Consider the following 54277-nt stretch of genomic DNA (forward strand, 5'->3'; position numbering starts at 1 on the left):
TCAACGCCAAGGTGGTCGTGGCCGTGGTCGGTGTAGCCGTCGCATTTTGTATAAACGGCTTCGTTGTTTGTCAGTACCACCCCGCCTTCGGCGCAGGTAACTGTTTTAACGAAGTCGAACGAGAACGTGCCCGCATCGCCGATAGAGCCCAGCGCCTGACCGTCGTAGGTAGCGCCAATAGCCTGACAGGCATCTTCGAGCAGCAACAGATTATGTTCTTTGCAGATCGCTTTCAACGCGCCGAGGTCGGCCATACCGCCACACATGTGCACGGGCATGATCACCTTCGTTTTAGGCGTGATGGCAGCTTTTACAGCCGCCGGATCCAGCGTGAGCGTATCATCCACATCAACCAAAACCGGGATAGCGCCTACAGAAAGTACCGCTTCGAAGCTCGCCACAAATGTAAAGGTCGGCATGATCACCTCATCGCCGTAACCGATACCCAGTGCGGCCATTGCGGTAGAGAGCGCGGTGGTGCCGCTGGAGGTCAGTTGCGCATACTTCACATCGAAGCGGTCGCAAAGCGCCTGTTCCAGCTCTTTCGCTTTCCATACATTATTACGTGGGCCATCGAAGCCATAACGCATATAGATGCCTGTTTCCAGCACATCCATTACTTCTTTCTTTTCTGCGTCGTCGAAAAGTTCATATCCGGGCATAGCTTATATTTTTATACTTCGGTCTATTTTTTTATGTTGTGCAAAGGTAGCATAATCGGAACATGCTGCGCTCGAAAAACTGTTTATCTTTTGCTAAAAATTTAACATGCGTTCATTCATCATTATCATAGCAGTACTTGTTTTCGGTAGCTCCATTACCGCAAAAGCCCAGCAAAATGAGGTAGAAAAGATAAAAGCATTGATGAAGGTGCAGTCGGAGGCCTGGAACCGCCGGGACTGGAGGCTTTTATGACCACCTACTGGAAGTCCGATTCGCTGATGTTCATCGGCAAAAACGGGGTAACCTATGGTTGGCAGGCTACACTTGACAATTACAAAAAGGGGTACCCGGACAAAGCCGCAATGGGTCAGCTGGAATTTAACCTACTAGAATTCAAGCGGTTGGCGAAAGGAGTTTACCTGGTAATAGGCAAATGGCATTTGACGCGGACGATCGGCGACTTACAGGGACATTTTTCCTTAACAATGAAGAAGATTGATGGCGAATGGAAGATCATTGCCGACCATAGCAGCTAAGTACAAATTTTACATCATGAGAAAATTGCCCCTCACTGCCATGCTCCTCTGCGCCGCCCTGGCGTCTCGGGCGCAGCAATGCGACTTGCTCATCAAAAATGCCCGCATCATCGATGGTACCGGCAACAACTGGTATTATGGGGATGTGGCAGTAACGGCCGGAAAAATTGTGCGGACAGGCAACCTGGCCTCCTACACCGCCACAAAAACCATCAGCGCAAACGGCCTTACCGTAGCTCCCGGCTTCATCGACGTACATACACATATAGAAGGCGACGAGTTCAAGGTGCCTACCGCTGACAACTTCCTGCTGGATGGCGTTACAACGGTGATTACGGGCAACTGCGGATCATCCAACCCCGATCTTGCGCGTTATTTTTATAAACTTGATAGTGCGCGGCTCTCCATTAACGTAGCATCTTTCATCGGCCATAACGATGTGCGCCGCGCTATCATTGGCAACAGCAATCGCCAGCCCACGCCGCAGGAACAGCAACAGATGGAAGCGATGGTGGAAAAAGCCATGAAAGACGGCGCCGTCGGGTTAAGTACGGGACTTATTTACCTGCCGGGCATGTATGCCAAAACTGAAGAAATTACTGGTCTGGCCAAAGTGGCCGCCCGTTACGGCGGCGTTTATGCTACGCACATGCGCAACGAGGCGGACCAGGTAAACGACGCCATTGAAGAGGCGCTTACGATAGGCAGACAGGCCAATATCCCGGTAGAAATATCTCACTTTAAAGTTAGTGGAAAACAAAACTGGGGCCGTTCCCGGCAAACGCTGGCCCTGGTCCAACAGGCGCGCGAAGAAGGCATAGAAGTGACCATCGATCAATACCCTTACACCGCAAGCAGCACATCGATTAACACCCTGTTGCCTAATTGGGCGCTGTCCGGCGGCCGCGACTCCATCGTCTACAGGCTTACAGATAACAACACGCGACAGCAGATCGTTAGCAAAATGCTTTCCATCTATAAAAATCGCAAACTCAAACACCTGGACTATGCCGTGGTGGCGTCTTTCAGACCAGACACCAGCCTGAATGGCAAAAACATTATGGAGATCAACAGGCTTCGCGGACATAAAGCCACGCTGAAGAATGAGATCAACACGGTGCTGGACATTGTAAAAGAGGGTGGCGCGGGCATGGTGTTTCATAGTATGAACGAAGATGATGTGAAATACATCATGCAATATCCCTTTAACATGTTTGCTTCGGATGCGGGCATTCGACAATTTAACGTAGGCGTGCCACATCCTCGCGGTTATGGCACCAACGCCCGCGTGTTGGGCCGATATGTGCGTGAGCAAAAAGTAATTTCACTGGAAGAAGCCATTCGACGCATGACGTCGCTGCCGGCCCAGAAGTTCCGGCTCGGCGGACGCGGATTATTATTGCCGGGGTACAATGCGGACATCGTTATTTTTGATCCGGCTACTGTCACCGATAATTCCACCTTTGAGCAACCGCACCAATATGCTACAGGATTTAAATATGTACTCGTGAACGGCGTAGTAACAATAGACGAGGGAAAACATGTTGGAGCGAGAAGCGGGATGGTATTAAAAGGAAATCAATAAAAAAAAGCCGCGGCACAAACCGCGGCTTTGATATTTTAAATCACGACCAATTCGTAAAAATCCTCTTTATTATAATAACGCTGTGCCAGCATTTGCAGCTCCGCCGCACTTATCGTCTTAATCGTCTGAATGTTATTGTAGAAGTAATTTTCATCCAGCTCATTCAGAATCAGGTTCTTCCAACGCTGAATTACCCGGAATGCACCATCCAGATCGCCCAATATGGATCCGATCATATAGTTGCGCACCAGCAACAACTCATCTTCCGGCACCGGTACCTGCTGTAATTGCAGCATTTCCTTGTACACTTCCTCCACCGTAGCCTCGCAAACATCGCGGCCTGCTTCGGTTTGGATGTTCAGCGCACTGCTCTGGCGGAAGTTATAGATGTGGGAGTAGATACCGTACGTATAACCTTTGTCCTCGCGGATGTTGCTCATCAACCTGGACCCAAAGTAACCGCCAAAAATCGTATTCAGGACAAGCATCTTCGGAAAGTCAGGGTGGTAACGGTTCGGGAAGGGACGAGCGATACGCACCGCGCCCTGCACGCCATTTTCGTCGTTAAATATGCGGTGTTTCTTTTCTTCTGCAGGAAGAATTGGCAAATCCGGCCGAATCAGTTCATTGCGGCCGTTCCATTCGCTGCTGCCGAAGTATTGGTTCAGCAACGGGATGATGTTCGCCGGCAAGTTGCCAGCCATGAAAATGCGGCAATTGTTAAACGAGTACTGCTTTCTGTAAAAGGCTTTCAGGTCTTCTGTTTGCAATGCATCGTATGCCTCCATGGAACTCACGCGACCATAAGGATGAAACTCGCCGAACAGGTACTTGTCGATAAAGCGGTTGGCTACGAAGTCGCATTTCTGCAAACTTACCACCAGGCGCTGTTTCATGTTTTGTTTGTAGATGGCCAGTTCCTCTTCCGGGAAAGCCGGGTCCAGCACTACTTCCGCCAGGGTAGGCAGCAGTTTTTCCACATGTTTGGTTAAACTGTGCAGGGTATAAGTGGCGTTTTCATGATGACTGGCGCGGTTCAGATAAGCACCATAGTACTCGATCTGCTCATTAATTTCCAGTGCGGAATGTTTGCTGGTGCCGTTTTTCATTAGGAAGTTAGTCGCCGAAGCAACCAGGCTTTCGGTTTCGTACCAGCTGCCTGCCGGGAATACCAGCTCAAGTTGCAGGGTGTCCTGCTCGTTGGAGGCTACTGTGTATACCGGGATGCCGTTATCCAGCACATATTTTTCGTAAGGCTTCAATACCACGTCGAACTCAATCGCGTCTTTGATCAGGGGGCCTTGGTTCTGTTTGTCATATTAGCTTTCTGCGTAGTAATGAATAGTGTTGGAATTCTTTTCGTCGAAAATCAGCTGCGCCTGTTCCTGTAAATCGGCCGCGGTTACGCGCTGATAATTTTCGAATTCTGTGTTCATTTGTTCGGCGTTACCGAGCAGCTCATAAAAAGCCAGGTTGTTAGCGCGGTTCAGGAGCGACATATCCTCGAACGCCAACATGCTCTCCACGCGGTTTTTAACTTTTTCCAGTTCACGTTCGGATACGCGGGTGTCCTGTATCTTCTTAATTTCTTCATTTACCGCCGCTTCCGCATCGGCCATTTTTACGCCTTTTACCAGTTTGCCATCAATTGTGAGCAAACCGGCATCGAGGCTGCCGAAGTGGTAGCAATCGATATTGGAGAACAGTTTCTTTTCCTTCACCAGCACCTGGTGGAGGCGGGATGAACCGCCACCGCTCAGGATGTCAGAAACCAGGTCGGCCGCATAGTAGCGTGGGTCCTGGCGACCGTACATATGATACGCCTTGTATAATGCATCCAGCGGCACTTTTGATTTTACATCCAGGATGTGCGCGCCGGTTTGCACGGGTTCCTGCGGAAGGTTACGGACATACTTGTCGCCAGATGCGATATCACCGAACCATTTTTCGGCCAGCTCGCGCACCTTTTCGGTTTTCACATTGCCGCCAACTACGAGAATTGCGTTCACGGGACGGTAATGCTTGAAGAAGAACGACTTCACATCGTCCAGGCTGGCATTTTCGATGTGCGACAGCTCCTTGCCGATGGTCATCCAGCGATAGGGATGCGTACTGTACGCCAGTTCGCGCATTTTATGCCATACATCACCATAAGGTTTGTTGATGTAATGCTCCTTAAACTCCTCGCTCACTACTTTACGCTGCACATCAAGGCTTTTCTCAGAAAAAGCCAGCGATAACATACGATCGCTTTCCAGCCAGAAAGCCGTTTCCAGGTTTTCGGCCGGCAGGGAAATATAGTAGTTGGTAAGGTCGTTGGTGGTATAGGCGTTGTTTTCGCCGCCCGCCATCTGCAGCGGCTCGTCGTATTCAGGAATATTGATGGACCCTCCGAACATCAGGTGCTCGAACAGGTGGGCAAAGCCGGTTTTAGAAGGATCTTCGTCCCGCGCGCCAACATCGTACATCACATTCATCACTGCCATGGGCGTCGTATTATCCTCGTGTACCAACACTCTCAAGCCATTCGAAAGGGTAAACTTGTTATAGTGGATCATAGTTACTTTTTAAAAATAGCCATCCGAACCGTTCCCGGCCGGAAGCGAACAAAGTTATAACATTCAGGTTAAGTGGCCTACGGCGGGTTTACTGGCAAATTCAGTGCTAAAGGATGCTGCGGATCACCATTTTTTTGATCAGCAGCTCGTTCCCCCGCATCAGCAGCAGGGTGGGACGGGAGCCTACATTCTTTAGCAGATCGCGGTATACCTGTAGGTTCCGGGAGAAATTGTTGCTGATTGCCATCACGATGTCCCCCGTTTAACGCCTGCCTTCTCCGCCGGAGAACCTTTGATCACGTCCGTGACTTCAATGCGCCCATCGATCAGGTACAATATAAGGCCTGTGTAGGAATAATCGAAATGATCGCGGTAATGGGTGTTCGGATAAAGATAAATTTCGCGCTTGTCGTAGTTCAGAACAAGATTAAAGCGGCGCAGCAGGTCGTTACCGATCATACCCGCCAGGGAAGGGTAGGAGGTGATATTCGTAATGTCGTCGAACAGGTAAGTGGGCACATTGCGAAAGGCATACGGGCCGATGCGGAACTCCCGGATAGTGGTAATGTTCATCGCCATTTTGCCACCCAGGCCCTGCGCCTCGGTCTGTATTACTTTATTTTTCTTCTTTACCAGAATAGAGCTGTCTTGCACAAACTGGTTGCACAGCAGCAGGCACATGCCGGCGCCGGTATCGAAATAATAACGGTGGTCAAGGGTTTTCTTGCCGTTGCGCAGTGGCGCCGTTACAATCGGAATGTTGGAGATGCTCGGCTTCAGCAAATGCCCGCCCCGCGGGTATTTTACTTTACCTTTCTGGTAGATGCCGATTTCCTCATTATCGTAGTCCACGGTTACAATGTAGCGGCTCAGCAAACTGTATCCCATGATGCCATCGATCTGCAACCCGTACACCTGGCTGATCAGTTCATAATCATTCACGTGAAAATCAAGACTATCCACCGTTAAGCCGGGCAGGTTCAATTTATAATTCCGGGCGAACGATACCCGGCGTGATGCACCCAGGCCACGAACAATGCGGTCGGAAGGAGTGAGCTTTAGTCCCAGCCGTACGCAGGTAGCCGTGTCCAGCGAAATGCCGGCACTCCCGGTATCCAGTATAAACTGTAAAGTATCGGGAATTTCACCGATGGTGGCGCGTATCACTACCACTCCTCCATAATATTGCCGGAAGGGAAACTTGGTGACAAGGGGAATATCCTGCCCACTGAGGTCAACGCCGGAGCTTTGGGCCCGGACGAGTAACGTGGAAATAAGCAGGACTATACCAAACAGTGCGCGTAACAGATTTGGGCGTCTCATATGCGGTGTTACTATAAATTTAACTTAATTCATCCAGCCCGGCGCATCTTTTTGTTACGAGCGGCAAATTTTAACGCAACTTCCTGGTTGTTAATAAATAACACAGTTATCGCGGGCGATGAGTTATTTTGTACCTTTGCTTATTATGCAATTGCGGGATCTATACAAAAAGGCGCAGGAGTTCGAATTCCTGACAGCGGAAGAAGGAGTGTATATGTTTGAAAAGGCCCCGTTGACGGAGTTGATGCACATCGCCAACGAGCTTAGAAAAAAACAGGTACCCCACGGAAAGGTAACATGGCAGATAGACAGGAACGTGAACACGACCAACGTATGCACGGCCAATTGCAAATTCTGCAACTTTTACCGCATCCCCGGCCACGCTGAAGCCTACATTACAGACATCGAGGAATACAAACGCAAAATCGCCGAAACGGTGAAGTACGGCGGCGACCAGTTATTGTTACAAGGCGGCCACCACCCGGAGTTGGGACTCAGCTTTTACGTGAACCTCTTTAAACAACTGAAACAACTGTTCCCCGATGTTCGCCTGCACGCCCTCGGCCCCCCGAAGTGGCACACATTACCAAACTGGAAAAAAGTACGCATATAGAAGTCCTCCGGGCTTTACAGGAAGCCGGTATGGACAGCCTGCCAGGCGCCGGCGCCGAAATTCTGAACGACCGTGTTCGCCGCCTGATTTCCAAGGGCAAATGCGGTGCGCAGGAGTGGCTCGACGTGATGCGTGCAGCACATAAACTGAACATAGCCAGTTCCGGCACCATGATGTTCGGCCACGTAGAAACCGTGATGGAGCGCTTCGAACACCTTGTGGACATCCGCCAGGTACAAAGCGAAAAACCAGCTGGGCACTATGGTTTCACCGCCTTCATTCCCCTGGACGTTTCAGGATGTAGACACGCTGCTGGCGAGGATTCGCGGCGTACGCAACACTTCCACCGCGGAAGAATACCTGCGTATGATCGCCATGAGCCGCATCATGCTGCCGAACATCAAAAACATCCAGGCCAGCTGGCTTACCGTGGGCAAAAAGGTAGCGCAAATGTGCCTGCACGCGGGCGCGAACGACTTCGGCTCCATCATGATCGAAGAAAACGTAGTAAGCGCCGCCGGTGCGCCACACCGCTTCACGTATAAATCCATCCAGGAGTCTATCCGCGAAGCCGGCTTCGAACCACAGCTGCGCACGCAACTTTACCAGTTCCGCAACATCCCGGAAACCATCGAGGAGCAGGTAATCAACTACTAATTCAGCTATCCGCATACCGAAGCCGCACTTTTTACAGTGCGGCTTTTTTATGTCACCTCCTTTTACTTTCCAATTAAACATCCTTGCGTCGCACACTTCAACCGCATCTTGCCCCTGGGCGAAAAAATACTGAAGAGTGCGACGCAACGGCGGTTGAGGAGAGAAAAAAGCTGGCTACACCTGCTTTTTCATTTTTTTAACACCTGGCCCAAAGTATTGTTAAATGGCAATTTGCGGTTAAACGTGGAGAGTAATTTGCCATCTATACGTAGGAACACAAACTTCAACAAGATGAAAAAGTTAGGGATATGGATGATGGCGGGAGCCCTGTTGGTGTTGGCTTCCTGCTCCAGCGGTACAAAAGTCACTTCATCCTGGAAAGACCAGGAGAAGGGCGCGCTGCAGCCACAAAATAAAGTGCTGGTAATGGCGCTGGTGCCTCAAAAGGAGGGATCCCTGCGCAATAATATGGAACAGGAAATGGTGCTGGCGCTGCGCGCGAAAGGCGTGAACGCGGTATCTTCCTACGAGGAATATGGCCCGCAGGCGTTCCGCAACCTGAATGAAAAAGCAGCACTTCGGCAAATACGCCAGCGCGACATAGACCAGGTGATGACGATCGTGATGCTGGATAAATCGAAAGAAAAACAATACGTACCCGGTCGCGTGGCCTATGCTCCGTACGCGCCCTACTATGGCCGCTTTTGGGGTTACTATAACTGGCGCTGGAACAATATGTATGAGCCCGGGTACTATACTACCAACACGCGTTATTTCTTGGAAAGTAACTTGTACGACATGCGCGATAAAAAGATGATCTATTCCGCCCAGTCGGAATCCTTCGATCCACCGTCTGCCGCACGACTGGCCGTTACTTACAGCCAGAAAATCGTGAAGGACATGATGAAGCAAAATCTGCTCACCATCAACAGGAAATAAGTACAATTGCCAGTCATAACCTACAACAGGTGGCTCCTTCGGGGCCGCCTGTTGTTTTTTGCCTCAGGAGGTTGTAAGTTTACCGTTCCGCTATGTTAGAACTGAAGGTAAATGAAGCCCTCTGCCTGCGGCAGTTACAGCCGGAACACGCTCCCCTGGTGTTCCGCCAGATTCACACTTCCCGTAAAACGCTGCGGCGTTTTTTACCGTGGGTAGATTATAATACGCACGAAGAACATTCGCTCCGCTTTATTCAACTGATGCAGCGCAAAGCCGACGACCAGGACGCTATTGCCTTTGGAATGTGGCGCGGCGAAGAATTGTGCGGGGTGATCGATCTTCACAACTGGGACCACAACCTGCAAAAAGCCGAAATCGGTTACTGGATCGGCGACAGCTTCCAGGGTAAGGGTATTGTAAGCAATAGTTGTCGCGCGCTCATTAGGTTTGCGTTTAAACAGTTGCGGCTCAACAAGATCGAGATCCGGTTTGTATTGCAGAACGAGCGTAGCGCGTATATTCCGATCAGGCTGGGATTTTCGCGGGAGGGGATTTTGCGCCACAGCGCGAAGTTGCATGGGCAGTATGTGGATACGGTGGTGATGGGAATGTTGAAAGGGGATTGGAAAGGATAGGCTGCGCTGGAGGTTCATTGTAACCTCACGACTCCGTTACCTTGTATACATGGCAACTCATAGCAGCCAATGATGCAATGTATGCATGGCCGCAAATAAAAAAGGGACAGGCAACCTGCCCATCCCCGCATAGCTTGCTTAAGCGTATTCCCTTATCAGATATCACAAATGTTGATCGCCTGTTTCAATGAGGCCAGTTTGTCGGCGTTTTTCGGCACAAATTCCTGCGCTACAAATCCTTTAAAGCCCGTTTCATGAATCGCTTTCATGATAGCCGGGTAGTACAGCTCCTGCGTTTCATCGATTTCGTTACGCCCCGGAACGCCGCCGGTATGGTAATGCGCAATATACCGCTGGTAGTCACGGATCGTGTGAATTACATCACCTTCCATGATCTGCATATGATAAATATCGTACAGTAATTTAAATCGCTCCGAACCAATCGCCTTCGCCAGGTCAACACCCCATTTGGTATGATCGCACTGGTAATCCTTGTGGTTGATTTTGCTGTTCAGCAGTTCCATCACCAGGGTTACTTTTTTGTTTTCGGCGTAGCTCATTACTTTTTCAGACCTTCCGCACAGTTCAGTAGCCCCTGTTCATCATCCAGCCCCTTGCGGTCTCCGGAAAAACAGATCAGGTTTTCAAATCCTGCTTTCGAGGTTTCGTCGATCAGGTACTGGTAATACTCCACCAGTTTGTCGTGATGTTCTTTACGGTTCCAACCTTTGCTGATGCCCCAGTCTTTGTTGATAGAGGCCACCATGCCCACCGTAAGGTCATGTTTTTTCACAATATCAAAATCCTTCGGATCCACCAGGTCGATGGAAGCGATGCCGTACTGTTTGGAGGCTTTACACAGGTCATCCAGGGAGATGCCGTTGTAACACCAGGCGCAAACAGAGTGGTTAATGTTGCCTTTCACGGTGGTATCCATTTTCGATTCGTGCGCTTCCACGCGGGTGGCGAGGGAAGTTAACGCGGAACTTGCGAGGGCCATTGTCGCTACTTTTTTAATCGCATCTCTGCGGGATTCGTGGTTTGACATTGATCAGTCTTTACGGGATGAAATTAGCGCAAAAAGCCCGGGAATGCAAGAATTTTCGCCGCAAATCTTAACATGGTGTTAATGCGCTAAAATACTCAGTAAAAACCCGTTACAGCGTGAACCGGCAGTTGCTTACTTACGTTAGTAAAAGTACTATCCCCACAGTGTTTCCGGCACCGTAACATTTTGGTAAGCATTTTGATTTAATAATTAAAACGCGGTAGTTATGGAAAGAAAATATACCCCCGGACTGTTGTTTTGCTTAGTGATGGACATTATCGGATATGCCAGCTACACCATCCCAATTTTTGGAGAGGTGTCCGACGTGATCTGGGCCCCGATTTCCGCCTTCATTTTTTACCGGACCTTTGGCGGTTCGCTCGGTACTTTCGGCAGCCTGTTCAACTTTATCGAAGAATTATTTCCCGGACTCGATTTCATTCCTTCTTTCACGCTAGGCTGGGCCATGCGACAGGTAACGCAGCGGCGCGTAATGCGGGGTAAAAAACGAGTAATTGCCGCTGCCGGCAACGGGATCAAATAGATTATAAACGGAATCTGCTTAAAATAAAAAAACCACCGGGGAAACGAGTCCCCGGTGGATATTCCAAATGCTTGTTTATTACAAAAACTCTTTTGCTTAACCTCTGCGGAACCCTCCGCCACCATTACCACCCTGGAAGCCGCCACCACCGGGGAACCCACCTCCACGACGGAATTCGCCACCAGGAGGCATTCCTTCCATACCGCGGCCACGACCACGGCCACCACCAAACTTCCCGAACACGTAGGTAAAGTTCAGCATGAAGTATCGTTGCAGTACAATACTGCGCGTATCGTTGATGATACCGCTGCTTACCGAACGGGAGATCGCGTTGTTCTGACGCAACAGGTCAAACACCTGCGCTTTAATTTCTCCTTTCTTGTTCTTGAACAGCTGTTTTGACACAAACCCGTTTACCATGGTGTAATCCAGGTCCAGGTCCTTACCACGACCGCGGTTAGCAGAGTAGTCGATATCCGCGCCAATCCGGAAGCCCAGTGGCAGGTTCACGTTCACGTCAAGCGAGTAACCGAAGTCGTAGAAGTTGGTATTGCCGCTGCTCTTTTGCTTGGCAGAAACGGAGTCGCCACTTATCCGCGCCGCTGTGTAGTTAATATAGGTTGCAGCCGATACATCAAACAATTCTTTAAAGAAATAGCTGAGACTCAACCTTTCACCTGCCGTAATATTTTTGGTGAACACCTTGTTTTCGTCTGTGAAGCTAATCGCACGGCTATAACCTACAGACGTGTTGGTATTTAATGATGTTTTCTTATTGAAGAGAGGAATCGTGTTAGACACGTTTGCGCCAAGATTGTAATTACCGCTGGCCACGTTTACATAGCGGGCGTCCGTTTTACCGGTAGAGTCCTGGAACACAGAAGAATACACGATCTGGTTCTGTATATAACTCGCATTCAGGTTCGCAAACATGCCGCTCATTTTAGCAGGATCAAATGCCCGGAAGCTACCCTGGAAACTATGCGTGAACGAGGGGTTTAGGTCCGGGTTACCATGCAGGATGTACAACACGTTGGTAGAATCCGGCACCGGCGCCAGCTGGTTCATGCTCGGTTGCTGCGTTTGACCACGATAATTAAAACGAAGACGTCTGTTACGGTCGAAGTTATAGTTAAACCGTGCTTCCGGCGCAAAGTTCAATGTATTCTGTTTGGTCAGGTTCGATTTCGTCAGGTTGTTGCTTTCCTGGTCGTTAATCTGAAACCGGCCGCCCAGCGTATAATCATATTTCAGTTTCTGGGTACGGATAGCGATACTCGCCTGCTGGTTCGAAAACACGTTGCGGAATAGGTTCGTCTGCGCCTCATCCATCAGGTCGTATTTATCGGTAATCGGGTTATACTGGTAGGTAGTACGATCATTATCGGAAATATTATTGCGGTAAGAGTAGTTCAGTTCCAGGTAACGGTCTTTAAAGATCGGCTCCGTGTAATCTACCCTAACACTATAGTTTTTAGAAGTATTGTCTGTGATCGCCAGCTGGTCGGTGTAACGGGTACTGTCCAGCAGGTAATACCGCGCAATACCATCAGTGAACTGGTCCTGGTCGTTGCCGGTAAAACCGAGCCCGAACGTAGCACTGATGGAGCGGCCTTTTTTCCGGAACTTTTTACGCAGCTGTATATCGCCACTCAGATCCGGGCGAACGCCCTCGTTGTTATTCTGGCGGGTACTGGTTGTCATCAGTTTATCGTCCGACTGTATCAGCCGGTTATTGCCCATTGACCAATTATCCTGCGTATTATAAGTGAAAGAAGGGTTGATGATCACGGAGTGAAAGGAGTCGATATCCCATTCGATACGTGCTGTTACCCGGTGGTTCAGGTTTTTGGTGTTACCGGTCGAGGTGTCGTACGTGATCTGGTTTACCGGGTTACGGATTACCTCTCTGCGGGACCATGAGCCGGTTTCTCTTTTCACGCTGTTTACGAAGTAGTTACCCGTTACGCGGAACTGTTTGCGTTTACCCCATTCGTCGGTAAAATTCACACCCACGTTCCAGTTGGAAGAAATGCCGTTGCCTCCATTTCCACGACCGCCGCCACCGCCACGACCGCCGCCACCGCCGAAGTTAAACTGGTCGGTAAAGCTGAATCCCATATTGTTTACGTTATTAGCCCCGGCGAGAACAGATATTTTACGGATGTTTTTGAAGTTGTTGAAACTGCCGTTAAAACCGTAACGTTCGTCGGTGCCGTAACCGGCCGTACCCCGTCCGAAAATACCTTTCCTTTTATCCTGCTTAATGGTAATGTTGATAATTTTTTCTATTTCTCCGTCATTAACACCGGTAAATTCGGCCTGATCCGATTTTTTATCGATCAGCTGTACCTTGTCAATGATGTCTGCCGGCAGGTTGCGGGTAGCCAGTTTCGGGTCATTCCCGAAGAATGGCTTACCGTCAACGTACACTTTAGTCACGGTTTCGCCGTTCGCTTTGATGCCGCCGTCTTTATCCACTACCACACCCGGCAGTTTTTTCAACAGGTCTTCGGTGAGCGCGTTTTCCCTTGTTTTAAAAGAACCCGCGTTAAACTCCAGCGTATCCTGTTTTATTAATGGGCGGCACCTGTCCGGCGATCTCCACGCCGCCGAGCGATACCCCTTTCTGTTCCAGTGCAACACCGCCGATGTCCACTATTTTCGCTGAATCACCAATGTTGATGGCTTTATAAAAACCCTGGTAACCAATGTAAGTGATAAACAACTGGTACTTACCGGGATCAATTCCCTGTATATCAAACGCGCCGTTTTTGTCGGCAAATGCAGAGGCTTCGATGGAAGAATCTTTTGCTAACAACAGCGCCACAGTGGCGCCAGGCAACAGTTCTTTGGTTGTTTTGTCGGAAATCACGCCCTTTACGCGTCCTTTCGACTGCGCCATGGCCGTTACGGTGAATAATGCGAATAAGAGTGTAAAAATTGATCTTTTCATACAAGGGATTGAGCTGTAATTCTAATAAGTTGATCTTTTAGCCTTACGTTCGAGATAAGTGTTGCTTATAATGGTTCGTTGGTTACTGTTGCTGTTTCAGCTGGTCGTTCTGGAATTTTTCGAAAAGCGCGCGTCGTTTTTCATTCAGGTCTTTCGATTCTACCTTTTCGGCCGTGGCGGGGGCATTACCTCTGCCGGCTGAACGGGTTTCATCTCTACTTTTTTGCTTCGAAGGAGCGGTTGCTGCTTTCGGCCTGCAGTACAAAACCGCCGCCCGGGGGTACCAGGCCATTAATGGGAGAGAAGGTTAACGGTATCTCGGTGGTGTACCAGATCGTAAACAATTCATCCTTTAGCTTGGCGGTAGCTTTTTTGCAGCTGTATCCTGCTATCTTCTTCGTTTTTTCTGTTGGTTTGAAATCCGTTGCTGTTTTAAATGGCTCCGCTGTAAACCATGCTTCCTTTTTTCCACCAGTTGTTTCCAGCACCTGCAGAAATTGTTGTTTCGAAAGGTCAATATACGTTGCGTTAGTGAATGGCAACTGCGGTAATCCCTGTCCGGCGCCATTAGCTGATGGACGGGCAGAACCGGCTCTTTGCGCGACGATTACCTGCGGACCGCCGCTTGGGAGCGGCATTCCGGCTGGCATACCTGCAAATCCGCCCCGCTCGCTGGCCAGTTTCCCGAAAATACCATTGAACGTAAATGTCTGGTTAAACGTGATTACATCCAGCGTTTCTACAGATTCGTTGCCGTTGATATTGGTACGGATCATCACCTGGTTGCCGTTGCCGCCTGCTCCCAAACGGCTGTTGTTTTCATAGGTAATGACACCGGCTACGTCCCGGGCCTGCACAGAAGCCGCGCCCAGTAAGAGCATAAATGCAGTTTTCACTGTCCTGTTCATCATATTAGGTTTTGAATGACGCTACAAATCTCCGGTATAGTTTTTCCCGGCGCGGTTAACAAATCTTATTTACTGTTAATTAATGTTAACAGCTTGATGGCCGGACTTTTAGCAGGATGTAAGGCAGTTGGCGGGGCTTCGTTAATCTGTCTTATTTACTGTTAATTACTGTTAAGCATTGGCGTAGCGATACCGCAAATGGATAGTTTTGCAGGAATACGTTCGCCCATGGAGGTAAACGTACTTATCTTGTACTTATGCGATACCGTATCCGGAATATTATCATTTTGATGAGCGTGTGTATACTTGGCATCTACTGTTTCCAGGGCTACTGGCTATACCGCACTTACCGCATCCGCCAGGAGGAATTTGGCAAGGAGATCAACGACGCGTTGCGCACCGCTGTGTTCAATAAGCAGTTTAATGACGTCCGCCGGCTGCTAGGCTTTCGCGACCGCGGCAACGATTACCGCTTTAAAGGGTTTCCGCCGCCGAGCGCCGAAGATTCGGCCCGCGGCATGGTGGCATTCTACGCCATAAAGGATTCTACAGGCCGCAACTATATGTGGGCCCGACGCAATTCAAAAAGTAAAGTAGCTTATCCTAAAAAGACCATGCCTGCCACACGTCACGATTTCACCGATGATGGCCACGGTTTTGGTCCGCCCCCGGACGACACATTTGGCATACACATGAAAGAAGTACACCTGCGCCTGGAAACAACGGATAGCACAGGCGTAAGCTACACGGATACCACTAATGTCGTTACTATCCGCCGCCATGGCGACGAGCCCGACTTCCGGGTACCGCAGGGCGATCCACGGACGCTGCGGGTATATGCCGACTCCATGGCCCAGCAGATCTCCGACATGCTCATCCTCAATACGGTATATAAAGAACGCTTCTCGCTCCGTCGCCTCGATTCTATTTATCGCCAGGAATTAAAAAACCGGAACATTTACACCGATTTTAAGCTCGATACTTTCCAGATGAACTTTGCGCACATGAACCGCGATGGTTTCCGCGATTCACTGCGGATGCGCGGTCCTTACCAAACCAGCAAGGTGGCATTTAATCCCTTCGGCAACCAGTTTGTGCAGGCATCATTTATTGCCGCGGTACCGCACATTCTCCGGCAAATGTTGTGGATACTCGTAGGTTCGCTGGCCCTGTTACTGCTCACCACCACCTGCTTCCTGTACATGATGCGCACCATCCTGAAGCAAAAAAGTTATCAGAAGTAAAGAACGATTTTATCAATAATATGACGCATGAGCTGAAAACGCCCATTGCTACTGTATATGCAGCGGTGGAAGCCATGCAGAATTTTAACGCGCTGAACGATCAGCGCAAGACCAGTACCTATCTCGATATTTCAAAACAGGAACTGCAACGGTTATCCGATCTTGTGGAAAAGGTATTGCACATCGCCGCAGAGGAAAAAGAGGACTTTGACCTGTTCCTCGAAGAGACGGACCTCAACGAAGTCATCGAAAATACGATCACCAATCATCAGCTGAAAGCAGGTAAACCTGTTACTTTTCATTTTAAACCGATGGAGCAGCCGGTGATCGTGGCCGACCGTACACACCTGGCCAACGCTATCAGCAACCTGGTAGATAATGCCATCAAATATTCAAAGGAAAAAGCCGATATTACTATCACCGCCGAACGCCACCGTAACCGCCTGACGCTCCGTGTAAAAGACCGGGCATAGGCATTCCGAAACTGTACCGCGATAATATTTTTGAGAAATTTTTCCGCGTGCCTACCGGTAACCTGCATAATGTAAAAGGCTTTGGTCTTGGGTTAAGTTATGTAAAGAAAATTGTGGATAAGCACCAGGGAACGATTACTGTTTTCAGCGAACCCGATAAGGGGAGCGAGTTTGTAATTGACATTCCAGCATAAACCAACAAAGATGAGCGCAAAAGTTTTATTGGTAGAAGATGAATGGCAACTGGGCCAGATTGTACGCGACAGCCTCGAAACCCGCGGTTACGACATGCTCTTTGCCACCAACGGCAAAGAAGCACGGCAGTTATACCAGCAGCATAAACCGGACATCATCGTGCTGGACATCATGATGCCCGAAATGGACGGCTTCACGCTCACCACCGACATCCGCAAACAGGACAAATTCACGCCGATCATTTTCCTCACCGCCAAATCACAAACCGCCGATGTGGTAAAAGGTTTTGAACTCGGCGGCAACGACTACCTGAAAAAGCCATTTAGCATGGACGAACTCATTGTCCGCATGAAATCCCTGCTGTCGCGGTTTGGCAACGCCGAAGCCAGCAGCACACCTGCCGATGATACGATTACGGTAGGGCAGTATGTGTTTAATTACGCCCGTCAAACGCTCACGCGCAACGGACAAACAGAATTCCTCTCACACCGCGAGGCCGAAATCCTGCGCCGGCTCTGCCAGCATCGCAACCAGGTGATGGAACGTAAAACTACTTTGCTCGATTTGTGGGGAGACGATAACTTTTTAACGCCCGCAGCATGGACGTGTTCATCACCAAACTGCGGCGCTACCTCAAGGAGGATTCGCGTATCCAGATCGTGAACATCCGCGGGGTCGGCTATAAATTGATTTATTAAACGCGTTTGTTTTGTACTCAGCCAGGGGCCTTCCGGAAACTCCGGGGGCCTTTATTTTTGCGGCACTTTCTCCATTAATTCTTTCATTTTGAAGACGTAAGGCCCGAACCCGCGGGTGGCTGTATCCCTCGGACTGCGCGTTATTTTCAGCTTGTACAGGTTTCCTTTTTCGAAAGAAAAGCCGGTAATTGTGTCCGATAAATTTTCCCAGGGCGCCTGCGGGGCAACCGGCCGGTCGCCATATTGCACCTCGTAACAGATGGATTTGCCGAAGCCGGGCCCAACCTCACATTCACTTTGATTTTTATCCAAACGACAAGGTCCTTCGGCACCGGCGCCGGCTTTTCTCTGGCAACGAGCAACATTTGTTCACTACCGTAGGCATTACCGGTATAAACCAGCGTGTCCCGCTGCCAAAGGAGCGTCATCGTATCCTTTACCGGGTCGCCGCTGCCTACTTTCACAAGACTAACCATCAGCCGGTTGCTGTCCAGCGATTGCAGGCTGCCTATCTGGATAAGTTCCGGTGTAAAATTCTGGTAGTCTGTAACGAGGCGTGCTTCGCCGGATTTGGTGAGGGTAAGCCGGACGATGGCGCCCGACGCCGGGCTATCTTCATAAAACCCATGCGGCAGCGTATCTGTCTGCAGGACAATACTATCGGCAGCAGTTTCGCCCGGACGTGGCGGATTTTCGCAGGCGGCCAGCAATACGGCGGGCAATAACGGGACAGGATGCGGTTGCGCATAAAATTGGCGGTTTAATCCACAACAAGTTAAGAAAGTATCCGTTTAAAAAACCGCCGTGTTAACTTGTGGAATTGTGCGATGCGAGCATCCTTTACCTATACATCCCTGCTATGTCTTTCCAACCCGTGTTTGGTTTTCTTTTTTGTTTGATGTTTTCGCTGGCAGCCTGCAAGCCGGACAGCCGCGACAAGCCAGGTGCCCTTCCAAAAACGGAAGCGGCCGAACGGAAGCCACTGCGTAAAATCAACCGCGTTCGTTTGAACGAAAAAGCTGCCGCGCTTAAGGCCTACGCAAAAAATAATGATTATAATACCCACTACGCCCTGCTGATCGACTTCAGCCTGTTTTCCGGCGCCAAACGCCTGGTATTATACGATCTGCAAAAAGAAAAGATCGTCAGCACCGGACTGGTGGCACACGGCCAGGGCAGTAATTACCTTACGGAAGATGTACCGTTTTCCAATGTGGAGGGGAGCCTGTGTTCGTCCAAAGGCCGTTACAAGATTGGCGCGAAGTATTACGGTCGTTTTGGCTGGGCGTATAAACTGCACGGACTAAACCCCACAAACAACAATGCTTATAACCGTTTCGTGGTGTTGCATTCGCATGCCTGCGTACCTAATTATGAAAATGAAACAGGCATTTGCCGCAGTGATGGCTGTCCGACTTTAAATCCGGCGTACTTTGAGGAAATACAAAGGGTATTGGATAAAGAAAAACGGCCAGTGTTACTGGAAATCTATAAATAATAAAGACTATTTGGCTTCATAAATGGTCTTCAGTAATGTAGACGCGTAAATGCTGGATGGGGCAATCATCTTTTCCGTGAGTGGAATATTATTACCATAGCGCTGCTCCATCGTTCGTTTTACAATCTCACTACTAAGATCGTAGCTGCGGAGAGGCTTAGGCTCGCCCAGCTCCAGGCCAGTGCCTTCCTTATATATCTTCCACACCAGTTCAGAGCAGTAAATGCGGTCGTCGGACCATTCGAAGTAACTATCGTAGTGTTTGCCTTTGTATTTGCGCCCGGCCATGGCCATTTTATTGATCATTGCGGATGTAAGCACAGTCGTGTCTTTAAGGCGCTTTACCACAAAGTGTTGGGGCGAGCGGGCGGCCCAATCTTCCAACGGAGTATAAGTTACCGGCTCAATGGCTTCGTACACATAAAGCTTCCCGTCCTGTTTAAACACCATGCCGCAATGCGTCCATACCGAATGTGTAGCCTGGCGGATCGCCTCACACTGTGGTGAAATGTTGCTTTGGAACACCACATCGCCCTCGCGGATGTCTTTGAATGGAATTTTAGACTGGCAACTGGCGGTTACCGCACAAAACAGGATCAAAGCGTGGGAAAACAAGCATTTCATCATGGGAGGGTGCCGCCAATTGTTAATGGCGCTATTTCAAATATCGTTATTAACAATTAAAAAAGAAATAGTAAGCCGTATTGACTACCCTTAGGGCATAGATTGCATTATCGTAATGGTTAAAATACTATTCGAGTTATAACAAATTATAATTTGTCGTTATAATTTTCAAATTTTGATTAATCATCACATTATACCATATCATCATTAACAAAAACCTTTAACAATTTCGAAAATGCTTTACTACAAAGGCTTATCAGCCATTAACAAAATTCAGCTAAATAGCCTATCGCTCATGTCGATAGCGCTTGAATATGAAGCCATTAACATCCCACTTAACGCTAATTTTACATTGTTAATGGCAATTTAACGAAATGCAGCTCTACCTTTGTGACGTCAATGAAACATAGGATGGGACTGTAAATCTTAGTCTACGATCCTCTACCTGAGACTTCACATATTTTTTCCATCTCCAGTGAAACCTGCCTTTTAAACGCTACGGCTTAAATCATTTACAAATGAAATTATTTTTCAATGGCTTATTGCCAATAGGGATTGCTATGTCTTTGCTTTTTGCTTCCTGCGCAAAAGAAGCAACAACAGAAATTATCCCCGCTGACGAAGTGGCGGCAAAAGACACCGTTTTCACCATGAAAAATAATATCAATAAAGTGGTGCTGGTCGAACTGGTGAACGAGGTCCGCGCAAACGGCTGCAACTGTGGTGGAGTGGAAATGACACCGGTTGGCCCCGTTACCTGGAATCTGAAGCTGGAACAGGCAGCCTACCTACATGCGCAGGAGATGAGCGACAGCGCTTACTTCAGCCACACTGGCCGCAACGGTTCCAATGCCGGGCAGCGCATCACGAACGTCGGGTATAGGTGGGCTGCTTACGGTGAAAACCTGGCCCTGGGCGTAATGAACGAACAACAAGTAATGGCCGGCTGGTTAAACAGCCCCACCCACTGCCGGGTTTAATGAACGCCCGTTATAAAGAAATGGGAGCTGCGCTTACAGGCAACTTTTGGGCACAGGAATTCGCCGAACCGAAATAAGCATAAACAAAGGGCTATTCACAACGCCAACGCAGAGATATCTCCAATTCGTTTAATACATACCCTCGATTAACCAAGGCGGGGCTCCCCACGACAGTGGCGCTGTAGCGGCCTCCTTCCGGACCGGATGATCAGTATTAACAAGTGCTTGCCAAAGCGTTATAACGATTTTTCCATATCCCGGTAGTGCAGACTGATCAGTGAATAAGGAGGCTGCTCCAGCGCCATGAAGGAGCCTCGCTAATTTTTATAATCCCTTGAACGTGCTTGGATTACGGGCGCGCAATTCTTCGTTAACATCTCTTTAGCAATCCTACGGCTTGACTTTTCAATTCCCGCAATTACCTTTACATCATCAAACAGTAACCTTGGTTCGATTTTAACCCTTTTTCCTCTGAAATCCTCTCTTATAGTTTTACTGATCCTGCTAGGAAAAACCCAGTACCTAAATCGCATACACATTAACTGGGAATATGAAAAAGAATTTTATCTGGAATATCGTTGCCCTGATCGCAGTAGTAACTGTATTTACAAGCTGTGCAAAGGAATTTGAATTAACACCAATCTCTCAACCGGGAACGGGCGGAGCCGGACAGGAACCCACCGTGACCATCATCGAAAATAAAATCAATAAAGATAGCCTGCTGTTGCTGGTAAACGAGGTTCGTAGCAAAGGCTGCAACTGTGGTGGTACGCAAATGCCCGCTGTAGGCCGTGTAACCTGGAACGATCTGCTTGAATTTGCCGCAGTATCGCACGCCAAAGACATGAGCGACAACAACTACTTCGATCATAAAGGCAAAAACGGCTCTACCCCGGGTGCACGCCGGATGCCGCCGGCTACCGCTGGAATGCATACGTGGAAAATATCGCGAAAGGCCCTAAGAATGCGGCAGAGGCAATTGCCGGCTGGACTAAAAGCCCCGAGCATTGCAAAAACATGATGAATGCGCAGATGAAAGAGATGGGAGTAGGAAGATATAACGAGTACTGGGCGCAGGAGTTAGGCGCCATTAGCCCCAAATGATCAGGGCGGCGGCATTTTTTTTCGCCACATCCTCCAGGAAACGTAAATAAATGCCGCCAAGCTGATGACAAACCAGGTATAAAATAACCCCATCCGCAACGGCGTAGATTCCTCGGGCACCCCAAAACCGAGGTACAATCCAAAGAATACGTTAATCATCATCAACAATAAGAAGAGAAAGATCGTACGCATAATATTGATGAAGAAGAAGAGTAATCGCACTTCCGGCGGCATCTCTTCTTCTTCATTTTTTAGCGGTTCGTCCTGCTGCTGCGTCATATTATATTAAGGTAAGCACATTTTGATTAATGCCGCACTGTCGCCCCTGAAAACATTGAAGTCTACGTGGCTGCGGATACCATTTACCCGACCGATGTCGCTGTGCTGCCAGAATACCCAGCGGCGGTTAATACGCGGGCGTTCCTTCTGGTAATAATGCGCCACCCATAAGGGGTAATCGTCAAACTCTTTGCCCGGTATTTTTCGTAGAAGTTTACGTTGGTATATATAATAGGCTTCACGCCGTAAACTTTTTCCATTTCCTCCAACCAGATCTTTGCCGTGCTCCGGATCACAGCGGGCGGCTGGTTATTATGCACTTCGATGTCCAGCACCGGCGGCAGGTCGCCGCTCTCCAGCTGCACCACATTCCGGAAGTTGATCGCCTGCTTCAGCGGATCGCGGGTGGCGTAGAAAAAGTGGTACGCCCCGCGGATGATGCCCGCCTGGCGGGCATTATCCCAGTTCCGTTTAAACGATGCATCTTTACGGGTAATTCCTTCGGTGGCTTTTATAAAAGCAAAAGTGATGCGGATGTTATCTACTTCCATCTGCTTTACGGCCATCCAGTTAATCTCCTTTTGGAACTTAGAGATGTCGATCCCGTGAATTTCGTAGTTTACCGGCATATCGATGCCGAACTCCTCGTACCGCACAAACGCTGTTTCCTGCTGACGCGTCAGCCACCACCAGATGCCTGCCGCCAGCAACGCCATCAGCATCAGCAAAAAGAAAAAGTTAGATGCGGTCCGTTTTTTCTACTCACAATTGTATGGGTATAAGTGTAAATCGAAGGCAAGTATAAAGCAATATTTTCTGAAGATGTGCACAATACCGGTCAGGTTGTCTTATTTTTACCAGACAAAGGATTGAGCCATGCCCGATTTTAACCTGAATGATGCCCTTAACTTCATGTCGAAGTTTACCGTGCGCCGCGCCTGGAACGCAGGTAAGGTGCTCGGCAGTTTTTATGTGAGTAAGATGCTCAAAAAGCCTGTTCAATGGGGACTACCCATCTCTATTTCCTTTGAACCGACCACTTCGTGCAACCTTCGTTGCCCGGAATGCCCCAGTGGCTTGCGCGCGTTTACCCGTCCTACCGGCATGCTGGAAAAAGATTTTTTCAGGAAAACGATCGACGAACTGTATAAGGAACTCATGTATCTCATCTTCTATTTCCAGGGGGAACCGTATTTAAATACCTCGTTCCTGGAAATGGTGCAATATGCTTCTTCAAAAGGAATTTACACCGCGACCTCTACCAACGCCCACTACCTGACGGACGCTGCAGCTAAGAAAACGGTGGAAAGTGGCTTGGACCGCCTCATTATTTCGATCGACGGCACCACCCAGGACGTTTACACCCAGTACCGCGTAGGTGGCAACCTGGAAAAAGTGATCCAGGGTGCTAAAAACATCGTCAAGTGGAAAAAGGAACTGAACTCGAAAAAGCCATTCGTATTTTTCCAGTTTCTGGTGGTAAAGCCAAACGAACATCAGATCGAAGACATTAAGAAACTTGCCAAGGAAATAGGAGTGGACGAAGTTCGCTTCAAAACCGCACAGGTATATGATTACGAAGAAGGTAACCGCCTGATCCCAACCATCGACAAATACTCCCGCTATCATAAAAAAGAAGACGGTACCTACCAGATCAAAAACAAACTGGGTAACGAATGCTGGCGCCTGTGGCACTCGCCCGTAATTACCTGGGACGGGCTCGTGGTTCCCTGCTGCTTCGACAAGGACGCGCAACACCGCCTGGGCGATCTCAAGAAGGATTCTTTCAGAACTTTGTGGCAGGATGACAAATATGTGAACTTCCGTACACAGATCATGAAGGGGAGGAAGAATATTGACATCTGCGCGAATTGCAGTGAAGGAACGAAGGTCTGGGGATAAAAATTACACGAAACGTGGCCGCAAACAACGGCCGTTTTTTTGCGCCTGAAAAACAAAAATCCCGCTGCCTTAAACAGCGGGATCAATAAGTTATACGACAATACTGGCCGCAACCCGCAGCCGTTTCAATTCCCGGGTAATCCGCTAGGCCTCGCCGGCTTCACGGTCTGCCCGTTTCTTCTTCCTGCGATGCGTATATTTGTTAAACAGCTTGATGCCAAATCGCACTGCCACAAACTCCAGCGCCGTCATCGCTACATTCTTCAGTACATTTTTGGAGCCGGTGCTTGACCAGGCCAGCTTCGCGATGTTACCCACCGCGCCAAAAACGCCGGACTTCTGCAGCCCGGGTACCAGCGAATTCATCGCCATGGATTTATAATTGTCCTTGAAATAGTCTACCCGATATTCCAGCTCGCCTTCCAGCATGCGCTTGCGGTTCTCCAGGCGGGCTATTTCCAGTTCCAGGGATGCAAAGTCAGTTACTTTTCTTTTGGGCATGTGTAAATGTTTGTCAGGACCGGCTGTTTTTAAATGTGTTCGTGATAGTCGTCGTCATCGCCTTCACGTTCTTCTTTCCGTCTTGCTTTTTCTTCTTTCTTTGTCTCTATCTCTTCTACCAGTTCTTTTACCAACAGGTTGGACAACGGACGTTGAATCAAACTTTGCGGAAAGCAAGGATCAGGATGAGCAAAAGAATAAACATGCCCGCTGCGCAGCCAAAGCCGGTAGCGAAGCTATTGGTCATCTCGCCGATCCAAAAGCCCATGACCATGCCTAAAAACACGATCGCCAGAAAGAACAGCAGGAAAGCCATCACCAGGGAAAAAAACAATCCCAATGCTCTACTTAACTTTCCTGCTGCCTGTAGCTTAATAAGATCAAGGCGGGTTTCCACATATTCCCGGGCAACCTTTCCTGTTTCCGAAAAGTAATTGCTGAAATTATCTTCCATGCAAATTAATTTTAGGTGCAATTGATAAATAAACTAAGCCGGATTAAGCGAGTTCGTTTTCAATTGCATCTTCGTATTGTTCCTTTTTCTTACGGAATTTCTCTTTCAGCCTGTCAGCCTGTGATTTCAGTTTATCTACCAGTTCGTCTTTCTTATCAGAATTCAGAAAATAACCAACGGCCACACCTACTGCTGCGCCAACGATGAAAGTAACAACGGCTTTTGAACTTTCTGCCATGATTAGATGGTTTTAAAGTGAATGAATAAGTTTGGGTTTCATACGGGCATATGGGAGTGCCCGGTCGTATTGAAAGGGATACAAACATTATTCCAGAATTGTTTACCAAAATAACGGTTTTTATGCCTTTCCATCCAAAGCCGTGTTTGGCATATTTTTTAATCAAAAGAGTATTCATCCCTATAATTTAAGTAGGTTTGATTAACACCATACCACTATGAGCACAATTGACAACGAACGACTTAAACAGGTTGCCTTCCTCATTATAATTATTCTGTTGGGCGCATTGCTGTTTTCAGAACTGTACACGTTTTTCCCCGGTTTCCTCGGCGCGGTCACGTTCTACATTCTGGGAAGGAATTACATGTTCCGCCTGGTAGAAGTGCGTAACTGGCCCAAACCGCTGGCCGCTGCGCTGATCATGGTGCTGTCGTTCCTCATCATTTTGCTCCCCGTAGGTACGCTCATTAATATGGTGACGGATAAGATCAAATACGCGGTTAAGCATTCCGATGAATTGATGGCGCAAACGCAGGGCGTTATCCAGAAGATAGAAGAGGCCACCGGGTTTAAGATCATTAGTCCCGAACGCCTGCAAAAAGCGCAGGAATACCTTACCGGCATCTTGCCTGGCTTCGTTGGCACCGCTTTTAATACCCTTACCATCATTGCCATCTTATATTTCATTCTCTATTTCATGCTGATCAATGCACGCAGGATGGAGGAGTCGCTGTATGAATACATTCCGCTCAAAGATGAAAATGTGGTAAAACTGGGGAAAGAAGTTCGCAACATGGTGATTTCCAATGCCGTAGGCATCCCATTGATCGCGGTATTGCAAGGGTTAACGGCCCTGCTGGGATATTATATTTTTGGCGTGCCTTCTCCATGGTTCTGGTTTGTAATCACCTGCTTCATGGCTATGGTGCCGGTAATAGGCGCTGCTGCTGCTTTTATTCCCATCAGCCTGTTTATGTTCACCGTAGAAACCTGGCGCGGTGTAGGGCTGTTGCTCTACGGTCTCATCATCATCGGCTCTTCGGACAATGTGTTCCGCCTTGTAGTAAATAAAAAGATCGGCGACGTGCACCCGATGATTACCATCTTTGGTGTGCTGGTGGGTGTAAGCCTGTTCGGCTTCATCGGTCTTATCTTCGGGCCGCTGCTCATTTCACTGTTCATTCTCCTGCTGGAAATTTACTCCAACGAATATTTTACAAAAAAGCGGGAAGTGAAAATCGTGCGTTCCGGCCCCAATCAAAAGAACAAAATGTTGAAAACCAAAGAGAAAGACAAAGAGGAAGAGTAATTATTTATAGTACCCGTTATCTAAAATATATTGTTGCACATTATCCGGCACCAGGTATTTAATGGACTTACCATCCTTCACGTACTGCCGGATACTCGTGCTCGAAATATCGAGCATTGGCGCGTCGAGGATTTTTACGCCGAACATGGGTTCTATGTCGTGCCCGGGACGGCGGTACACATAAATAGGATAGTTCTGCACAATGTGCATGTAGTTCTTCCAACGCGAAATATTCTGAAAACTATCACTCCCCATGATCACCGCAAACTCCTGCGTGGGAAACTTTTCGGAAATATATGTGAGCGTGTCCACCGTGTACGACGGACGCGGTAACGAAAACTCTATGTTGCTTGCCCGCAGCCTCGCTTCTCCTTCCACGGCCATCTCTACCAGGTGAAAACGGTGATGCTCGTTTAAAAGCGACGACGAGGATTTAAGCGGGTTATGCGGCGACACCACAAGCCAAACTTTGTCCAGGTCGGTATTGTACGCCACATGGTTCGCTATGATCAAATGACCGGTATGTATCGGATTGAACGAGCCGAAATATAAGCCTATCTTCATGCTATACGTTTGTGCTAGTCTCCGGCAAGTTAGTGATTTACTGATAAAATTAGTCCACCGGCTTAAATTGCTCGAAAAGCTGGCCACAGCTTTTGCAATAATGTTGTGCCCTGCAAAGCGTGCTGCCAAAAGGCGAGCGCAGGTAGGTATCGGTGCCGCCGCAATGTGGACAAGGCGTGTGCAGCATTAGTTCCACATAGCCGTTCCCGTTAGCGGGCTGCGGCGCGGCAAGGCCAAAGTTTTTCAGTTTCTCCGGGCTTCCGCACTCAGGCGGTTGCTGTTCCAGGTTTCGGTTTTGTTTACCGCCACGTTTACCGGCCGGCCCAGCTCCTTTTCCAACGTATTCTTAATACTGTCTTTAATGAAGTGTATGGCGGGACAGGCCGCGAACGTGGGGATCATTTCTATCAATACCTGCTCGTCCGGGCTGACGGCCACTTTTGTGATCATGCCCAGTTCCAGCACGCTCAGGACGGGAATTTCCGGGTCCATCACCTGCTGCAATGCTTTATATATTCGTTCTTCCGTGATCATTTTATGAAACCAACTTCGGTTGCTACTGTCAGCCGCCGTTGTCACTCACTTCAGCGGCTGATACTTTATTCACCATCTTCTCTACCTCTTCACCATGCTTTCACCATGCTCTCACCATGCTTTACCTATGCTTTAAGCACTTTGGTTAAAATACTACCAGTTTGCCGCCGGGTCCAGCCGGAATACGGCGCCCATTTCATCGAGCAGGGGGCCCAGGTGCTCCGTATGAAACCCATGTCGACCTCCATTTACCGGTTCTGCGGGTACCGGCATGTTCAGTGCGCACTTCACCAATAATGGATAAATCCGCTCCAGCCAGGCAGCCTGCATTTTTTCTTCCCCGGGGTAAATACCAGCCTCCATCAGCTCCGTATCGAAGCTGCTCTGCTCAAACATGCCCAGGGCCAACGGCAAGCATTCATCCAGCGCGGCCTGCATCCTTCCATAACTATCTTCACCCGCGCGGGAAAGCTGGGTAAGCCAGGCATTCGCGTGCAGGGTATGGTATTTTATTTCTCCCTTTAGCTTTTTGGCAAAAGGCCGTAAGGATTCAAGGCTGCTTTGCGCCATGTACTCGTACCGCAACGCATCGGCGTGGTCAAACAGGAAGTGGCGCATCAAACTAAAATCATAAGCGCGGTTTGGCAGCTCCACCAGATGGCAGCATCGAAAATCCTTCTCTTCTCTTAAAAAAGCATACTTGTCCGGATCCGGTGTGCCGTACTGCTCATGTAATATGGAGTATAACCCCAGCGCGTGGCCAATTTTATCCTGCGCCATCGACGAAAAGGCGATATCCTCTTCCATGATCGGACCCAGACCAGTCCATTCGGAATTGCGGTGACCGAGAATAAGAGCATCGTCGGCCATTTTAGTGAGCAGGTATGTAATGGCTGCTTGCATAATTTTATTTTTCACCGCGCTGTTGCGCTTTGTACTTGTTAATTTTCTCCATCACCTTAAACCCGCTGGCATCGCGGTAGGTTTTGTCTGCATTGTTGGCGAACATATCTTCGTCTTCCACCTCAAATGCCGGGATATCTGCACTGCGTACCACCCAGATGTTCACACATTTCTTGCGCCTTCCAAATTGTTCTTTGGCAAAAACCAGTGCCAGCTGAGGGCTTGGGGCGTGTACACAACCCACGTGTTCGTGGTGGGCGCCGCGTTTTTCCTGGTGAAATACTTCGTAGATATTCCAGTTTTCGCCGTCGTTAACGATAACCGGGGCTGCCGCGTCGGAGAGGTGCAGCCGGTTTACCCGTGGATCCAGTGAGTCGTTGTTCATCATGTGGAATTTGTTGGTTAGCTACGCCACCGGCAACATGTCGGCCGCCGTATGGCTCATGAGCGCCGTTCGTACCCAGCGCCCGCTTTCTTCGGCCCACTTGCGCACTTTCATGCGCTCGGCGTTACAGGGACCTTCGCCATTAATTACTTTAAAAAACAGGTTCCAGTCGGGGTCGGTGTACTGCCAGCGGCCGGCTTCGTTCTTTTGCAGCGCAGCATCGGGCAGCGTCATGCCCAACTCCCATATTTTAGGGACGTAAGCATCCGGGAACTGGTTGCGCATATCGTCGTTGCTAGCCATTTTCACCTTCCACTGCATCAGTTTTTCACCGTGTACCGAGGTTTTATCCGGCGGGCCAAAAAAGTGCATGATCGGCTGCCACCAACGGTTCAGCGCTTCCTGCAGCATTTGCCGCTGCATATTGGTCCCTGTGGCCAGTTCAATAAATGCATCGTGCCCCTGTTTCAGGTGAAAACTTTCTTCATAACAAATACGGTCAAGCGCGCGGCAGTAGGGGCCATACGACCCTTTCGCGTTCGCTACCTGGTTTACGATAGCGGCGGCATCGATCAAAAACCCGATAACGGTTACATCCGCCCAGGTTTCGGCCGGGTAGTTAAATACATTAGAGTATTTTGATTTGCCACTGAGCAGGTCGTTGATCATGGCTTCGCGGCGTTTGCCTAACGTTTCCGCTGCGTTGTACAGCAATTGTCCATGCCCAACTTCGTCCTGCACCTTCGCGATGAGCGCGAGTTTGCGTTTAAAGCCGGGGGCCCGGGTAATCCAGGTGCCTTCCGGCAGTGCGCCCATTACTTCAGAATGGGCATGTTGTTCTATGAGCCTGATGAGTTGCCTGCGATAATCGACCGGCATCCAGTCGCCCGGTTCTATTTTAGCGCCGGATGCAATACGCGCTTCAAATTCTGGAGCTTTTCGGGATCGTCGTGCAGCTGTTCATCTTTGAGCTGCCGTTTATTGGGCTCGTCGAAAATATATCCTCCGCCGTACATAGGGAGATTGTTTTGGTTACACTCAATTTACAGCTTTTTGAGCGGATGCGCGTAAGCCCGGCGTCTATTTTCCAAACAGGATGTTAAAACCATGACCGGCATACGGCCGGGGAGGAGGAAGGCGTTATATTAATCGAGCACGCCCCTTGTTTTTGTTTATGAGCAAATTTCTACTCTTTTTTATGTTGATGGGATATACCGCCATGGCACAAAAGCCACGGGCACTAAAGGTCGTGTTCGAGTACGACGCCCGCCCTAACCAGGCCGATACGGTTTTCCACGATATCAACACCCAGATCACCACCGCCGACTTTACCGGTCGGCCGTCACGCAGCGGGCCCAGCGAAGCGGTCAGTTTCACCAGTTTTTCCTACGAAGGCGGCAGCCGGCAAACCCCGGATTCGCTGATCGTTACGCTTTATTTACAAGTGTTTATGGTGAAAGGTTCCTCCCGGATTCGCGGATCGCTGTCGCTCTCGCACACCCCGGAACATGAGCAGCTGCATTTCGACATTACCCGGCTGGTGGGCGAGCGCTTCCGCCAAAAGGTGCTTAGCATGCCGCTTACTATCGATGATTACGACGGCCGCATCCAGTACGAATACCGGAATCTTTCCGCGAAATGAACCGCCTGCAAAAGGAGTTCGATGCCGAAACCGGCAGCGGGCAGCAAAGCGCTGCGCAATCCAGCTGGAAAATAAAGATCCGCCGCCAGCTGGCGGAACTGGGGGTTCAGCCAGCCAATTAATCGCAGAAAAAATCGTTATCTTTCTACATATGAAGAAACAACTTATCCTTTCTTTGATCGCTGCGCCCGTGTTGCTGTTTTCTTCCTGCAAAAAAAAGGACGATACAAGTGGTGCCGATAATACCTATGTAAACAACTGGATTTACGAAAGCATGAATTACTGGTACTATTGGAATACCAACATGCCGCAAAATCCGAACAGATCAACGGACCCGGAAACGTTTTTCTACAGCCTGCTCAAAAAGCCCGACGATCGCTTTTCCTGGATCGAAAGTGATTATCAGCAGCTGTTAGGCGAGTTATCCGGTGTTAGCAAGGAGGCGGGGTACGACTTTTCGCTGTTCCTCTATGGCGGTAACAAACTGGGCGGACAAATCTTGTATGTAAAAAGGGCTCTCCTGCCGAAGCTGCCGGCCTCAAACGCGGTGATTATTTCTTTAAAGTCAACAACAGCACGTTTACTTACACTTCGCAGGCAGTCGCTAACGCAATGGTGGCCCTGTTGTCCAAAGATCACTCGCTGAGCATTGGCACATACAACTCTACCAGCCGCGATTTCGACCTGACCAAAACGATACCGCTCACCGTGGTGGCTTTCGCAGAAAACCCGCTGTACCTCGATACGGTCTATACCCTCAACGGTCATACAACCGGCTATCTCGTGTACAACTTCTTCGCACCTGGCCCAACGGATAATTCTACCGCGTACGACGATGCTGTTGATGCCGCGTTCGGGCGTTTCAAAGCCAAAGGCGTTACAGATCTTGTTTTGGACCTGCGTTACAATCCCGGCGGAAACGAAATTTCCACCATTAACCTGGCCAGCCTGATTGTAAAAGGAGCAACTACCAACGACGAATTTTTCCATCGCGAATACAACAGTAAGGTATTGGAAGCCATCAAAAAGATGGGGAAGAGGCATTATTAAGTCGCAAGTTTATCAGTAAAACAGCAAACATTGGAGCCGGACTGCAAAAATTTGTTGTTATTACATCCGACCATACTGCCAGTGCCAGCGAACTGATTATTAACGGGCTGCGCCCGTATATGCCGGTGATCATCATTGGCGATACCACGTACGGTAAAAACGTTGGCTCCACCACGTTGTACCGCGAGGGCGACCGCCGTAACAAGTGGGGCCTGCAGCCGATCATTACCAAGGCGTTCAACAAGAACAACCAATCGGATTACACTACGGGGTTTGCGCCGGACTTAGTCTTAAAAGAAGATATCGACCTGAAACCTTTCGGCGACATTACTGATCCGCTGCTGGCCGCTGCGCTCAATAAAATCAACGGACGGGTCGTGCTGCCGAAAATGGCGCCGCCGCGTTTCAATGCCACACCGGTTTCCAGCTCGCTGGACCATAAAGCATTCTCTTACCAGCTGATACAGCCGCGCGAAACATTGCCGTCCGTCTTCAGAAAATAGCTTACTTGCATGCCATAATAAAAAAGAGCGGTCCTGTAAAAAGGCCGCTCTTTTTGCTTATCAGCGTACGTATTAGTTTTTGTCTGCCGCCAGCACCACGTCCAGCACTGCCTTTGCTGCATTATAAAACGCAGGCTGAATCTTCGAAAACTCATCGCCTGGCTTATGGTAATCCGGGTGATCTTCTACCCCGAAATATAAAAAGGGAATACCTTTTAGCTTAAACTCATAATGGTCGCTCTGGTTCGTCCAGTCGTTATGACCTTCATCCGGCTTATCGTGCCCCAACTTCAGGTTGATTGCGCTTTGCACCGCGGTTACATACTTCTTCAGTTGTGGATAATGATACCCGCCGCTTACATACAGCTCGCTGTTGTCATTACGCCCAATCATATCCATATTGATGTTGAGCACAATTCGTTTAACCGGCACCGGTGGTTTCATCAAAAATGCTTTGGCGCCCTGCAGTCCCATTTCCTCCCCGTCAAACGCGGCAAAGATCAACGTATGCTGGGGAGGATTCTTTTTAAAGTAACCGATCATGCCCAGCAAAGCCGACACGCCGGAGGCATTATCGTCCGCGCCGTTGTAAATACTGTCGGTACCATTTGCACGGCCAATACCAACATGGTCGTAGTGCGCGGAAATCACAATCACGGAATCACTTTTACCGGGAATATAACCGTACAGGTTAGTGCCCATAATGCGTTTGTCTTTGGCGGAAAAATAAAACGGCTGCTCGTACGTATTGCTGAACGGCGTCAATCCCAGTTGCTTAAACCGGTCGAGCAAATACAACTGCGCCAGGCGATTGCCTTTCGTACCCGTTTTACGGCCTTCGAACTTGTCGTCCGACAAGGTTTTAATATCCTTTATCAATTGCACGGAATCAATTTGCGCGGACACGCGCAGCGTAGCGCAGCAGGCCAGCAGCAGGAGGAGTGTTTTCATACAAAAGGGCGTTTGCATATTATTAAATATACAAACGCCCCGGTATATAGCGAAAAAGATTAAGCGAATATCTGGTATACGGCCCAACTGCAAACGTAAGCCAGCAGCGTCATGTATACAAATTGCACCAGCGGATAGGTCCAGCTTTTGGTTTCTCGTTTCACCACGGCCATGGTACTCATACATTGCATGGCGAACGCGTAGAAGATCATTAATGAAAGTCCGGTCGCGAAAGTGTACACCGGGGAACCGTCTTTCCAGGTTGCCTGCGCCATTTTTTCGCGCAGTGGCGCGTTGTTGCTGTCATCATCTTCATCCACACTATAAATAATGGCCATAGTACCTACAAATACTTCGCGCGCGGCGAACGAAGAAATCAATGCAATACCGATCTTCCAGTCAAAACCAAGTGGCCTAACCACCGGCTCTATCGCGTGGCCAAGAATACCTGCGTAGGAATTTGCCAGCTTTTCAGATGCCATACCATGTTCCAGTTCCTGTATTTGTGCGGTATCGGTAGTTTGTTCTAGCTGCGCACTGTAACGGCTTTCAATCTCGTTCATCCGTTTGCTGGGGCCATAAGAAGCCGGGAACCAGAGTACGATGGAAATCACCATGATTACTTTACCGGCATCGGTTACAAAGATTTTTGCTTTTTCTACCATGGTTACGCCAACGTTTTTCCAGCGGGGGCGCGGTAAACGGGCAGCTCCATGATAAAATAGCTTTTCTCCTTTATTTTGATGAAGAATTTCATGAGGGCGGCAATGAATATCGCCATAAAGAACCCAAGCAGGTATAACACCATCATCGCCAGACCCTGCAGACTGAGGAAGCCGAGTACTTTCGTATCCGGTATCACCAGGGCGATCATCATGGAGTAAATGGGCAGTCGCGCCGAGCAGCTCATGAGCGGCGTTACCATAATGGTGATCAGCCGCTCTTTTCGGTTTTCAATATTACGGGCGGCCATGATCGCAGGCACGGCACAGGCCACACCGCTGATCAGCGGCATTACCGATTTACCGTTCAGCCCTACCTGGCGCATGAGGCGATCGGTCAAAAAGCTGATACGCGCCATGTAGCCAGTATCTTCCAGTAAAGTGATTAACCCAAACAGGATCATGATCTGCGGTACAAACACGATAATACCGCCCAAACCGGCAACGATGCCGTTGATGAGCAGGTCGGTGAATGTATTTTCGGGCAACACGCCGGACAGCCATCCCTGGAAACCCGCCATAGACGTGTCGATGAGGTCTTGTGGGTAAGAGGCCAGCCAGAAAATACTCTGGAACAGGAGGAACATCACCACGAGCAGAATCGCATAACCCCAGAAACGGTGCAACAGGATGTTATCGATCTTATCCGTTTGCATCTTTGTTTCCAAGGGGTCTTTTTCCACCACCGTCACATTCATGATATGCTTGATGCGGGCGTAACGCTGCATGATTTCCTCGGCCTGCACCTTGGTTTTATTAAACTTGTGCTGTTGCAGGTTGTTGCTGATGCGGCTTTTCTGCGTATCATCCAGGAAAGGTAATTCGCTGACATTCACGGCAATATGCAACGCCGCATAATCGCTCACGTTTTCAAACTCGCGCTGCACCGCATCCAGTACTTCCGGCGCAAGGGCTTTATTATCAATGAAATCGCGCGAAGGCACCCCGAACTTCTGTTGTGCGATCAGTTCAATATTCTTTTTTAACTCTGGAATGCCTTTATTTTTCTTGGGTTGATGGCGACCACCGGCACACCAAGTTCTCTTTCCAATCCCATCAGGTCTATTTCCACACCTTTCTTGCGGGCAATGTCCATCATGGTAAGACCAATAATCACAGGCTTTTTCAGATCGATGATCTGGGAACAGAAGAGAAGGTTGCGTTTCAGGTTAGATGCATCTGCAATAATGAGGATGATGTCTGGCGCATCTTCGCTTTTCATGTCGATGAGCACGTCGTAGGTCACAAACTCATCGGCACTTTTGGGATACAAACTGTAAGTACCGGGCAGGTCAATAATGTTGCCGGTCAACTGTTCCGATATTTTAGCGGTACCGGTTTTCTTATCCACGGTAACACCGGGGAAGTTGCTGACTTTCTGGTTTAATCCTGTGAGTGCGTTAAAAGAGAACTCTTACCGCTGTTGGGATTGCCAACGAGCGCAATGTTTATTGGAACCTGCATCCTTTATCTTACCTCAGCGTTTAATAGAAAGTGCAAAACTAAGCATTAATCGGGGAGGCGGTTGCTCATATCGGGAAAAAACCAGCAATTCCAGGGTCAAAATCATCCTTTTATGATCATTTTAACGTATAAAAATGGAAAAACCGCGGTGGATACCGCGGTTTTCAGATTGCTTCGAAACTAAACTTATTGTGACAAATTATTGCGCTTATTAACGGTACATCCGGAAAAGGAAGGAGGCGGTTTCAACGGCCACCATCGCGCCCTTGCTGTACTTGTTGCCTTCGTCGCTGTTATCCACCGGGGTAATTGCGGCAGTAGGCTTGCTGGTATCCGACGGTTTGTAGCGGTAACGATTATCGTTCTGCTGTTTCGCCGGCACTATTACGGTATCCATCCGCTCGCGGTATTCTTTTTCCACCTTTTCGCGGATCTCCTTCTCCCGTTCCTCTCTTCTGCGATTTTCGCGCTGCCGGCGGGGATTGTCGAGGCCGTCAGTTTCCATACGCAGTTCCACCCTGTCTTGTTCGTCAAAGTCGTCCCAATCCAGCCTTTCTTCATTTCTCCAACCGTAACGGTCAAAGTTAAATGCGCGGTAGGCTTCTTTTTCTACGGTCAGACTTTTACCCACCGGCACTGGATGATCAGTACTACTTCCTGATTGCGGTACGATGCATTTTTCGCAAGGGCAAAGCCGTTGGGAATGATCAATACCGAATCCTGTTGTTCTGGCACAAAACGCAGCAGGCTGATGTACCGTTTCGCGTCGGCCACGTTGCGGCCGCGTGATTTCTTTACGATAAACACCTGGAAATCATTGTTGCTGCTTTCTTCTATCCTGATATGCACGTCATTAACAATAGTGGTATCGTCCAGTACGCGAAGATCATGTCCGAAGAACCAATGCCTGTCTGTACCCAGCATATCTTCCTGCGCTCTTAATATCAGCTTGCCATTAGAGGGCTGGCGGATGTAAAACGTTTCCCGCGGATTTTTCCATTCGGCATTAAAATCCTTGAACACAGAGGCAAGAAGCCAGATGCCGAATACGATACCCAACAGCCACAGGAAACCTAGGCTCATACCGGCGTATTTATTGGGCTGTCCAACGCCGCTGGTTTTGCGCAGCAGGTAGATAACGATGGATACGATAGGCACACCGAACAGCAGCACAATGGTGGGCCAGAAGAGGAAGGATTGTGCGCCTTCAGCCAGAAATATATCTTTTACGGAAAGGGCCTCAGAAAAGAATGTTACACCAATGAGGGCAGCGATCATGCTTAACAGCACCACTACCGCAACAAACATGAACAAACCTTTTGTTAAAAACACCAGCACATTACGCAATCCGATAACAAAACCGTTAATAGCATTACCGGCCTCCTTACCAAACTGTTTTCCTCGGCCCTGAGAAAAATTTTTGAAATCATCTCCCATGCTCCCCACACGTTGTTTGAACGCGTTCATTTCCTCCTGCACTGCATTTTTTATATTATTGACGTCTACCCGCTCGCCGCGCATTTCCAGCTTTTCAGCGGCGGTAAAGGCCTCCGGGGTAGCAATCCATATTATAAAGTACACCACGATGCCGGTACCGAAGCCGCCAATCGCCAGCAGGGCGAAGATGATACGGAACACCAGCGGATCTATATTGAAATACGCGCCCAGGCCACCGCACACACCACCGAGGATCTTAGCTTCCGGGTCGCGGTAAAAACGTTTGCGGGGACGTGTATAATAGTAGGGGTCAGCGCCGGGTTGTGATTGATTGCCTGTTTCTGCACTGGCGCCGGTTTTAGCGTCCTGGTCAAACTGCTCGGGCGTTCCCATGGAGGTTTTCACCTCCTGCACATCTGCATCTGTAATGCAATGCGCGCCTTTACGCAACTTGTCCTGGAAAATTTCCGCTATACGGCTTTCAATATCACTTACAATCTCATCGGCGCCATCCTCCTGCGAAAAATATCGCTTCAGGCTGTCGAGATACTGTCGCAGTATCTCATAAGCACTGTCCTCTATGGGTATCAGGCGGGAGGAGAGGTTTATGTTGATGATCTTTTTCATTTCGAAAGGAGATTTAGGTTTTAGGTCTTGTATCTTTTATTCGGATGGAGGATTTTTTGTTAACTGGTGAACGGCGTTAGCCAGTTCATTCCATGTACTTTCAAGGTCTTTGTAAAAAGCTTCTCCTTTATCTGTCATGGAAAAGTATTTGCGGGGCGGACCGGAGCTGCTTTCTACCCAGCGGTAGGTGAGAAACTCCGCGTTCTTGAGCCTGGTGAGCAATGGGTATAAGGTCCCTTCAAGAATATCCAGCTTCGCCTCTTTCATCTTTTCTATAATGTCTGAAGGATAAGCCTCGCCTTGCTTGATGATAGAGAGGATGCAGAATTCCAGCACCCCTTTCCTCATCTGCGATTGTGTGTTATCAATATTCATGGCAAGTGAGCTTTGGTCTTTTTCGTCAATTTTCCCCGTTTTGTTTTACGGTTATGATCAACTTGACAATACAAAAATAGGACTTTTTAGTACTGTGCAATACCGAATACCATATAAAGCAAAATAATTGGCTAAGGATATTACCATTATTAAACCTAAAACCCTCGTCTGTATTCATTTTCCAAAGAAAAATCTATTTTTTCCGGTATTTTGGAAAAGTGACGAACGGTAATTTTGGCGGGACGAACAACCGTTCCTGGGAATAAGTTGTGGATAAGCTCGTCTGCTTTTTGTAAATAGTTATCCATTTAACATTTTTTTTTTTCATGGTTTTTGTTTGATTATAGCCAGAGCATTTTATTTTTGCTGTAGATGGTAAAAAGTTATTGAGCATATTGCTTCTCAGCCTGATGTGTATTCAGGTACTTCCGATCAAGGAAGTAGGCAAGCTTTTATTCAATAACCAGATTGTAGAAGAGCATGTGGACAGCTCCGCTGAAAACGGTTGCAACCAGAAGTGCGGCTTCAAACAACTGAAAGACTTTTACGGTAGAAACTTTGAGCTGAGCGAGCAGTTCGAGCATGCGCTGATCGTCAGCATCACGCATTACCAGCTGTTCGAAAACATTTCCAGCGGCCCTATCAAAGAGATACATACCCCCCTCCGAACAATTCCTCTATAGTATAACTCAACTTGCACCGCGCCTGGTGCATATTTTTACCTTTTCACACACGCTTTAATTTCAAACTGGCAGACGCTTCTCCACGTCCTGAAATGGGCCCCGGCAACTGTATTTTTGTGCACAGTTTCCGGCAACCGTTGGTAGGGGAGTGGGTGCAATAACGTCTGAGCAAATCTCGAAAACCATGAACAAGACATCGCCCTTTTCAAATGTAAAAGGAGACCTGTCCTCAGGACTCGTCGTATTCCTAATTGCGGTCCCGCTATGCCTCGGTATTGCACTGGCCTCCGGAGCACCGCTCTTTTCCGGCATGATAGCCGGTATTGTCGGCGGCATTGTAGTCGGCAGCCTCAGCGGCTCTAACCTCAGCGTTTCTGGTCCCGCAGCAGGTCTTACTACCATCGTACTCGCCGCCATCGGCACACTCGGTTCGTTCGACGTGTTCCTGATGGCCGTAGTACTTGCCGGCGCTATGCAGTTACTGCTGGGCATCTTACGCGCAGGCTCCATCGCCAGCTACTTTCCCTCGAATGTAATTACAGGTATGCTTACCGCGATTGGTATCACCATCGTGCTAAAGCAAATTCCGCACGCACTGGGTTACGATAAAAATGCAGAAGTAGACGAAGGATATACTGTACAGGCACTGATCGATATGGTTGGCAACATTCATCCCGGGGCTGTGATCATAACGCTTATTTCCATTGCCATCCTGCTTTACTGGAATAAAATTCCGGTGGTAAAAGTAGTTCCGGCCGCCCTGGTGGCCGTATTGGTAGGTATTGGCATGAACGCCATTTTCCTGTCCACCGGTTCATCTCTGGGCATTGTTGCGCAGGAGCACCTGGTATCTTTGCCGGTAGCGACTGACTTTAACGGCTTCCCGGGACTTTTCACCCTGCCTGACTTTAGCAGCATATTCAGCTCCAAGGTGATCATCTCGGCAGCAACGATCGCCGCCGTAGCGTCGATCGAAACATTGCTGAACGTAGAAGCAACCGACAAACTGGATCCGCAGAAAAGACATTCTCCTCCCAACAGGGAATTAATGGCGCAGGGTATTGGTAACATGGTTAGTGGTATGATTGGCGGTTTGCCGATTACTTCGGTAATTGTTCGTTCCTCCGCAAATATTAACGCAGGCGGCCGCACCAAACTCGCAACCGTTACCCACGGTATTTTGTTATTGGTATGTGCTACTTTCATTCCTTTTATTCTTAACCTGATTCCGCTTGCTACTTTGGCGGCCGTATTGCTGGTAACCGGTTACAAACTTTGTAAAATATCCGTGTTCAAGCAGATGTTTGCCCGGGGCAAGTACCAATGGGTACCATTTGTGGTAACTGTTGCTGCGATTATTACGACCAACCTGCTGGTAGGTGTTGCCATCGGCCTGGCCGTGAGCATACTGTCAATTTTACGTGGCAATCTGAAAAGCCCTTACTTTTTCCACAAGGAAAAATACCGTACGGGCGATTTTATTAAACTGGAACTGGCACAGGAAGTATCTTTCCTCAATAAAGCCAATATTCTGCTGACCCTGGACCACATGCCGGCTAACAGCACCATAGAAATTGACGCCAGCAAAACCGTTTATATCGATCAGGACGTACTTGATATTATCAGGGAATTTTCGCAGATCAAAGCGCCGCAAAATAAGATCAAAGTAATTTTGAAGGGATTTAAGGACGCGTACAAAATTTCCAACACTGATCACCTGTTTATGGATAAGCCGGCTTCAGAAAAGCCAGTTAGCGTCATCAGCAATGGTACACATACAGAACTACTTAAAGAATTACAGTATAACTAAACATAAAAAGAACAATAAAATGAGGACACATAATAAAGTATCTCAGTCAAGCCTGACTCCTGCCACCACTTTACAGTTTCTGAAAGAAGGCAACCAACGTTTCGTAAGCAACCTGCGCATCAACCGCAACCTGCTGCAACAGGTGAATGATACCCGCGACGGCCAGTGGCCTGCAGCGGCAATCGTAAGCTGTATGGATAGCCGAACTTCTGCAGAATTGATTTTCGACCAGGGTCTGGGCGATATTTTCAGCATCCGTTTGGCTGGCAACGTAATTTCCGATAACGTACTGGGCAGCCTGGAATATGCTACTAAGGTGGCTGGCTCCAAATTCATCGTGGTACTTGGCCACACGAAATGCGGTGCGATCAAAGGCGCATGCGACGGTGTGGAAATGGGGAACCTCACCGGACTGCTGAACAAAATCCGTCCGGCAATTTTCCAGGAGCAAACCATTAAAACCGACCGTACTTCGAATAACCCGGCTTTCGTGGATGCGGTTACCCATATTCACGTTGAGCGTTCGGTGCAGGCGATCATGGAACAAAGTGCTATCCTTTACGATATGATCCAGAAAGGTGAGATCGGCATCATCGGCGCTATGTACGATGTAGAAACAGGCGAAGTGTCCCGGATGGACGAAACACTTTGCTGCGGCGCCACTCAGATGGTGTCAGTTGCTGAAGTAACCAATGCTTAATTTATCGAGTGAAAAGGGCGATAAAAACAAACGGCGGAACAAATGTTCCGCCGTTTTGCTTTCGGGAATATCGGTTGTTACAGATATTTGTCGCCTTTGTGCCTTTTAACTTCGGCCACGTACTCCTTGATCTGTTGTTCATTTTCTTTTTTGCACACCAGCAATACATCCGCCGTGTCGATTACAATATAATCGTCGAGGCCCTGCAGCAACACAAGTTTGTCGTGAGGTGCTTTAACCATACAATTAGCAGCGTCTACCAGCATTACATTTTTACCCTGCACGGCATTACCGGCTTCGTCCTTATCCAGGTTTTCGTAAGCGGAGGCCCAGGTACCCAGGTCGCTCCAGCCAAAGTTGGAAGGAATAACATACACGTTATCAGCCTTTTCCATAATACCGTAGTCGATGGAAATATTGGTGCACTGTGAGTAAATACGTTCTATCATATCCACTTCTCCCGGTGTGTTCAGCACGTCCAGCTCATTAGTAAACATTTCATCCATTTCGGGGAGATGCGATTTAAAGGCGGCGAGGATGCTTTTCACATTCCATACAAAAATGCCGGCGTTCCAAAGGAAATCCCCACTTTTCAGGAAAGTCTTGGCCAGTTCCAGGTTCGGCTTTTCCGTAAAGGTTTTCACTTTGTAAACGTTATCGGCCACCTGTTCGGTTTCAAACTGGATATACCCGTAGCCGGTGTCGGGGCGGGTAGGTTTAATGCCCAGGGTTACCAGCGCGCTGTGCTTCTGAACAAACTGCAGCGCATTCAGGCAGGTGCTGGTAAACGAAATCGGGTCTAATATCAAGTGATCGGCAGGCGCACAGATAATGTTCGCTTTCGGATCTTTCTTGTTGATTTTGTGAGAGATATAGTCTACACATGGCGCGGTGTTTTTACGCGAAGGCTCCCCTACGATATTCTCTTTAGGCAGCTGCGGCAACTGTTCGGCGACAGTGTCCATATAGTGATTATGGGTAACTACATAAATATTCGCGGGGGAATGAACTGGACAAATCGTTCATACGTCCACTGCAATAAGGTTTTTCCGGTATTTAGCATGTCCGGGAACTGCTTGGGGTAATCGGTGCGGCTATAAGGCCAGAAACGGCTACCGATACCTCCGGCCATAATGGCCACGTAGAAATGGTTATTCAAGGGTGTCATCTCTTTTAAATAATTCCTTCTCTGATTAAATCATGTAAATGTATAATTCCTGCATAATGGTCACCTCTCATGGCCAACAGCTGTGTTATGTCGTATTGACGCATCATTTCTAACGCATTCACCGCTAATTCTTCTTCCTGGATTGCCTTTGGGTTTACGGACATAATGTCTTTAGCTGTAATTCCCTGGGGGTCAATGTTTTTCTCCAGCATCCGGCGTAAGTCGCCATCGGTAATAATACCCATGAGCTGGCCCGCATCATCTAATACCGCGGTAACGCCGAGCATTTTAGAGGAAATTTCCACAATTATTTCCCGCAAAGAGCTGTTCAACTTCACTTTGGGCGCCTCATGCAATTTACGGAGATCTTCCACCTTCAGGTAAAGTCTTTTACCAAGGGTGCCTCCCGGATGAAATTTGGCGAAATCCGCAGCGGTAAATCCTTTTAATTCTATCAGGCAAACCGCCAGTGCATCGCCCATAACCAGTTGTGCCGTTGTGCTCGACGTAGGGGCAAGATTATTGGGACAAGCTTCTTGCTCGACGCTCGTATTCAGCACAAATTGTGCCGAGCGCGCTAAAAAAGAATCTTTCTTGCCTACCATGGCCACCAGCGTGTTGCCAAAGTTTTTAACCAAAGGCACCAGCACCTTTATTTCGGGCGACTCTCCACTTTTGCTGATACACAATACAATATCGTTTTCACGAACCATGCCCAGGTCGCCGTGAATGGCGTCTGCGGCGTGCATGAATATAGCGGGCGTTCCGGTAGAGTTAAGGGTGGCAACTATTTTTTGGGCAATGGCCGCACTTTTACCGATTCCAGTAATTACAACCCGGCCCTCACACTGGGCAATCAACTCTACGGTGCGCTCAAAGTCATCGTCGATGTATTGCTCCAGGCTGCGGATGGCGGCCGCTTCCAGTCCTATCGTCCTTGTGGCCGTTTCTCTGATATTAACGGATGTCTGTTGTTTCATACGGCAGCTGCAAAAATAACCAATTTTAACGACGGTCACTCGTGATTAAATTTCTTGACTAAAAGGTGTTTTTAAGTAATTTCGTGTCCCCAAAAACACATTCGAACTTTTTTCCATCTGTTAGTTCTGAATTGAATAGAGTCGCGTTTTATTTTTTAAAACATCATGGTAATGGCTGTTGCAAAGGTAAGTTTGTTGGATGCATTACACGAACATTTCGGTTTTGATTCCTTCAAGGGGAACCAGGAAAAGATTATAAATAGCATCCTTTCAGGTAAAGATACATTCGTTATAATGCCCACGGGTGGCGGTAAATCGTTGTGCTATCAACTGCCGGCGCTAATGCTGCCCGGTGTGGCACTGATCGTTTCGCCGCTAATTGCGCTGATGAAAAACCAGGTAGACCTGGTGCGTTCGTACAGCAGTAAGGACAATGTGGCGCACTTCCTGAACTCCACATTAACAAAGGCTCAGATCAAAAAGGTAAGATCTGACCTCACTTCCGGCAAAACGAAACTTCTTTACGTTGCTCCGGAAACGCTGACGAAGCAGGAAAACCTGGATTTTTTCCGGGAGCTCCAGATTTCATTTATCGCGGTGGACGAGGCTCACTGTATCTCAGAATGGGGGCACGACTTCCGCCCGGAATACCGCCGGCTGAAGGAAATGATTGACATGATCAGCGATGAGTTGCCGATCATTGCCCTCACGGCTACGGCTACGCCCAAGGTACAGAGCGACATTGTAAAAAACCTGGTGCTCCGCAGTCCCGAAATCTTTATTTCGTCCTTTAACCGGCCCAACCTGTATTACGAAATCCGGCCGAAACGTAAAAAGGACCAAACGATTAAGGACATCGTTAAGTTTATCCATTCCCACAAAGGCAAAAGCGGTATTATTTATACGCTGAACCGCAAAACAACGGAAGAACTGGCCGACATGCTGGTAGCCAACGGTATTAAAGCCGTAGCCTATCACGCCGGCCTGGATGCAGGTACCCGAGCTTCCCGCCAGGACATGTTCCTGCTTGAGGAAGTAGAGGTGATTGTGGCCACCATCGCTTTTGGTATGGGTATCGATAAACCGGACGTGCGGTTTGTAATCCATTACAACATCCCGAAAAGCCTGGAAAATTATTACCAGGAAACCGGCCGCGCCGGCCGCGACGGGCTTGAGGGTATTTGTGTCTGCTTCTACTCTCATAAAGATGTGCAAAAACTGGAGCACCTGATGCGCGATAAGCCGCTGAGCGAACGTGAAATGGGCGCCCAGCTGATTAACGAAACTGTGGCCTACGCCGAAAGCTCCGTTTGTCGCCGTAAGGTAATCCTGCATTACTTTGGCGAAAATCTCGAAAAAGACAATTGTGGTAACTGCGATAACTGCCGCAACCCGAAAGAGAAAATCGAAGTGAAAAATCGAGTGGTGATTGCCCTTAAAGCGATCCAGTCGCTGGAAGAACGCTTTGGTAGCGAGTATGTGGTAAATATCATCACCGGCAAGACCAATCCGCAGATCACGACTTTTAAACACGATAAACTGGACGTGTTCGGCGAAGGGAAAGAATTCGACGAGCATTTCTGGAATTCCCTGCTTCGCCAGATGATGCTGGAAGGCCTGATTGAGAAGGACATAGAAGAATATGGCCTGCTTAAGATCATGGACAAAGGCAAAAATTCCTCAAAAAACCGTACTCCATCATGGTTTCGCTGAACCACCAGTTCGACGAAGAAGGTGGGGATGATGAAGACGAGGTTGCCGGCGAAGCGCAGGCCTCTGCCGATCCCGTGCTGTTCGAAATGTTAAAGGAACTGCGCAAGAAGGTATCGAAAGAAAAGAACCTGCCGCCGTTCGTAATCTTCCTGGAAACATCTTTGGAAGATATGGCAACTATGTACCCGACCACGGTGGCTGAACTGGAAAAAATCCAGGGCGTGAGCAAAGGCAAGGCCATCCGTTACGGAAAACAGTTCTGGACGTGATTTCCAAATACGTGGAGGACAATAACATTACGCGTCCGGACGACTTCGTGATGAAGAGCGTGGTAAACAAAAGCGGTCTTAAAGTGTTCATTATCCAGAACATCGATAAAAAGTACCGCTGGAAACGATTGCCAAAAATAAAGAACTCACATACTCACAGCTGCTCGACGAAATGGAAACCATTGTAGCGAGCGGTACCAAACTGAACCTTGATTATTGCATTGATGAGGAACTGGATGACTACGCCCAGGAAGAGATCATGGAATATTTCAAAGGTTGCGAAACGTCGAGCCTGGCTTTGGCAAAAGAAGAATTATCTGAAGACAACTATACCCTCGAGCAGCTGAAGCTCGTGCGTATTAAGTTTTTGGTAGTATACGGTAACTAAGTTTGTAGGGGGCAGTAATTTGCCCCCATTTTATATTGGTAAGAAATGAGCATCGATCGGTTACAACAAACCATCGCCCCCGCCCGGGAGCAGGTGGTAACACATCCACTTTACAACGCGTTACAATCACCCGCCGACGTAAAGCTTTTCATGGAACATCACATTTTTGCAGTATGGGACTTTATGTCGCTGCTTAAAGCGCTACAACGCGAACTTACCTGTGTCACGTTACCCTGGGTACCCAAAGGTGCGCCCAATACCCGTTATTTGATTAACGAAATTGTTGCTGGGGAAGAAAGTGATGTGGATGAAGATGGAAACCGCTGCAGTCATTTCGAACTATACCTTCGCGCGATGGAACAGGCCGGTGCCAATACGGCTCCCATGTTGAATATACTGGAAGCCATTTCTGCGGGAAAAAAAATAGAGCAAATTTTGGTTGATAGTGAGTTACCGGTTTCTATAAAGGGCTTTCTGGATTTCACGTTCAACGTTATTGCCTCTGGGAAACCGCACGTAATGGCAGCCGTGTTTACCTTTGGCCGCGAAGATCTTATTCCGGATATGTTTCATGAATTGGTAAAGGACCTGAACCATAAATTTCCCGGTACATTAAGTATCTTTACCTACTACCTGGAAAGGCATATCGAAGTGGATGGCGGCCATCATGGCCAACTTGCATTGGAGATGGTAAAAGAACTTTGCGGCGATGACCAAAGCAAATGGGCTGAGGCTACAGCCGCTTCGGTAGCGGCTTTGGAATGGCGCGCCAAATTATGGAGTGGCGTACTGGCAGAAAAAAATAAAATTTCTCTGCCCGATTTTTGGAAGTTTCAAACAATTGCATACCTTTGCAATCCCTTACAACATAAAGGGATACAAATAAAAAGATGGTGCGGTAGCTCAGTTGGTAGAGCAATGGACTGAAAATCCATGTGTCGCCGGTTCGATCCCGGCTCACACCACGAAAAACGAAAGGCTTTGAAGGTAACTTCAGAGCCTTTTTTATTTGTATTCCGTTCCCATTACCTTTGCCCTGTTCAAATTTCCCCACATGCTTAATCTCAGGGTAAACTATCCATCCATTCCGCAGGAAATGCCGGTATTCGAAAATTATGTTTCGCAGTTTTCGGATGCTGACAGGCAACGATTATTAAAAACACCCGCGAGTTTTTATGTCGATGAAAGTAACGCACGCACGCTGATCGATTGGTTAAAAGCAGATTATAACGAAGTCAACCGCGTTTCCCGCATCGCGACCTTACCGAGCGCCAACAGCGCCTTATTTTGTGTTTTGTCGCAGTACGAAGGGCCGCGCGAGGTGGCGATCGAAACAACGACCTTCCCGGGGTTCAGGATGTGTGCGCAACATTTTGGTTACCAGCAAATTCCCGTTGCCTGCGATGAAGAAGGCATGTTGCCGGAAGCCCTCCGCGAATATCTGCAAAGCGGACAAGGACGCCTTATTTATCTGCAACCCACCGTGCATAATCCCACCTGCTTTGTGATGCCGTTGGCGCGCCGTCAACAATTGGCAGCCGTTGTTCGTGCTTTTCCCGGAGTGTATATTTTGGAAGACGATGCCTACCGGTTTTTGCATGACAATCCACCGCCTTCTTTTCTTAGTTTGATGCCCGAGCGGACGATTCATGTATATAGCCTCTCCAAACCGTTTAATCCTTTTTGAAATCGGCTTACATCGTGCATCCAAGAGATATTTTAGGGGGAATGGAAAATATTATCCGCTTAACGACCAGCAGCGGCTGCAGCCTTTTCCAGGATTTTGGGCAATACCTGATGACCAGTGGGGAGCTGGCGCGACTAACACTGGAGAAACAATCCACCGCCAAAGCCTGGTATAAACGTATTGAAGAACTGTTCGCCGGACTGCAGTATAGCTTTTTCCCGGGCAGTTTTCATATTTGGCTATCATTGGGGGATATTAGTTGTTACCCGTTTACGGCTTATCTGCGTACAAAAGGCATCGACGTAATGGATGGCGCCGACTTTTCACCAACGGGCGATCCGCATTGGGTAAGGATTGCCCTGGGATCGGAGTGGCACTCGCCGGAACTCGCACCAGCTTTGGAATTGATTGCAGACACTATACGCCGTGGAAAAGTAGAGTAGGGCAGGTGCTGTAGAAGGGTGCGACGCAACGGAGGTTGATAAGAGATATTAGGACGATAACAAAAATCGTTTAGTCATGAACGTTAAGAACAACGCATCGCTGCTGCGCATGCGGCTGCACGGACAACTGATTTCGCAAACGCCGTTACATAGCGCCGGAGACGTGGTGCACACGATGCTTGCCATACAGGCACAGGATTATGCAGGTGCTAAATGGTCGATCGGACTACGTTTGCCGGGCGCCACCGACGAAACTATTGAAAATGCAATTGCCGAAAAGCAGATTGTTCGCAGCTGGGTGCTGCGAAATACCCTGCATTTCGTATCCCCTAAAGACCTGCGCTGGATGTTAACCCTGTTGAAGGATCGACTGCTGCACGCTGCCACGCAAAATGCTGCACGCAACGGGGGCGTCGATGAAAAATGCTACGGCGCGCTAATAACCTTATCGTCAAGGCGCTCGAAGGCGGAAATATTCTTACACGCGAAGAGCTCGCGGATGTGCTGCTTCAGAAAAAATTGCCCGTTACCGAAAACCGCATGAGTTATTACCTGGTACGTGCCGCAGCAGACCAGCTCATCTGTTTTGGCCCCAGGCGCGGCAATGCTTTTACTTTTGCACTGCTCGACGAATGGTTACCACCATCTCCCGCGCTCGACCGCGAAACAGCGCTGGCTACAATGGCCTTTCGTTATCTTAATAGTCGTGCACCCGCCACGATAAAGGATTTTGTATGGTGGTCCGGGTTAACGCTCACCGCTGCGCGTGAGGCGTTTGAATTGGTAAAGGACGATTTTGACACGATAAAAATTAACGAAGAAACCTTCTGGATCCCGATTCAGCCCAAAGCGCCGGCCAAACCAGAACTTTATTTACTGCCCGGTTTTGATGAATACATCATGTCATATACCGGTCGCGGACTAATCATAGACCCGAAGCATGCCAAAAAAATTATAGGTGCGGGGAACGGCCTGCTCGCGGCTACGATCGTTTCGAACGGTCAGGTAATCGGCATCTGGAAAAGACTGATCAAAAATAATAAGGTGGTAATTAGCGCCAGCGGCTTCGATAGCTTCACTACAACACAAGAAACCGCCATAGGCAAGGTTGCCCGACGATATGGCAAATTTCTTGCCCTGCCGGTCGAGACGGCTTTTTCTTAAATCAACATGAACTCGTACTTTTGCGGCGTATGTTGTTTTTCTACGTTAAAGCGCTTCACATCATTTTTATCGTGACCTGGTTCGCGGGACTGTTTTATATCGTGCGCCTTTTCGTGTATAATGCGGAAGCGCAGGAAAAACCTGCACCTGAGCGCAGCATTCTGCAGCAGCAGTACAACATTATGATGAAACGCCTGTGGTTCGGCATCACGGCCATCGGCGATACTTACATTGATTTTTGGGCCTTGGATGGCCATTCTGTATGGCAGCCTGCCTAGCTGGCTGCTTATAAAACTGGGATTTGTTCTTCTTCTATATGTGTATTTCTTTTTGCTGCACGGGATTTTCCGCCAGCAACAACGCGGGATTTTCCGTTATAACTCCACACAGTTAAGGGTATGGAACGAAGTAGCCACTGTTTTACTGGTAGCGATCGTTTTCCTGGTGGTGTTAAAAAGCCTTGCGAGCATGGTCTGGGGCCTAACAGGCCTTTTACTGTTCACGGCTTCGCTGATGATCGCCATAAAAATTTATAAAAAGTCAGGGAGAAAATAAGTGGCCAGCTTTACGTGCCGGCCGCTCTTTGCATTTATATAGCTTTACTGAATTGCTGTGGGCGCATTTCTAGGGCCTGCGCCGCCAATACTTTCAGATCAAAAGCGCGGCAAATGTTTCTTATAAAACGTTTACCCGTTTCCGTTACCTTTACTCCAATTGCTGAAACCGTTACCAATCCATCCTCTTCCAATTTCTGCAGAATAGGCAGTGTATATTTCTCATAGCAGGATCGTTGTTCCGCGTGGAAAAATGTTTCTCCCTTACAGGCAATATCCAGGATGTGACGACGAAAAATGTTATCCGTTTCGTTGAGGTAACAACCTTTCGCAGTAGGCAGCAGCCCTTTATCCACATAGTCGTAATAGGTATGTAGCTCCTTATGATTCTGCGCATAACCGGTACCAGAGTCGCTGATGCTCGAAACACCGAGGCCAATCAACATATTCGTACGGGTATGTGTATAACCCATAAAGTTGCGATGCAGTTCACCGTTTTCCCAGGCTTGATACAATTCGTCATGCGGCAGCGCAAAGTGATCCATACCGATATCGGCGTAACCGGCGGCGGTAAATAAACGGCGGCCTATGTTATATAATTCCATTTTTTCTTCAGCAGAGGGAAGATTCGTTTCGTCATAAAGTCGCTGTGAGCAAGATTTCCACGGAACGTGTGCATAACTGTAAAACGCGATGCGGTCTGGTTTTACTTCGAGTACTTTATTCACCGTGGCGTGCATACTTTCGGCTGTCTGAAACGGCAAACCATATACGAGATCTATATTTACAGATGTATAACCATTATCTCTGGCGAGTTTCACGACTTTTTCCACATCACTCCAGGGTTGTATCCGGTTGATAGCTTCCTGAACACGGGCGTCGTTGTCCTGTACACCATAACTTACGCGGGTAAAACCGAGGCTTTTCAACATTTTGAGATGCGCCTCAGTCGTGTTGGAGGGATGTCCTTCGAAGCTGAACGCATGATCTTCCGCGATATCCACATCATTAAAAATCGGTAACAGTATTTCGGCCAGGTGCTCGGGAGAAAAAAAAGTGGGTGTGCCGCCGCCGAGGTGTAATTCTTTCAGCAGGGGTTTTTCAGACATGAGCCCTTTGTAAAGTTCCCATTCCTTTTGCAGTGCAGCCATATATTCAGGCTCTACACTATGGCGCCTCGTAATCTTTTTATTACAACCACAATAAGTGCAAAGCGTTTCACAAAAGGGGAGGTGCATATATAACGCAAGCCCGTCTTCCAGGTTACGATCCTGAAATTGCCGCTGCAGATGATTTTTCCAGGAAGCGCCGGTAATTTCCTGCCAGAAGGGTACAGTTGGATAGCTGGTGTAGCGGGGAACAGGCACGTTGTATTTTCTCAGAAGCTGGTCCATTGTGTATGATTTTGTGACCATACAAAGGTACCATTGTGTGTGGGCAGCGGCGCGATGGACATATCAGCGGGAAGAATGATTTTAATCATCCGCCAATCAGTACTGCGTCAGGTTTATGTGCAGCGTAAAACCAAAGGAAGTGAGTTTTACTTTACCGTGGCCTACGCCGGCGAGCGGCACTTTGGCGTAAGGCGTAATTCCCCACATTATGTGTCTCGCAGCCTGCTGCTGGTAGCCAATACCAAGGTTCAATATAGAAAAGTAGTGCTGGCTGCCGTTGTCGTAGACGTATTTATGCAGGTTGTTATTATTGTAGTACATATTATATTCCTCGCGCAGCATAAAATAGCTGGAACTTCCTACAGTTGCCGCCCAGCTGTGTTTTCCGCTTTCGAACAAGGTTACATTCAGGTTCAGCGGTACATCGAGTACTTTACAATCAGCGTCTACTTTCTTGAAACTATAGGGCGCTTCATAGTCCGCCGGTGTCGCGCCATATGTCTTTTTCGCATAAAAAGCACCGGTGGAAATCGAAAAGCGATTGTTGATAGCATATTGTAATTGCAGTCCCGCCGAGACGCCAAAATTTCCGAGCCTTAAGTGCGGAGCTGCACTATAGTCTGGCCCCACGGCAAAGCCAAGCGCGAAGCCGTGCCGCTGTGAGGGTTTCGGCGTGATAATAATATGTTGTAATTCAGCAGGTTGTGAAGACAGTGAATCTGCTATTTCCGCATCCTTGGCCGTATATACTTGTACGTTGTGAAGCACTATCGGGCTGGCAGCGGGGGACAAAGCGACACCTGCAATGCCCACGCTGTCTACCGGAGTGTTCACTGTTCGTCCAGCGATTGAATTTATATTATCATTAATATCATTAATTGCGGCTGTTGCATTTGCAGAAGGTATGCTAACATTCTTGCTGTAGTGAGCAGTAATCTTTGAATCCGGATCACTTTCTATATTTTTCTTCGGAGGATTACTATTCGCAAATGCTCCCAGGAAGCCATTTAAATTTCCTTTTGGCAAATCAACGGGATGATTACCCCGGTCAGTTTTACCGGTAAGCGATTTATCGTCAGCATTTACTACGACTTCCGTTGCGGACAAAGAATCCACCATCGTCAACTTCAGCGCAGATGACTCATTTGTTTCGTAATTATACCAAACTGCTGTTCCCACAGAAACACCTAACAATAACACCAGTCCGCCCATCCACCATGGAAAACCACCACGGCGTTTAGACGTTGGGGTTATTGCATCAAGCTTCTTCTCCATTTGGGCCCAGGCATCTGGTCAAATGGAAAATCTGCATCCTGCAGTTTCTCCCGGATCTTATGTTCAAAATGATCACTCATTTTTCTACTTTGGCAACCTGCGTTGGCAGGTTATCGTTATTATTTGTATTAAAAGCCGCAGCTCTTTCTACTTTCTCTTTTAAAATTCTTTTCGCTTTAAATAGATTCGATTTAGATGTTCCTTCTGATATTCCTAGCATATCTGCAATTTGCTGATGCTGGAAACCTTCCATTACGTACAGGTTAAATACTGTTCTGTATGCAGGCGGTAATTCCTGCACCAGTTTTATCAGTTCATCCGCTGAAATTTTATCCAGTGCGTCTTCGCCCCCAGACCCAAGATCATATACTTTATTGATGTCTTCTGCAAACAACAATCGCTTCTGCGCACGCAGATGATCGATGGCGGTATTCGCCATAATTCTTGCCAGCCAACTTTTAAAGGGACGGGAGGTGTCGTAAGTGGAGATGTGCATAAAGATTTTCAGAAACCCATCATTCAAAATTTCAACCGCTTCATCCTTATGATTAGCATAGCGCAAACATATAGCCATAGCATACCCGTAGAATTGTCGGTACAATTCTTCCCGGCTACCGCGTTTCCACTGCTTGCAGCCATCAATGATGTTTACTATATCCTGCACAGAATACTGATGCTTTAATTTTTAAACCCGGGGATAATATTTCCGATAAACTTTTTGTTTTTCGTTAAAAATTGAATCAGGTGTCGCGTGAAGCTATCGCCCAACAGATTTTCGGTATTAATTACGAAAAGACAGATTTAAGGGTTGCTTTGGCTCCAAATATTTAACTTAAAATGGCCGGATGCCAAAGAACACGTTTTTTAGCCCGTTTAAGCAAACTTAGGTCATTTCGAATGAATGATATCACTCACTTCCCGATAATTGAAATTTACCCCATCAAAAAAGGACGATTTTTCGAGCGTTTTGACTTTTTTCATAAAAAAAGGAAGGATTTTCGTCCTTCCTTCAAATTTTATGTTTGTTGATTTTTCTAACGTCCCATATAAACCATCAGAATTTGAACGTCGCTCGGGTTCACTCCGGAAATTCGGCTTGCCTGTCCCAAAGTTCTCGGTTTTATCCTGGTAAATTTCTGACGGGCTTCGGCCGATAAAGAAACAAGTTTAGTATAATCGAAAGCGTCTGGAATAATCATGTCTTCGAGCTGACTCATTTTTTGAACCAGTTCATTTTCCTTTTCGATGTATATTTCGTACTTCACCTGAATTTCTGCCTGTTCTAAAGTTTCACGATCGAAACCGTCAAAAGCCTTTTTCATCTTGTCCACTTTTTCGATCATAGAGAAAATATCTAAAGAAGGACGCAACAAAATCTGGTGAGCGCGTAACCTTTGGGTAAGGGGAGCAGATCCTTTTTCTTCCATAAGATGGTTAATATCTTCCGGATCTATGGGCAGTTCCTTCAGGATATTTTTGATTTGCGCTACGCCGCTCTGCTTTTTGTTTACTTTTTCCATTCTTTCTGCAGATGCGAGGCCCATGTCGAAGCTCCTTTTCGTTAGCCTGAGATCCGCATTATCCTGGCGCAACAGTGTACGGAATTCTGCCCGGGAGGTAAACATACGGTAAGGTTCCTCTGTTCCTTTATTGATGAGGTCATCAATCAGCACCCCGATATAAGCTTCACTTCTTTTTTAAAACGAAGGGCGCTTCGTTCCTGGTTTTGAGGTGCGCATTGATGCCGGCCATCAATCCCTGGCAGGCAGCTTCCTCATATCCGGTAGTTCCGTTGATTTGCCCCGCGAAGAAAAGGTTAGAAATGTGCTTAGTCTCAAGTGAAAAAGTGAGTTGGGTAGGAGGGAAGAAGTCATATTCGATAGCGTAACCCGGACGGAACATCCGCACATTTTCAAAACCAGGTACCATTTTCATCGCCTTAAACTGGACATCTTCGGGGAGGGAAGTGGAGAATCCGTTTACATAGATCTCCACCGTATTAAAACCTTCGGGCTCTACAAATAGCTGATGCCTCTCTCTTTCGGCAAAGCGGTTAATCTTATCCTCGATAGAGGGACAGTACCTCGGACCCACACCCTGAATACGTCCCTGAAACATGGGTGAACGGTCGAATCCCGTCTTCAAGGTTTCGTGTACGTTGGCATCGGTATAAGTAATCCAGCAGCTTCTTTGCTCTGATGGCTTGATTTTTTCTACATCGAGATAAGAGAATCCGATTATTTCATCGTCGCCTTTTTGCTCTTCCATCTTCGTATAATCCAGACTTCTTCCATCAATGCGGGGAGGCGTACCTGTTTTAAGACGGTCGCTTTCAAAGCCTAACTCTACCAGTTGCTCCGTAATACCGGTCGATGCTTTCTCTGCTACACGACCTCCACCAAACTGTTTGTCTCCAATATGCATTACA

At 48.2% G+C, this 54277-nt stretch carries 68 protein-coding genes, 1 tRNA gene and 6 pseudogenes (2 of these 75 running past the window's edge); 35 read left to right on the top strand and 40 right to left on the bottom strand.

All coding sequences use genetic code 11. The features are described from left to right. A protein-coding gene (locus tag MKQ70_RS27825; RefSeq protein ID WP_248076371.1) for a DegT/DnrJ/EryC1/StrS family aminotransferase crosses the window boundary here: on the bottom strand, positions 1-662 show its 5' portion. Its footprint begins 529 nt before the window's first position; only the first 662 of its 1191 coding nucleotides appear in the window; the start codon lies at positions 660-662; its stop codon lies off the left edge, out of view. 106 nt (positions 663-768) lie between these two features. Here MKQ70_RS27825 and MKQ70_RS27830 point away from each other — a divergent pair, with 106 nt between their 5' ends. From MKQ70_RS27830 to MKQ70_RS27840, 3 genes are read left to right on the top strand one after another with little or no spacing between them, the layout of a single operon-like run. Continuing rightward, on the top strand, positions 769-915 hold the full coding sequence (locus MKQ70_RS27830) for a hypothetical protein (RefSeq protein ID WP_248076374.1): 147 nt from the start codon (positions 769-771) through the stop codon (positions 913-915). Continuing rightward, positions 912-1199: a DUF4440 domain-containing protein gene (locus MKQ70_RS27835; protein WP_248076377.1), complete on the top strand. Its 288-nt coding sequence runs from the start codon at positions 912-914 to the stop codon at positions 1197-1199. The genes MKQ70_RS27830 and MKQ70_RS27835 overlap by 4 nt, the downstream gene beginning before the upstream one ends. A gap of 16 nt (positions 1200-1215) precedes the next feature. Next, positions 1216-2784 carry an N-acyl-D-amino-acid deacylase family protein gene (locus tag MKQ70_RS27840; protein WP_248076380.1) on the top strand — a complete coding sequence of 523 codons (1569 nt, stop codon included), beginning with the start codon at positions 1216-1218 and terminating at the stop codon, positions 2782-2784. Between the two features lie 35 nt (positions 2785-2819). Here the strand turns inward: MKQ70_RS27840 and MKQ70_RS27845 are convergent, their stop codons facing one another. The 4 genes from MKQ70_RS27845 to MKQ70_RS27860 all read right to left on the bottom strand — a co-directional run bounded on the left by MKQ70_RS27845 (position 2820) and on the right by MKQ70_RS27860 (position 6665). Continuing rightward, entirely contained in the window at positions 2820-4052 is a 1233-nt protein-coding gene (locus MKQ70_RS27845) for a M16 family metallopeptidase (RefSeq protein WP_248076384.1), read from the bottom strand. A gap of 51 nt (positions 4053-4103) precedes the next feature. Beyond that, positions 4104-5342, bottom strand: coding sequence for a M16 family metallopeptidase (locus MKQ70_RS27850; protein ID WP_248076387.1), 1239 nt, complete (start codon positions 5340-5342; stop codon positions 4104-4106). Between the two features lie 106 nt (positions 5343-5448). Then, a complete protein-coding gene (locus MKQ70_RS27855) occupies positions 5449-5592 on the bottom strand; it encodes a hypothetical protein (RefSeq protein WP_248076401.1) in 144 nt (47 codons plus the stop codon). Next, positions 5589-6665, bottom strand: a complete 1077-nt coding sequence (locus MKQ70_RS27860) for a pepsin/retropepsin-like aspartic protease family protein (RefSeq protein ID WP_248076403.1) — start codon at positions 6663-6665, stop codon at positions 5589-5591. The genes MKQ70_RS27855 and MKQ70_RS27860 overlap by 4 nt, the downstream gene beginning before the upstream one ends. Positions 6666-6783: 118 nt before the next feature. Between MKQ70_RS27860 and MKQ70_RS27865 the strand changes: the two genes are divergently transcribed. From MKQ70_RS27865 to MKQ70_RS27885, 5 genes and pseudogenes are all read left to right on the top strand, one after another. After that, positions 6784-7278: a radical SAM protein gene (locus MKQ70_RS27865; protein WP_248076404.1), complete on the top strand. Its 495-nt coding sequence runs from the start codon at positions 6784-6786 to the stop codon at positions 7276-7278. A 29-nt stretch (positions 7279-7307) separates the two neighbouring features. Further along, positions 7308-7433 (top strand): annotated as a pseudogene (locus tag MKQ70_RS42815) (dehypoxanthine futalosine cyclase); the annotation flags it as partial. A gap of 106 nt (positions 7434-7539) precedes the next feature. Beyond that, entirely contained in the window at positions 7540-7935 is a 396-nt protein-coding gene (locus MKQ70_RS27875) for a hypothetical protein (RefSeq protein ID WP_248076439.1), read from the top strand. Positions 7936-8226: 291 nt separating this feature from the next. Next, positions 8227-8874 carry a hypothetical protein gene (locus MKQ70_RS27880; RefSeq protein WP_248076442.1) on the top strand — a complete coding sequence of 216 codons (648 nt, stop codon included), beginning with the start codon at positions 8227-8229 and terminating at the stop codon, positions 8872-8874. A 92-nt stretch (positions 8875-8966) separates the two neighbouring features. Further along, positions 8967-9509 (top strand): GNAT family N-acetyltransferase, encoded by a 543-nt coding sequence (locus tag MKQ70_RS27885; RefSeq protein WP_248076445.1) that lies wholly within the window; start codon positions 8967-8969, stop codon positions 9507-9509. A gap of 155 nt (positions 9510-9664) precedes the next feature. Here MKQ70_RS27885 and MKQ70_RS27890 read toward each other — a convergent pair whose 3' ends face one another. Both MKQ70_RS27890 and MKQ70_RS27895 read right to left on the bottom strand, forming a co-directional pair. After that, positions 9665-10069, bottom strand: coding sequence for a TIM barrel protein (locus MKQ70_RS27890; RefSeq protein ID WP_248076448.1), 405 nt, complete (start codon positions 10067-10069; stop codon positions 9665-9667). After that, a complete protein-coding gene (locus MKQ70_RS27895) occupies positions 10069-10557 on the bottom strand; it encodes a hypothetical protein (RefSeq protein ID WP_248076459.1) in 489 nt (162 codons plus the stop codon). Before MKQ70_RS27895 ends, MKQ70_RS27890 begins: the two co-directional genes overlap by 1 nt. Before the next feature lie 226 nt (positions 10558-10783). On the opposite strand from MKQ70_RS27895, the gene MKQ70_RS27900 reads away from it, so the two are divergent. After that, positions 10784-11101, top strand: a complete 318-nt coding sequence (locus tag MKQ70_RS27900) for a hypothetical protein (RefSeq protein ID WP_248076470.1) — start codon at positions 10784-10786, stop codon at positions 11099-11101. Between the two features lie 96 nt (positions 11102-11197). On the opposite strand, the gene MKQ70_RS27905 is transcribed toward MKQ70_RS27900, so the two are convergent. The 3 genes from MKQ70_RS27905 to MKQ70_RS27915 all read right to left on the bottom strand — a co-directional run bounded on the left by MKQ70_RS27905 (position 11198) and on the right by MKQ70_RS27915 (position 14938). Then, positions 11198-13747, bottom strand: a complete 2550-nt coding sequence (locus tag MKQ70_RS27905; protein ID WP_248076490.1) for an outer membrane beta-barrel protein — start codon at positions 13745-13747, stop codon at positions 11198-11200. Then, positions 13653-14057, bottom strand: a complete 405-nt coding sequence (locus tag MKQ70_RS27910) for a carboxypeptidase regulatory-like domain-containing protein (protein WP_248076494.1) — start codon at positions 14055-14057, stop codon at positions 13653-13655. The genes MKQ70_RS27905 and MKQ70_RS27910 overlap by 95 nt, the downstream gene beginning before the upstream one ends. A gap of 215 nt (positions 14058-14272) precedes the next feature. Further along, a complete protein-coding gene (locus MKQ70_RS27915) occupies positions 14273-14938 on the bottom strand; it encodes a hypothetical protein (protein ID WP_248076499.1) in 666 nt (221 codons plus the stop codon). A gap of 284 nt (positions 14939-15222) precedes the next feature. On the opposite strand from MKQ70_RS27915, the gene MKQ70_RS27920 reads away from it, so the two are divergent. The 4 genes and pseudogenes from MKQ70_RS27920 (at position 15223) to MKQ70_RS27935 (ending at position 17575) form a co-directional block, all read left to right on the top strand. Beyond that, positions 15223-16209, top strand: a complete 987-nt coding sequence (locus tag MKQ70_RS27920) for a hypothetical protein (RefSeq protein ID WP_248076502.1) — start codon at positions 15223-15225, stop codon at positions 16207-16209. Then, positions 16110-16876 (top strand): annotated as a pseudogene (locus MKQ70_RS27925) (sensor histidine kinase). The gene MKQ70_RS27920 and the pseudogene MKQ70_RS27925 overlap by 100 nt, the downstream one beginning before the upstream one ends. 10 nt (positions 16877-16886) lie before the next feature. After that, positions 16887-17165, top strand: a pseudogene (locus MKQ70_RS27930) (response regulator transcription factor); the annotation flags it as partial. A gap of 311 nt (positions 17166-17476) precedes the next feature. Continuing rightward, entirely contained in the window at positions 17477-17575 is a 99-nt protein-coding gene (locus tag MKQ70_RS27935) for a helix-turn-helix domain-containing protein (RefSeq protein WP_248076505.1), read from the top strand. A gap of 51 nt (positions 17576-17626) precedes the next feature. Here MKQ70_RS27935 and MKQ70_RS42820 read toward each other — a convergent pair whose 3' ends face one another. Continuing rightward, positions 17627-17824: a DUF4377 domain-containing protein gene (locus MKQ70_RS42820; protein WP_372490152.1), complete on the bottom strand. Its 198-nt coding sequence runs from the start codon at positions 17822-17824 to the stop codon at positions 17627-17629. 610 nt (positions 17825-18434) lie between these two features. Between MKQ70_RS42820 and MKQ70_RS27945 the strand changes: the two genes are divergently transcribed. Beyond that, positions 18435-19073, top strand: a complete 639-nt coding sequence (locus MKQ70_RS27945; protein ID WP_248076522.1) for a murein L,D-transpeptidase catalytic domain-containing protein — start codon at positions 18435-18437, stop codon at positions 19071-19073. A 6-nt stretch (positions 19074-19079) separates the two neighbouring features. On the opposite strand, the gene MKQ70_RS27950 is transcribed toward MKQ70_RS27945, so the two are convergent. Continuing rightward, positions 19080-19700, bottom strand: a complete 621-nt coding sequence (locus MKQ70_RS27950; protein ID WP_248076525.1) for a YiiX family permuted papain-like enzyme — start codon at positions 19698-19700, stop codon at positions 19080-19082. A gap of 515 nt (positions 19701-20215) precedes the next feature. On the opposite strand from MKQ70_RS27950, the gene MKQ70_RS27955 reads away from it, so the two are divergent. The 3 genes from MKQ70_RS27955 (at position 20216) to MKQ70_RS42825 (ending at position 21781) form a co-directional block, all read left to right on the top strand. Beyond that, positions 20216-20677, top strand: a complete 462-nt coding sequence (locus tag MKQ70_RS27955) for a CAP domain-containing protein (RefSeq protein WP_248076528.1) — start codon at positions 20216-20218, stop codon at positions 20675-20677. Between the two features lie 550 nt (positions 20678-21227). Then, on the top strand, positions 21228-21698 hold the full coding sequence (locus MKQ70_RS27960; protein WP_248076531.1) for a CAP domain-containing protein: 471 nt from the start codon (positions 21228-21230) through the stop codon (positions 21696-21698). Beyond that, positions 21623-21781 carry a CAP domain-containing protein gene (locus MKQ70_RS42825; protein ID WP_372490153.1) on the top strand — a complete coding sequence of 53 codons (159 nt, stop codon included), beginning with the start codon at positions 21623-21625 and terminating at the stop codon, positions 21779-21781. Before MKQ70_RS27960 ends, MKQ70_RS42825 begins: the two co-directional genes overlap by 76 nt. Here the strand turns inward: MKQ70_RS42825 and MKQ70_RS27965 are convergent, their stop codons facing one another. Together MKQ70_RS27965 and MKQ70_RS41565 are read right to left on the bottom strand one after the other, a co-directional pair. Next, positions 21782-22060 carry a hypothetical protein gene (locus MKQ70_RS27965; protein WP_248076534.1) on the bottom strand — a complete coding sequence of 93 codons (279 nt, stop codon included), beginning with the start codon at positions 22058-22060 and terminating at the stop codon, positions 21782-21784. It lies immediately after the preceding gene. A 6-nt stretch (positions 22061-22066) separates the two neighbouring features. Continuing rightward, positions 22067-22782 (bottom strand): annotated as a pseudogene (locus MKQ70_RS41565) (glycoside hydrolase family 25 protein). A 154-nt stretch (positions 22783-22936) separates the two neighbouring features. Here MKQ70_RS41565 and MKQ70_RS27980 point away from each other — a divergent pair. Continuing rightward, positions 22937-23962 carry an SPASM domain-containing protein gene (locus MKQ70_RS27980; protein WP_248076537.1) on the top strand — a complete coding sequence of 342 codons (1026 nt, stop codon included), beginning with the start codon at positions 22937-22939 and terminating at the stop codon, positions 23960-23962. A 144-nt stretch (positions 23963-24106) separates the two neighbouring features. Here the strand turns inward: MKQ70_RS27980 and MKQ70_RS27985 are convergent, their stop codons facing one another. From MKQ70_RS27985 to MKQ70_RS27995, 4 genes are read right to left on the bottom strand one after another with little or no spacing between them, the layout of a single operon-like run. Beyond that, entirely contained in the window at positions 24107-24463 is a 357-nt protein-coding gene (locus MKQ70_RS27985) for a hypothetical protein (RefSeq protein WP_248076540.1), read from the bottom strand. A 29-nt stretch (positions 24464-24492) separates the two neighbouring features. Then, positions 24493-24624, bottom strand: coding sequence for a hypothetical protein (locus tag MKQ70_RS39780; RefSeq protein ID WP_282456823.1), 132 nt, complete (start codon positions 24622-24624; stop codon positions 24493-24495). Continuing rightward, positions 24621-24917 (bottom strand): hypothetical protein, encoded by a 297-nt coding sequence (locus MKQ70_RS27990; RefSeq protein ID WP_248076543.1) that lies wholly within the window; start codon positions 24915-24917, stop codon positions 24621-24623. The genes MKQ70_RS39780 and MKQ70_RS27990 overlap by 4 nt, the downstream gene beginning before the upstream one ends. A gap of 43 nt (positions 24918-24960) precedes the next feature. Further along, the gene (locus MKQ70_RS27995) at positions 24961-25155 is read right to left on the bottom strand and encodes a YtxH domain-containing protein (RefSeq protein ID WP_248076546.1); all 195 of its coding nucleotides are present in this window, start codon (positions 25153-25155) and stop codon (positions 24961-24963) included. A gap of 217 nt (positions 25156-25372) precedes the next feature. Here MKQ70_RS27995 and MKQ70_RS28000 point away from each other — a divergent pair, with 217 nt between their 5' ends. Next, on the top strand, positions 25373-26464 hold the full coding sequence (locus MKQ70_RS28000) for an AI-2E family transporter (RefSeq protein ID WP_248076562.1): 1092 nt from the start codon (positions 25373-25375) through the stop codon (positions 26462-26464). Here the strand turns inward: MKQ70_RS28000 and nadD are convergent, their stop codons facing one another. The 7 genes from nadD to MKQ70_RS39785 all read right to left on the bottom strand — a co-directional run bounded on the left by nadD (position 26465) and on the right by MKQ70_RS39785 (position 29866). Continuing rightward, positions 26465-27028, bottom strand: a complete 564-nt coding sequence (nadD, locus tag MKQ70_RS28005) for a nicotinate (nicotinamide) nucleotide adenylyltransferase (RefSeq protein ID WP_248076565.1) — start codon at positions 27026-27028, stop codon at positions 26465-26467. A gap of 49 nt (positions 27029-27077) precedes the next feature. Further along, positions 27078-27215: a PaaD-like zinc ribbon domain-containing protein gene (locus MKQ70_RS43415; RefSeq protein WP_443657964.1), complete on the bottom strand. Its 138-nt coding sequence runs from the start codon at positions 27213-27215 to the stop codon at positions 27078-27080. Positions 27216-27271: 56 nt separating this feature from the next. After that, positions 27272-27562: a metal-sulfur cluster assembly factor gene (locus tag MKQ70_RS28010; RefSeq protein ID WP_248076614.1), complete on the bottom strand. Its 291-nt coding sequence runs from the start codon at positions 27560-27562 to the stop codon at positions 27272-27274. 153 nt (positions 27563-27715) lie between these two features. Further along, the gene (gene paaC, locus MKQ70_RS28015) at positions 27716-28465 is read right to left on the bottom strand and encodes a 1,2-phenylacetyl-CoA epoxidase subunit PaaC (protein ID WP_248076617.1); all 750 of its coding nucleotides are present in this window, start codon (positions 28463-28465) and stop codon (positions 27716-27718) included. A 4-nt stretch (positions 28466-28469) separates the two neighbouring features. After that, a complete protein-coding gene (locus MKQ70_RS28020; protein WP_248076632.1) occupies positions 28470-28853 on the bottom strand; it encodes a hypothetical protein in 384 nt (127 codons plus the stop codon). Positions 28854-28871: 18 nt separating this feature from the next. Beyond that, positions 28872-29729: a 1,2-phenylacetyl-CoA epoxidase subunit PaaA gene (gene paaA, locus MKQ70_RS28025; RefSeq protein ID WP_308199212.1), complete on the bottom strand. Its 858-nt coding sequence runs from the start codon at positions 29727-29729 to the stop codon at positions 28872-28874. 14 nt (positions 29730-29743) lie between these two features. After that, positions 29744-29866: a hypothetical protein gene (locus MKQ70_RS39785; RefSeq protein ID WP_282456827.1), complete on the bottom strand. Its 123-nt coding sequence runs from the start codon at positions 29864-29866 to the stop codon at positions 29744-29746. A 182-nt stretch (positions 29867-30048) separates the two neighbouring features. On the opposite strand from MKQ70_RS39785, the gene MKQ70_RS28030 reads away from it, so the two are divergent. The 5 genes from MKQ70_RS28030 to MKQ70_RS39800 are packed head-to-tail and all read left to right on the top strand — an operon-like array spanning position 30049 to position 32045. After that, positions 30049-30492 (top strand): hypothetical protein, encoded by a 444-nt coding sequence (locus tag MKQ70_RS28030; protein ID WP_248076635.1) that lies wholly within the window; start codon positions 30049-30051, stop codon positions 30490-30492. Further along, positions 30489-30614 (top strand): hypothetical protein, encoded by a 126-nt coding sequence (locus MKQ70_RS39790; RefSeq protein ID WP_282456829.1) that lies wholly within the window; start codon positions 30489-30491, stop codon positions 30612-30614. The genes MKQ70_RS28030 and MKQ70_RS39790 overlap by 4 nt, the downstream gene beginning before the upstream one ends. Before the next feature lie 29 nt (positions 30615-30643). Continuing rightward, a complete protein-coding gene (locus MKQ70_RS28035) occupies positions 30644-31138 on the top strand; it encodes a hypothetical protein (RefSeq protein ID WP_248076638.1) in 495 nt (164 codons plus the stop codon). Continuing rightward, the gene (locus MKQ70_RS39795) at positions 31105-31542 is read left to right on the top strand and encodes a S41 family peptidase (protein ID WP_282456831.1); all 438 of its coding nucleotides are present in this window, start codon (positions 31105-31107) and stop codon (positions 31540-31542) included. Before MKQ70_RS28035 ends, MKQ70_RS39795 begins: the two co-directional genes overlap by 34 nt. A 41-nt stretch (positions 31543-31583) precedes the next feature. After that, the gene (locus MKQ70_RS39800) at positions 31584-32045 is read left to right on the top strand and encodes a S41 family peptidase (protein WP_282457663.1); all 462 of its coding nucleotides are present in this window, start codon (positions 31584-31586) and stop codon (positions 32043-32045) included. Positions 32046-32117: 72 nt separating this feature from the next. Here the strand turns inward: MKQ70_RS39800 and MKQ70_RS28045 are convergent, their stop codons facing one another. The 7 genes from MKQ70_RS28045 to MKQ70_RS28075 form a co-directional block, all read right to left on the bottom strand. Beyond that, entirely contained in the window at positions 32118-32996 is an 879-nt protein-coding gene (locus tag MKQ70_RS28045; protein ID WP_248076641.1) for a M28 family peptidase, read from the bottom strand. A gap of 59 nt (positions 32997-33055) precedes the next feature. Next, positions 33056-33661 (bottom strand): nucleoside recognition domain-containing protein, encoded by a 606-nt coding sequence (locus tag MKQ70_RS28050; RefSeq protein WP_248076644.1) that lies wholly within the window; start codon positions 33659-33661, stop codon positions 33056-33058. A gap of 2 nt (positions 33662-33663) precedes the next feature. Continuing rightward, entirely contained in the window at positions 33664-34662 is a 999-nt protein-coding gene (locus MKQ70_RS41570; RefSeq protein ID WP_248076660.1) for a nucleoside recognition domain-containing protein, read from the bottom strand. 38 nt (positions 34663-34700) lie between these two features. Then, positions 34701-35069 (bottom strand): FeoB small GTPase domain-containing protein, encoded by a 369-nt coding sequence (locus MKQ70_RS28060; RefSeq protein ID WP_248076662.1) that lies wholly within the window; start codon positions 35067-35069, stop codon positions 34701-34703. A gap of 324 nt (positions 35070-35393) precedes the next feature. Continuing rightward, complete coding sequence (locus MKQ70_RS28065; RefSeq protein ID WP_248076665.1) at positions 35394-35813, bottom strand: hypothetical protein; 420 nt, start codon at positions 35811-35813, stop codon at positions 35394-35396. Next, the gene (locus MKQ70_RS39810) at positions 35798-37246 is read right to left on the bottom strand and encodes a PspC domain-containing protein (RefSeq protein ID WP_282456834.1); all 1449 of its coding nucleotides are present in this window, start codon (positions 37244-37246) and stop codon (positions 35798-35800) included. Before MKQ70_RS39810 ends, MKQ70_RS28065 begins: the two co-directional genes overlap by 16 nt. 36 nt (positions 37247-37282) lie before the next feature. Continuing rightward, positions 37283-37621: a PadR family transcriptional regulator gene (locus MKQ70_RS28075; RefSeq protein ID WP_248076667.1), complete on the bottom strand. Its 339-nt coding sequence runs from the start codon at positions 37619-37621 to the stop codon at positions 37283-37285. Positions 37622-38007: 386 nt separating this feature from the next. Between MKQ70_RS28075 and MKQ70_RS28080 the strand changes: the two genes are divergently transcribed. The 3 genes from MKQ70_RS28080 (at position 38008) to MKQ70_RS28090 (ending at position 40814) form a co-directional block, all read left to right on the top strand. Then, positions 38008-38304 (top strand): hypothetical protein, encoded by a 297-nt coding sequence (locus tag MKQ70_RS28080; RefSeq protein WP_248076670.1) that lies wholly within the window; start codon positions 38008-38010, stop codon positions 38302-38304. Positions 38305-38488: 184 nt separating this feature from the next. Beyond that, positions 38489-40114, top strand: a complete 1626-nt coding sequence (locus MKQ70_RS28085; protein WP_248076673.1) for a SulP family inorganic anion transporter — start codon at positions 38489-38491, stop codon at positions 40112-40114. A 19-nt stretch (positions 40115-40133) separates the two neighbouring features. Further along, the gene (locus MKQ70_RS28090) at positions 40134-40814 is read left to right on the top strand and encodes a carbonic anhydrase family protein (RefSeq protein ID WP_248076676.1); all 681 of its coding nucleotides are present in this window, start codon (positions 40134-40136) and stop codon (positions 40812-40814) included. A 77-nt stretch (positions 40815-40891) separates the two neighbouring features. Here the strand turns inward: MKQ70_RS28090 and MKQ70_RS28095 are convergent, their stop codons facing one another. Genes MKQ70_RS28095 through MKQ70_RS28100 form a run of 3 tightly spaced genes read right to left on the bottom strand, consistent with a single transcriptional unit; the run spans position 40892 to position 42962 of the window. Beyond that, positions 40892-41779, bottom strand: coding sequence for a mannose-1-phosphate guanylyltransferase (locus MKQ70_RS28095; RefSeq protein ID WP_282456836.1), 888 nt, complete (start codon positions 41777-41779; stop codon positions 40892-40894). A 17-nt stretch (positions 41780-41796) separates the two neighbouring features. Then, entirely contained in the window at positions 41797-41982 is a 186-nt protein-coding gene (locus MKQ70_RS39815; RefSeq protein WP_308199213.1) for a sugar phosphate nucleotidyltransferase, read from the bottom strand. A 5-nt stretch (positions 41983-41987) separates the two neighbouring features. Continuing rightward, positions 41988-42962, bottom strand: coding sequence for a KpsF/GutQ family sugar-phosphate isomerase (locus tag MKQ70_RS28100; RefSeq protein ID WP_248076693.1), 975 nt, complete (start codon positions 42960-42962; stop codon positions 41988-41990). Positions 42963-43133: 171 nt separating this feature from the next. Here MKQ70_RS28100 and recQ point away from each other — a divergent pair. The 8 genes and pseudogenes from recQ (at position 43134) to MKQ70_RS28150 (ending at position 49181) form a co-directional block, all read left to right on the top strand. Next, positions 43134-45332 (top strand): annotated as a pseudogene (recQ, locus tag MKQ70_RS28105) (DNA helicase RecQ). A gap of 45 nt (positions 45333-45377) precedes the next feature. Then, the gene (locus tag MKQ70_RS28125) at positions 45378-46259 is read left to right on the top strand and encodes a DUF3050 domain-containing protein (RefSeq protein WP_248076757.1); all 882 of its coding nucleotides are present in this window, start codon (positions 45378-45380) and stop codon (positions 46257-46259) included. Beyond that, positions 46225-46297, top strand: a tRNA-Phe gene (locus MKQ70_RS28130). The genes MKQ70_RS28125 and MKQ70_RS28130 overlap by 35 nt, the downstream gene beginning before the upstream one ends. A gap of 89 nt (positions 46298-46386) precedes the next feature. Beyond that, positions 46387-47019: an aminotransferase class I/II-fold pyridoxal phosphate-dependent enzyme gene (locus MKQ70_RS28135; RefSeq protein ID WP_248076773.1), complete on the top strand. Its 633-nt coding sequence runs from the start codon at positions 46387-46389 to the stop codon at positions 47017-47019. Between the two features lie 14 nt (positions 47020-47033). Next, the gene (locus MKQ70_RS28140; RefSeq protein ID WP_248076776.1) at positions 47034-47462 is read left to right on the top strand and encodes a PLP-dependent aminotransferase family protein; all 429 of its coding nucleotides are present in this window, start codon (positions 47034-47036) and stop codon (positions 47460-47462) included. A 76-nt stretch (positions 47463-47538) separates the two neighbouring features. Continuing rightward, a complete protein-coding gene (locus tag MKQ70_RS41575; RefSeq protein WP_308199214.1) occupies positions 47539-48006 on the top strand; it encodes a DNA glycosylase AlkZ-like family protein in 468 nt (155 codons plus the stop codon). Continuing rightward, positions 47937-48626, top strand: a complete 690-nt coding sequence (locus MKQ70_RS28145; RefSeq protein WP_308199550.1) for a winged helix DNA-binding domain-containing protein — start codon at positions 47937-47939, stop codon at positions 48624-48626. The genes MKQ70_RS41575 and MKQ70_RS28145 overlap by 70 nt, the downstream gene beginning before the upstream one ends. Before the next feature lie 29 nt (positions 48627-48655). Next, a pseudogene (locus MKQ70_RS28150) lies at positions 48656-49181 on the top strand (CopD family protein). A 34-nt stretch (positions 49182-49215) separates the two neighbouring features. Here MKQ70_RS28150 and hemN read toward each other — a convergent pair. The 5 genes from hemN to mnmG all read right to left on the bottom strand — a co-directional run. Further along, on the bottom strand, positions 49216-50574 hold the full coding sequence (gene hemN / locus MKQ70_RS28155; protein ID WP_248076784.1) for an oxygen-independent coproporphyrinogen III oxidase: 1359 nt from the start codon (positions 50572-50574) through the stop codon (positions 49216-49218). A gap of 96 nt (positions 50575-50670) precedes the next feature. Then, a complete protein-coding gene (locus tag MKQ70_RS28160; RefSeq protein ID WP_248076786.1) occupies positions 50671-51849 on the bottom strand; it encodes a hypothetical protein in 1179 nt (392 codons plus the stop codon). 76 nt (positions 51850-51925) lie between these two features. Further along, a complete protein-coding gene (locus tag MKQ70_RS28165; RefSeq protein ID WP_248076788.1) occupies positions 51926-52513 on the bottom strand; it encodes an RNA polymerase sigma factor in 588 nt (195 codons plus the stop codon). A gap of 370 nt (positions 52514-52883) precedes the next feature. Further along, a complete protein-coding gene (locus MKQ70_RS28170; protein ID WP_248076796.1) occupies positions 52884-53522 on the bottom strand; it encodes a tRNA modifying enzyme MnmG family protein in 639 nt (212 codons plus the stop codon). A 13-nt stretch (positions 53523-53535) separates the two neighbouring features. Continuing rightward, on the bottom strand, positions 53536-54277 hold the 3' portion of the coding sequence (gene mnmG / locus MKQ70_RS28175) for a tRNA uridine-5-carboxymethylaminomethyl(34) synthesis enzyme MnmG (protein ID WP_248076798.1). The gene runs 476 nt beyond the window's last position; 742 of the gene's 1218 nt are visible here — the last part of the coding sequence; its start codon lies off the right edge, out of view; it ends in the stop codon at positions 53536-53538.

Origin of the sequence: Chitinophaga sedimenti, assembly GCF_023156195.1 — a bacterium.
Lineage (GTDB): Bacteria > Bacteroidota > Bacteroidia > Chitinophagales > Chitinophagaceae > Chitinophaga > Chitinophaga sedimenti.

Excerpts from the sequence above, each read along its gene's own strand:
- hemN (WP_248076784.1), bottom strand. The coding sequence starts at position 50,574 with ATGGACCAGCTTCTGAGAAAATACAACGTGCCTGTTCCCCGCTACACC.
- MKQ70_RS27950 (WP_248076525.1), bottom strand. The coding sequence starts at position 19,700 with ATGATGAAATGCTTGTTTTCCCACGCTTTGATCCTGTTTTGTGCGGTA.
- MKQ70_RS28000 (WP_248076562.1), top strand. The coding sequence starts at position 25,373 with ATGAGCACAATTGACAACGAACGACTTAAACAGGTTGCCTTCCTCATT.
- MKQ70_RS27990 (WP_248076543.1), bottom strand. The coding sequence starts at position 24,917 with ATGGAAGATAATTTCAGCAATTACTTTTCGGAAACAGGAAAGGTTGCC.
- MKQ70_RS28160 (WP_248076786.1), bottom strand. The coding sequence starts at position 51,849 with ATGGAGAAGAAGCTTGATGCAATAACCCCAACGTCTAAACGCCGTGGT.
- MKQ70_RS28045 (WP_248076641.1), bottom strand. The coding sequence starts at position 32,996 with ATGAAAACACTCCTCCTGCTGCTGGCCTGCTGCGCTACGCTGCGCGTG.
- MKQ70_RS39815 (WP_308199213.1), bottom strand. The coding sequence starts at position 41,982 with ATGACACCCTTGAATAACCATTTCTACGTGGCCATTATGGCCGGAGGT.
- MKQ70_RS27865 (WP_248076404.1), top strand. The coding sequence starts at position 6,784 with ATGAGTTATTTTGTACCTTTGCTTATTATGCAATTGCGGGATCTATAC.
- MKQ70_RS28090 (WP_248076676.1), top strand. The coding sequence starts at position 40,134 with ATGAGGACACATAATAAAGTATCTCAGTCAAGCCTGACTCCTGCCACC.
- MKQ70_RS27920 (WP_248076502.1), top strand. The coding sequence starts at position 15,223 with ATGCGATACCGTATCCGGAATATTATCATTTTGATGAGCGTGTGTATA.
- MKQ70_RS27910 (WP_248076494.1), bottom strand. The coding sequence starts at position 14,057 with ATGAAAAGATCAATTTTTACACTCTTATTCGCATTATTCACCGTAACG.
- MKQ70_RS41575 (WP_308199214.1), top strand. The coding sequence starts at position 47,539 with ATGAACGTTAAGAACAACGCATCGCTGCTGCGCATGCGGCTGCACGGA.
- MKQ70_RS43415 (WP_443657964.1), bottom strand. The coding sequence starts at position 27,215 with ATGCTGCACACGCCTTGTCCACATTGCGGCGGCACCGATACCTACCTG.
- MKQ70_RS39785 (WP_282456827.1), bottom strand. The coding sequence starts at position 29,866 with ATGTACGGCGGAGGATATATTTTCGACGAGCCCAATAAACGGCAGCTC.
- MKQ70_RS28100 (WP_248076693.1), bottom strand. The coding sequence starts at position 42,962 with ATGAAACAACAGACATCCGTTAATATCAGAGAAACGGCCACAAGGACG.
- MKQ70_RS28085 (WP_248076673.1), top strand. The coding sequence starts at position 38,489 with ATGAACAAGACATCGCCCTTTTCAAATGTAAAAGGAGACCTGTCCTCA.
- MKQ70_RS27900 (WP_248076470.1), top strand. The coding sequence starts at position 10,784 with ATGGAAAGAAAATATACCCCCGGACTGTTGTTTTGCTTAGTGATGGAC.
- nadD (WP_248076565.1), bottom strand. The coding sequence starts at position 27,028 with ATGAAGATAGGCTTATATTTCGGCTCGTTCAATCCGATACATACCGGT.
- MKQ70_RS28075 (WP_248076667.1), bottom strand. The coding sequence starts at position 37,621 with ATGAATATTGATAACACACAATCGCAGATGAGGAAAGGGGTGCTGGAA.
- MKQ70_RS39810 (WP_282456834.1), bottom strand. The coding sequence starts at position 37,246 with ATGAAAAAGATCATCAACATAAACCTCTCCTCCCGCCTGATACCCATA.
- MKQ70_RS28010 (WP_248076614.1), bottom strand. The coding sequence starts at position 27,562 with ATGATCACGGAAGAACGAATATATAAAGCATTGCAGCAGGTGATGGAC.
- MKQ70_RS27835 (WP_248076377.1), top strand. The coding sequence starts at position 912 with ATGACCACCTACTGGAAGTCCGATTCGCTGATGTTCATCGGCAAAAAC.
- MKQ70_RS28030 (WP_248076635.1), top strand. The coding sequence starts at position 30,049 with ATGTTGATGGGATATACCGCCATGGCACAAAAGCCACGGGCACTAAAG.
- MKQ70_RS39795 (WP_282456831.1), top strand. The coding sequence starts at position 31,105 with ATGGTGGCCCTGTTGTCCAAAGATCACTCGCTGAGCATTGGCACATAC.
- MKQ70_RS27995 (WP_248076546.1), bottom strand. The coding sequence starts at position 25,155 with ATGGCAGAAAGTTCAAAAGCCGTTGTTACTTTCATCGTTGGCGCAGCA.
- MKQ70_RS27965 (WP_248076534.1), bottom strand. The coding sequence starts at position 22,060 with ATGACGCAGCAGCAGGACGAACCGCTAAAAAATGAAGAAGAAGAGATG.
- MKQ70_RS27955 (WP_248076528.1), top strand. The coding sequence starts at position 20,216 with ATGAAATTATTTTTCAATGGCTTATTGCCAATAGGGATTGCTATGTCT.
- MKQ70_RS28135 (WP_248076773.1), top strand. The coding sequence starts at position 46,387 with ATGCTTAATCTCAGGGTAAACTATCCATCCATTCCGCAGGAAATGCCG.
- MKQ70_RS27935 (WP_248076505.1), top strand. The coding sequence starts at position 17,477 with ATGGACGTGTTCATCACCAAACTGCGGCGCTACCTCAAGGAGGATTCG.
- MKQ70_RS27980 (WP_248076537.1), top strand. The coding sequence starts at position 22,937 with ATGCCCGATTTTAACCTGAATGATGCCCTTAACTTCATGTCGAAGTTT.
- MKQ70_RS27895 (WP_248076459.1), bottom strand. The coding sequence starts at position 10,557 with ATGTCAAACCACGAATCCCGCAGAGATGCGATTAAAAAAGTAGCGACA.
- MKQ70_RS27875 (WP_248076439.1), top strand. The coding sequence starts at position 7,540 with ATGGTTTCACCGCCTTCATTCCCCTGGACGTTTCAGGATGTAGACACG.
- MKQ70_RS39790 (WP_282456829.1), top strand. The coding sequence starts at position 30,489 with ATGAACCGCCTGCAAAAGGAGTTCGATGCCGAAACCGGCAGCGGGCAG.
- MKQ70_RS27915 (WP_248076499.1), bottom strand. The coding sequence starts at position 14,938 with ATGCTCTTACTGGGCGCGGCTTCTGTGCAGGCCCGGGACGTAGCCGGT.
- MKQ70_RS28050 (WP_248076644.1), bottom strand. The coding sequence starts at position 33,661 with ATGGTAGAAAAAGCAAAAATCTTTGTAACCGATGCCGGTAAAGTAATC.
- MKQ70_RS27960 (WP_248076531.1), top strand. The coding sequence starts at position 21,228 with ATGAAAAAGAATTTTATCTGGAATATCGTTGCCCTGATCGCAGTAGTA.
- MKQ70_RS27885 (WP_248076445.1), top strand. The coding sequence starts at position 8,967 with ATGTTAGAACTGAAGGTAAATGAAGCCCTCTGCCTGCGGCAGTTACAG.
- MKQ70_RS28095 (WP_282456836.1), bottom strand. The coding sequence starts at position 41,779 with ATGGACACTGTCGCCGAACAGTTGCCGCAGCTGCCTAAAGAGAATATC.
- MKQ70_RS27880 (WP_248076442.1), top strand. The coding sequence starts at position 8,227 with ATGAAAAAGTTAGGGATATGGATGATGGCGGGAGCCCTGTTGGTGTTG.
- MKQ70_RS27985 (WP_248076540.1), bottom strand. The coding sequence starts at position 24,463 with ATGCCCAAAAGAAAAGTAACTGACTTTGCATCCCTGGAACTGGAAATA.
- MKQ70_RS27850 (WP_248076387.1), bottom strand. The coding sequence starts at position 5,342 with ATGATCCACTATAACAAGTTTACCCTTTCGAATGGCTTGAGAGTGTTG.
- paaA (WP_308199212.1), bottom strand. The coding sequence starts at position 29,729 with ATGCCGGTCGATTATCGCAGGCAACTCATCAGGCTCATAGAACAACAT.
- MKQ70_RS27830 (WP_248076374.1), top strand. The coding sequence starts at position 769 with ATGCGTTCATTCATCATTATCATAGCAGTACTTGTTTTCGGTAGCTCC.
- MKQ70_RS28035 (WP_248076638.1), top strand. The coding sequence starts at position 30,644 with ATGAAGAAACAACTTATCCTTTCTTTGATCGCTGCGCCCGTGTTGCTG.
- MKQ70_RS28125 (WP_248076757.1), top strand. The coding sequence starts at position 45,378 with ATGAGCATCGATCGGTTACAACAAACCATCGCCCCCGCCCGGGAGCAG.
- paaC (WP_248076617.1), bottom strand. The coding sequence starts at position 28,465 with ATGCAAGCAGCCATTACATACCTGCTCACTAAAATGGCCGACGATGCT.
- MKQ70_RS27890 (WP_248076448.1), bottom strand. The coding sequence starts at position 10,069 with ATGAGCTACGCCGAAAACAAAAAAGTAACCCTGGTGATGGAACTGCTG.
- MKQ70_RS27840 (WP_248076380.1), top strand. The coding sequence starts at position 1,216 with ATGAGAAAATTGCCCCTCACTGCCATGCTCCTCTGCGCCGCCCTGGCG.
- MKQ70_RS27860 (WP_248076403.1), bottom strand. The coding sequence starts at position 6,665 with ATGAGACGCCCAAATCTGTTACGCGCACTGTTTGGTATAGTCCTGCTT.
- MKQ70_RS28020 (WP_248076632.1), bottom strand. The coding sequence starts at position 28,853 with ATGATGAACAACGACTCACTGGATCCACGGGTAAACCGGCTGCACCTC.
- MKQ70_RS27945 (WP_248076522.1), top strand. The coding sequence starts at position 18,435 with ATGTCTTTCCAACCCGTGTTTGGTTTTCTTTTTTGTTTGATGTTTTCG.